The sequence below is a fragment of the Streptomyces sp. NPDC055025 genome (assembly GCF_053608565.1).
Genome location: NZ_JBSGVS010000026.1, coordinates 1 through 57671 on the forward strand (window position 1 = coordinate 1; position 57671 = coordinate 57671).

The following is a 57671-nucleotide window of genomic DNA, read 5'->3' on the forward strand; positions in this document are numbered from 1 at the left end:
GTCGGTCGCCCACGCTCCGCGTGGGCTCCCTCCTCCGCCTTGCGATCCACGGCACCACGCGGACACCAGCCGCTGCCGCGGCGGGCGCTCCCTCATCCAGCCAGATCCAAGCGAAAGACCCTAGTCCCGTCCGCTTCCCGCCCCGGTGGGCCAGATCCCCGACGATCTCGGCCACACCCGGTGCCAGAGACCTGAGCGGCGCACCATCGCGTGATCCCCGCCTTCCACCAGCACCGCGCCGGCACACGCACCGGCGTCCCGGGCGCGCTCGACGTACGCGACGGACGCACGGGGCGCTGGTCACACGGTCCCGGTCGCCGTGCGTCAGCACGATCCGCCTGCCCCGCGGGTGATCATTCGGCTCGTCGGCGGGCAACCACGGAGCGAGCGCCAGAACGCCCTGAACCTGTGGATGCGCGGATGCCCGAAGCGCGGCTCTGCCTCCCGTCGAATGGCCGACCAGCACGACAGGCACCGCCCCGTGGACCCGCCTCAGCTCGCCGAGCGCGGCGAGGGCGTCGTCGACCGGGTCGGCCCGGTTCCAGCCACGGTGCCGGTAACGCAGCCCCGGAGAAATGCGTTCCCCGAAGGCACCGCACGACACCGAAGCGCAGCCGCGAGGCCGGAAAGCCCAACTCCCCGCCCGCTCAAGCACCGCTCACGCGAACGGCCCCGGACGAGAGGTCCGAGGCCGAATAAGGTGCCCACCTGGGGGAGAAACCCCAGGTCAGAGCGGTAATGCGTTGTGCCCCCGGCAGGATTCGAACCTGCGACACCCGCTTTAGGAGAGCGGTGCTCTATCCCCTGAGCTACGAAGGCGGGGCTTGTGCGAAACCTTGCACGGAACTCGTGAACAGATCGTGCCCTGGTCTCCCGGTCAAGCCCTGAGCGTCTGGATCATGATGCTGCGGTGATGAGGTGCGCGGTAGACCGCGTGACACGCCGCAGCGCCCGCCAAGAGCGCTCGATCAACAGGGTACCGGATCGGGGCTCGGGCGGGCGCTGGTGTCTGGAGGCTGGGTGCCGGCGTCAGGCCGTGGGCCTGAGCATGGAGGCTCCTTCCTCGTGCAGCGCACGGCTGGTGGAGTTCTGTGCGAGGACGAACCCGAGGGTCAGGAGTTGCTGGGCCTCGACACCGTAGGAGATGAGGCGTCCGTTCCACAGGGAGGCGTCGAGTTGCGCGTGGCCTGACTCGGCGTCGCTGCGGTAGGGATAGACGAGCTGGTGGGTACGGGTGAATTCCGGGATCTGCTGCAGGTGCTCGGCGCGGTGGAAGCCGCGCTCCTCGTCGCTTTCACCGGGTGGCCGTTCGTCCTTGCGGCTTGTCGTGCCGACGCCGACTCTGTATTCGTGGAGGCCATGGCGGCACGGGATGGCCAGCACGTGGTACCAGCGGAACGTCCGGACCCCGCGTCGCTCCAGCCTCTTGATCGGCACAGGAACGAGCTCGGCTGTTCCGTCCGCGAAGTGGACCTTCTCCGCGACCCGTCCGTCGGCGGCCCACAATTCGTGAGTGCAGCGACCGCGGCGCAATGATTCATAGAATTGTGGTTCGTTTCCTTTGTGCTGTTTGTTGATGACGAGGCCGCCGTAGCGTGCGATGGCATCCCGGTGAACGCCCCGCATGGCGCCGTCGTAGAGGGTTCCCATGGAGCCGGGAGCCGCAGACATGATGTCGATGACGCCCTCGACGGCGACGGCTGCTTCGCCGCCGGGATGCAGGTGGGGTACATATCGTGAGTCGAGGAAAACACGGGACAGGTAGTTCTCGTCCTTCCTGGCAGAGAAGAAGACGTATTTCGGGCCGAAGACCTCGGTGCCGCCCCCTTCCATTTGGGAGACGGAGGCGGGGTCGACCCGGTGGTAGCGGATCTCGCCGGTCGTCATGTCCACGCTCTGGCTGGCTCGGGCCAGGGTGGGCGATTTGAGTACCGTGCCGTCGGCGGCTATCAGCTGATGCCGTTGCGGACTGCTCCATGACCGGGTCTCGTGCTCCGGGAAGATGCCTTGCTCGAGTGCCTGCTCAAGGGCGAGAACGCGGTATGACTCCCAGAGCTCATGGGATCGCTCGCGCAGCCGTCGCTGGGCGCGGAGCCACTGCGCGCGCGTCGGCCCGGCTTCGGGGAGACGGGCCACCTCCGCAGCGCCGAGTTCCGCGCGCGCCCCTGTTTTGAAGATGGTCCACACCTCTGGGTTTTCGAGGTGTGCGGCGGTGCGGCGTGCCGAGGCCAGGACACTGCGGGCTGCGAGGAAAAAGAGGAACGCGACGTCAGGGTAGTGACGGGGCCTTCCGATCCTGCCTGGTGGCGGGAGCGTCTCGGCCAGCTCGTAGAGATCGGTGTTGCGCGCGCAGTCAGTGAGCCGCTCGTGAAGGGTGCGGCGGTCCTTGTCGCTGAAGACCCGCTTGCGCGGGGTGCGCTGAGCAGGCGGGAGGGCGTCTCCGAAGATGTCCTCAGGCACTGGCGGCCTGCCCTTTGGCCGCGGGGCGGGCCCAGTCGTAGCCCACGATGTCGGCGGCCCGATTCAGAGAGCGCAGCCCGAGCCCGCGGGCGACGTCCTCGATCCTTCCGGCCTCGTCAAAGATCCGCACCGCGGCGTAGGCGGTGAGGGAGGCCGGTTTGACCTGAGGGTCCGCGCCTAGGCCGATGCGGCGGATGAGGTCGGACAGCGCGACGCAGGCCCAGGCCTGCAACTGCTCGTCCGGTGTGGGAGCGGAGGAGACGGCGAGCCGGGCATTGGACACGGCTTCGGGCGTGCGCTGCTGTCGGGCGACGAAGGCGGCCCTGCTCAGCAGGATGCGCAGTGCCCATGGGTCGAGCGGGCACCACCGCGCGTCGGTGCGGGTGGAGCCGTGCATCCACACCGCTTCGCCGCTCTGGTCGACGTCACGGATGCGGATATGACCGATCTCGCCGGTGTGCCCGCCCGCCAGGGCTAGGGCTGCTGCTGCGGCGTGTCGGCTGGGCCGTGTCACGTACTCGGCGGCGTGGCGCAGGGCTACGGCCTCATCTTCGGCGAGCGGCCGGATCAGGGTCCTGGCGCGTTCGGGCAGGACCATGTCCCGGGTGGGGTCGGCATCGGTGAGGCCGAGTTCGCGCAGCGTGCGGTAGAAGGAGCGCAGGACGGCGCGGCGCTGGTGTTGGGTCGCCGTGGCCGATTCGCCGATTCTTTGGCGGGTACGCCCCTGGGCGAACACGAAGTCTTCGGCGAAGTCGACAGTGACGTCGTCGAGGAGGATGACTCCGCGGGCCTCGGCGTAGCGCTGATAGCGCACCAGGAGTTGCCCGAAGGAGCGGTTGGTCTGCGGGGACATCTGTCCCTGGGAGGTCATGGCGGTCCAAAGGGTGACGGTCTGCTCGACGGCGTGCGCCAGCGTCACGTCCGCGGAGTCGGTCGCGAGCGCGCTGGGGCCGTCGGGCATGGCTCGGTCGGATCTGGGCGCGCGCGGGACGGGCATGCGGCAGTAACCCTCTCTGGTGGTGCAAGTTCACACCAGCCTTGGAGGGGAACTTCCAGTACGCAAACGCTCACGCGCAAAAAGGTGATGCGGGAAAGGTGGCCCGCAGGCCGACGGCAGCGGGGTGTCAGGTCCGCTGGCGGGAGAGCACCTCGTAGATCGTCGCGAGAGACCGCATGACCGCGCCGTAGTCCTCGGCAGTCAGGTGCGTGAGTTGGTCCATGTTCACCGGCAGGACAAGCCCGACGGACGGGCCGACCGGATCGGGCGTCGGCGCCGACGGCTTGTCCTGCTCCGTATCGGGGGCGGCCGCTTCGACATCCTGGCTCAGGGCCCTCGCCAAGCGCAGGCTCCCGTCACTGTCGCGCTCGACATACCGTGCGAGCTCAAGCCAGTCCACCAAGTGCACCCAGGGAGTCAGCGTGGAGGTCGGATAGGGCCTCATGGCCTTGGCGACCTCTTCTGCGCTGAATGGGACTCCGGGGCGTACGGAGGAGTGGACCAGCAGGCGATACACCCAGGACTCGCGCCAGACCTCACCGAAAATCGTCCTGGCCGCATCGCGGTTGGTGGCCCACGGCTGCCCGACGCGCACGCCGGAGACGGTGGGCGTCCACCCGGCGGGGCCTGATGTCAGCAGTCCCGTCCCGGTCAGGAATCGCAGGGTGGGTTGGATGCCCTTGTGCTCCAGTCCGGAGAGCCGCTTGCTGCGGCAGGACGTGCGCGAGGCTCTCCGACCGATTGAATCCGATGACGGAACCTACCAGGAAGCCTGCAACAGGTTCGAATTCCTCGTGTCCATGATGGCTCTCGACATGGGACCTGAATCCTTCGCCCGCCCATGGGCGGGCGAATTCCTCATCGAGTCCAGCTGGGGGTATATGAACGGCCTGGCAATCACCGTCGAACAGGAACTGACCCCTGCGTGGCCCCTCCATCAGGGCGGAGCATTCGGCGGTGATCCCCAGCGAGCGACGGACGCCTACAAGACGCTGGTTGAGTGGCGAGCCAAGCACCCTCGTTGGTCGTCACGGAGGATCGACGAGTTCAGGGCGATCAGATCGGACGGACCGGGTGCGTTGTCCCCACGCCGTTGGTGCGGAATCGGAGGAGATGACGCGAGCATGGGTCTGATCGGTACGTAGTGGACGGCATGCGTCACGCCTGCAGGACGTCGTCCCGTCCTGACGACCGGGCAGGTGGCACCTGCTTCTTGTTCTTGACGAGGCCCAGCTCCATTTTGAGCTGTTCGAAGACCAGGTCCGGGGTTCCGATGCGCCCCACGGCATGGCTGTGTGCAGTCAGCGTGGCTTCGGCGAACGGGCTGTCGAGGGTGGCGACACGGTCCCAACCTCTGGCTTCGGCCAGAGGGACGGACTTCACGTTCTCCCTGTCCAACAACAGGTGCGGGATCTCCAGGTACTGCGGCAGAAGCTGGAACCTGTTGTCGTCCGTCCGGAACACCCTCAGGAGAGCATCGCGGTTCCTGTTCGTCTCGTCCTCCCGCCACTTGGCCACGAGTGCTGTCTCGAACAGCGGGTCCGCCTTGGCGACACGAACGTACTCGGCCTTCGCCTTCCGCAACGAACGACCCGGTTGGGGCGTCGGAGGGTCCTCATACAGGTCGCAGGCGGGGGTGAGCACCAGCCACCAGGATCCCGCCGGATCACGAAGGAGGTCGGCTGCGGTGAGGTGCAGGGTTACGGGCGGCTTGAGGTAGGTCCGGGCGGCCGACGAGTGGCCGACCACGGCGCCGTCGGCGCCGTGGAGGGCACCGTCCAACTCCCGGATCGCGTTCTCCTTGAGCCAGGCAGCCAGCCGGTGTACGAGCAGGGGAGCGATCTGCTGCTGGTCGGCCTCGGCCATGTCCGGCCAGTTCGGAGCGATGACGTCCCGCAGGAAGTCCCGGATCTCCCTGTCCACGAGATCGCCGAGTCGACGGGTCAGCGACGGGACTCCGGACTGCAGTCCGATGCGCACAGCTTCTTGGACCTCGTCCAGCCTGTGTTTCGTCACGACCTGGACGAGCGGTGGCGCCACGAGGTCCTGTACCTGTCCGGGGACGTTGGTGCAGAAGATCACCGGAACCCAACGAGTCTTCGCGATCCTGTCGTACAGGTCCCGACCTCGCCGCTCGAGACCAGGGACTATCCCCTGCCCCTGCGACGAGTCCCTGACGTCGAGAACGACCAGGTCGATCTGTTCTCTCCCGAGGATCAGTTCGGCCTCGCCGAAGTCCTGCTCCGTCTCGACGGAGACGGAGCCCAAGTCGTTGAGCTCCTCCTCCAGCATGGCCTTGAGTTCCCCTGCGATGTCCTCCTCGTCGTCGACGACGAGTACCCGGAACACCGCGTCCCCCTCTGTCACCCAACTCTCCTTCGAAGACGTGCTCTGAAACATGCCCCGGCGAGCGGTCCTGGAGAGACCAGGTACAGGTCACCGTCGTAGAAGTCCTTGACCACGCTGCCGGCGATGCTCAGCCCCAATCCGATCCCGTCGGGCTTGTCGCTGAAGTAGGTGTCGAAGATTATGTCTTTGATCTCCTCCCTGACACCTGGACCGTTGTCGCTGACATCAATGTCGACCTCACCGTCGGAGGTGCGCCCGGTCGTGATGAGGATGGAGCGGTCAGCGCCCTCTGGGAGAGTGGACAGCCAGTAGATCGCGTTGCCGACAAGATTGAGGATCACTTGGGCGATGTCGCTCGGCTCGGCTGTCACGGTCACGTCGTCTCCGCCGACAGTGACCGTGATGCCCTGCTTGGCGAGCTCCGCCTCGTGTACGGACACCGCCTCGTCGATGGCCTCGTGCAGCGAGATGTTCTTGGGTCGGCCTCGTTGGCGCCCGCTGAGGGGTTCGACTCGAGTGAACAGCCGGTCGAGAGCCTTCTCCTGGGCGCTGAAGGCGGTGTGGACCTTGCCGAGAGCCTCGCCGAGGTCGGGATCCTGCTCGCTCGTTCCCTTCGCCAACTTGTTCAGCCTCCGCAGCACGTAGGCGATACGTGTCAGGGCGGCCCGGCCGTCGTGGAGCACGACATCCACCAGAGTTCCGAGCGTGGCGAGTCGGGAGAACTGGGAGATGATCTCCTGGACCTTCTGCACACTGTCGTTGATGGCCTCGGCGGCCTCGTCCAGGGCACGTCCGAGCACGGCGTCGTCCGGATAGCGCTGGTTAACCACGTCGCGGAGTGGGTCGAGGGTGAAGTTCTGGAAGACTCCGTGTCCGCCTCCCTCCGCCGAGGGCAACAGCGGCTGACTGCCCGGAGACTGGGGGGGCTCCGGGCGGCGAAGTCTGTACCGCCATGTCTCCAGCCTGCTCACGGCCTGGACCATGACTCTCTTGAGTTCCTCGTACTCCGGGGAGTCGATCAGCCCTTCGCGGTGGGAGCGGTCCCGCAGGCCGGGGTTCCCGTCGGCAGAGACGTATACGAAGCCTGCCACCTGGTTGTTTGAGAAACGCATGGTGGGGTTGTTCACGCGGCGCTGGTCGAACTCCAGCCAGTCGTATCCGGTCTCTCCAAAAGGCTGGATCCGGAACCCGTCGCGGTACAGGGCGACGCCGCTGTTGCCCCGGATGAGCTTTCTCACCTCGCTGATGTTCTGAGCGCCGAGGTCGATCTTGAGGAGTCTGCGCAGCGAACCGCTGTCCAGGTCCCAGGTTCGGATGTCCAGCTTCACGGGGCCGCAGGTAGGGAGATTCGTGCCCTGCCGGAGGTCTTCGTGGATGACGACCTCCTCGTCAACACCCATGGCGGTGAGGGTGAGGTGTGCCTGTCCATCGGCGTCCACAGTGCCGACGAGTCGGTAGTGAGGATGTGCCAGAGCCTCGCTTGCACTGACGAAACCCGAGTAGTGCCGCAGCTCGCCGGGTGGAGTCTCGATGTAGATCGAGAACTCCGGCTGGTCCGGTACTGCCAGCTCCGCGGGGGGCGGAGGCGGGAGCAGTCGTGAGAGAGACCGCTTCAGGGTCTCGATGGACTCCGCTCCCCAGAACTGGCGAAGGCCTTCAAGGCGTACGACTGTCCCGTGCGGGTTCCGTGTCGGCTCTGTGGTCACGCCCGTCTGGAACTCTCCGGCCAACTCCTCGAACAGTTGCTCCGCCTCGCCGCCGGTGGAGAACACCTTCGTAGGCCGAACCGACCAGTTGACCGGAACCTGGTCCAGGAAGGCGTCCTCGTCGGAGAACCTGCCCCAGTCGAGCCGCAGAGTCACCTCTTCGCCGTCACCACGACACGTCACCAGTGAGGTCACGAGCGCCAGACGAGCGGCGGAGAACCTCCCGATGCCCTTGGCCCCGAGCACCCGTCGTCCGCGCCCTTCGCTGCGGGGGCGCCGGTGTCGATGGGGAGTCGCGATCTCCATCCAGGTGCCGCGGACGGTGTCCGGTGACATGCCGTGTCCGTCATCCCAGACCTCAATGGAGCCGACCCCCTCTTCGAGGGGAGCGTTGAACCGAATGACGACCAAACTCGCGTCGGCGTCGTAGGCGTTCTTCACCAGTTCGGTCAGCGCGACCCGCTCGTTGCTGATCAGCTCCTCGCCCAGGGTGCTCATCAGCCGAGCGCGCGGCCGGAGGTACGCCTCCGTGTCCTCCGAGTCCACCTGAGCCCCGCTTTCGGTCACCGTCCGCCCTGCCTGTTGACGTAGCAGGCGTGGAAAGAACTCTATAAGCCGACACGAATGACGAACGGTGCATATGGATGACACACCGGGTACCTCGACGCCGAAGTGGCTGAAAGTCGCCCCAAGCGGCCGCGCTCGCGAAGGTGAACTGTTTCGAACGTGCCTTCTGGAAAGGGCCCTCGTTAGACGGATAAGCGGGGGTGTAATGGGATGGCTGTGCATGCGGCCCACTGGCGGAGGTGTCAGTGGCGTCCCGTACGATCGATCATCTCAGGATGCACCAGGAGACCGCCTCGGAAACCGGCCGCGTGCCGTGCCGACCATATGGGCGTCAGACGGGTCAGAGCAGGTGAAGGCTGGGTGATCCAGAGATCCAGGGGAGCCGGAATGATTGCCTCCGCAGGCAGGTCCGTGATCTCCTGGTGCTCATTCATGTCGTGTGTATGGAGGGTTGTGCTGTGGAGAAGGGGAAGTACGACTACCCCCTGGAGCGGAGCGACTACCTCCCGCTTGAACCCCACGAGGAGAACTGCTCTCCGGAGGACTTCCGGAAATGGCTGAAGATCCACGGTAAAGGCAAGAGGCTGGCGGTCGACCTCTTCTCCGGGGCCGGTGGGCTGAGCTTCGGCGTGAAGCAGGCGGGGTGGACGGTCGCAGCCGCTGTCGACTTCGACGAGCGTGCGCTGGAGACCCACGCGGCGAATTTTCCGGGCATGAGCCTCCACATGGACCTCGGCAACCCTGAAGAGCGCGACCGCCTGGTAGGGCTCCTGAAGGGCGTAGACATCGACCTGATCGCCGGCGGCCCTCCCTGTCAGCCCTTCAGTCGTGCAGGACGCAGCAAGATCCGGGATCTCGTGGCCAACCACGATCGGGATCCGGAGGATCTCCGTAAGGAGCTGTGGCGTTCCTACCTGCACGTGGTCGAGGAAGTCCGGCCCCGCGCCGTACTGATGGAGAACGTGCCCGACATGGGGCTCGGTGACGACTTCTTCGTCGTGCGCACCATCGAGCAGCGCTTGGAGGATCTCGGGTACGCCACGCAGGTCCGCCTCGTCGATGCTTGGCACTACGGTGTTCCCCAGCACCGGAAGCGGCTGATCCTGCTCGCCCGGAACGATGTCGAGCGCTTCGACTGGCAGCCGAAACAGGAGGGCTTCAACAGCCTCCGTGACGCGATCGGCGACCTTCCCGATCTCGACCCGCAGCCGAGGGAGCGCGTCGGTGAAAGAGAGCTGCCGTACCGCGCTCCGGAGTCTCCCTCCTCCTTCCTGGAGATGATGCGCAAGGACGCACCAGAGGGACTGATCTGGGACCACATGACGCGACGGGTCCGTGCGGACGACTGGGAGATTTTCTCCAAGCACATGGACTCCACGACTCTGTACTCGGAACTCCCGGAGGAGTTCCGTCGCTACAGCGCCGAGCACTTCACGGACAAGTACAAGAAGCTGGCCTGGAACGAGCGCAGTCGGTCGATCACGGCGCACATCGCCAAGGACGGCTACTGGTACATCCACCCGGACCAGCCGCGCACCCTCACTGTGCGTGAGGCGGCCCGGGTGCAGACCTTCCCTGACTGGTTCCGGTTCGCTGGTACCCGCAGTGACGCGTTCCGGCAAATCGGGAACGCGGTGCCACCGTTGCTGGGCAAGGCGGCAGCCGAGGCTCTCGCGCCGGTGGAGGACGTACAGTCACAACTCGGGGGTCTCCAGCCGCACTGGCGTCAGGTCCGGGAGGAGCTGGCGGCCTGGGCCGATGGGCGGCGGGACGGTGACGACTGGTGGCACCTCCCAGGCGAGCAGATGTCGCAACTCTCAGCGGCAGTGGTCGCGCTTCTCTCCGGCACCAAGCTGCCGGCAGCTCAGATGGACGAGGTCCTAGCGGACGTGAGGTTGCGTAAGTACCTCACCTCCAAGGCTTACGGGAACCTCCTGGAAGCCGCTCCCACCACGAGAGTCAGAACCCGACTGGAACGTCTCGCGCCTCTCGTCGATGACACAGCGGCCTGGCAGAAGAGCAGGCGTCTTGAGATTCCCGAGCACCTCGCGCTCAAGCCGGCCGAGGCGTCGCTGTATCGTCTGCTGGTGGGCGAAGACCTTCTCTGGGTGGGGCAGGGCGCGTTGCGGGCTGCCGCACGCCTGAACGACAGCGACGCGGACCGCACGAACAGGCTCAGCGATGGCCGGGTCAACCTCGTGAGGCTCGTGGGTGCGGGGGACGAAAGCGCGCCGCTCCGCATGGCAGCGCTACGTCTCATCGGCAACACCGTCTGCAGTGCGCAACGGCCGCTGTGCTCCGAGTGTCCGCTGAGCAAACACTGCCCGCGGAAGTCCGATGCTTCGGACGTCTCGGCGCCGGAGGTGAGCAGCAAACCGAAGGGCAAGGAGCAGAGAAGCCGGAAGCAGCTGCCGAAGTAGGAGGAAGGGCTGCTCGAAATCGATCAGTCGGGCCGACGGTCACACGCCGCGGCAATCCTGAGCGCGGCCCGCTCCGCGTCCGAACGGACCTCGCACTCCCAGACGCGGATCACGGTCCAGCCGACGGCCTCGGACGCCTGGCTGTTACGTCTGTCGCGAGCCCTGTTCGCCTCGATCTTGTCCGACCACCGCGCGGCGTTCGGCCCACGGAACTCGGATGCCCCGTGGACACGGCATCCGTGCCAGAAGCATCCGTCGACGAACACGGCGACCTTGTGGCGAGGCAGCACGAAGTCCGCGGTGCAGCGCGGAGCGACTTTGCGCTGGAGCCGGTAGCGAAGCCCGAGACGGTGAACGGCGCGACGGAGTTTCACCTCTGGGCCGGTGTCACGGGACCGGCGCCCGCGCAGATGATCACCTTTCGCGGTTCGCACCCAGCCGCTGTCCGGCTGCTCGACGCTGCGGTCCATGACAGTGGTCCAGTTCTCCGGCTGCTTGGGGAAGAGAGCGTGTCACACTCCTCCCATGCTCCGAGAACCCGCCGAAATCCGCATCGACGACCACGGCCAGGTCGAACTCTCTCCGGGGCTGCTCGCAGAGGCGGGTCTGTCGCCGGGCGCCGAACTGCTCGCCTTCAGCGGTGGCGACGGCTGCATCGTCCTGCGACGTGCTGAGGACGCGGTTAGTGACCTCCTGGGGAACGGAACTCTGTGACAGGGGCGGGCCGGCGGCGCTGTCCGGCCGAGGTCACGTGGCTGTCGTGGCTAGACGACGGCCGGGCCGAACCCGATGCTGATCGCCTTCTCGTGTACCAGCAGTGCCTGGGCAGCCTGAGTGGGAGAGATGCCGCCCTCGGTTCGCAGCTTGGTGGCGATCGCCGTGGCCAGTTGCCGTTCGGAGGGTGCCAGATTCCGGGTCTGGAGCGCCCACTCGCCGAGTGACTCCCACTCGGCCGAGCCGATTCCCCGCACCTCAGCCAGGTTCTCCCCCTCTGTCTCCGAGGTGTCCACCGCGAACTCGACAGGCCGCTCCCGGAGTTCGGCCGCGAGCGCATCCGGGACCTCCCATTCCAGGCGGGATACCTCGTCCCAACAGGTGCTGCTCTTTGCCCACTCCGTGACGTGCTTGCCTTGCACGATGACTTTCTCCATCACGAGCGGGCAGAGGTCGTCCACGGCGGAGAGCAGTGCCGGAGTGACCCCCTGCCGACGCCAGATACGGTCGAGATCGATCCTCTGGTCTGTGGCGGCACACAACCGGGCCATGGTGTAGGTGGTCACGAGCGCCTTGTGGCTTCTGGCCTCGTGCTCCTTCGCCACTGCGTCCACGGCCTTGAAGAGCAGACCCATGGCGATGACCCGCTGGCAGTAGGCGACGTTGACGACCGGTGGGGCGCTCTTCATGAGGATCATGAACTCGTTGAAGTTCTTCTGGGCGCCGCGGCTCACGTGGTGCGGCAACTGGTCCCAGGAGTTCACGTACTTCGCGAGGTCGGACTTGTTGAACCGCTGTCTGGTGGGATGCTGTACGCGGAACTTCCGTCTGGCGGCGACGGAGGGGGTCTTGGCCTCCTCCGTCGCGTACTGGCCGCGCGCCCGTTCGTAGAACCAGCGGGTCTCCTCCTGCCCGCTTCCGTCCACTGCTGGAGCCCACAGCGACCTGCTGACCCGCTCGAAGTCCACGTGGAACCTGTGGTTCGAGCTGAAGTCGACCAGCGTCACCTTGTTCTGGGTGTTCGAGTAGCGGGAGATCAGGGGGACGATCTCCTCAAGGTGGTCCGGGTCGACCAGCGACAGCTTCATCTGTACTCGGACCTGCGTCAGGTCCTGCTTGTCACGCTTCATGACGTGGTGCAGCGTGGCAGTGGTCTGCCCGCCGTTCACGATCTGAAGGCCAGTCAGCTTCCGGATGGCCACCGGGTGGCCATCCGAGTCCGTGACGAAGTCGGCCTCCGACGCCGTGGCCGTGATCCCGTTGTTGTACGCGAGGAAACGCGCGGGCCGGTTCAGCAGGGTGTCCCGAATCCCGCGGTTGACCGCAGTACGGGTCTGTAGAAAGGCGCGGACGTTCAGCTCCAGCAGACGTGTCCGGTGCTCGTCGTACAACTGGGCGAGCCGCTCACCAGGCAGGACAGCGAGGGTCACCGAGTGGTTCGGCTCGGTGCTCTCGGCTGAGAGGCAGGCCAGGGGCGGATCGAACTCGACCACGATGGGCTCGCTGATCGAGCCCGAGGTTTCGTGCCGGTGCAGCCGGGTGAGGTCCCAAAGCTCGTGGCTGACGGGCAGACCGTCGAACTCGGTCGCCTCTGGGAGAGCGCCCGCGGTGCTCACCTGGTTGCTGAACAGGAACAACCGGATCTTCACCGCGTCCGCGAGGGCCTTCTCGACGCCTTCGCACAGCTGGTGGACCTCGCTCGCCTCAGGGTGGTTGTGGCGGATGGTTCCGCACTTCCGCAGGAACGCCAGAAGCCTGCGGAACGCCTTCGATGAGTCGCTCTTGGTGAGTTTGTCAGCACCGGGCTGACCTTGGGCCAGGTCATACTCGGTGGTGTACAGGTCGAGAGTGGAACGGTCCACGCTCACTCCGAACCCGTAGACCACGAGGCCGTGCTCTTGGTGGAAGGCGACGGTGGTGTTCGTGACGACGCCGGCTTCTTCGAGCTGGTCCAGAACTCGGCGGGTGAACGTCGTAGGGATGGAGGCGGCCTCGTTCTCGGCGAGCGACTGGATGTCGTTCATGAGCGTGCGGGCGTAGTCGTGCAGGGCCAGCTCAGCCATCGGTACCTCTGATCAGGTCGGTGACCTCGTCGGTCGTGACACGGTGCTGCTCAAGCGCGGAGACGCTGATGTCGTAGGTGCAGTTCCCGACACCGGGGGGAAGGCTCGACTCCACGATGCGGGGGAAGCTCTCGTCGACCTTCCACAGGTCCGTACGACGGAGGGTGAACCTGGGCTCGTCGTAGAGGTCGTGGTGATTCGCGAAGTACCCTGCGCGGACTAGTTGGCCATCGAGACGTGCACGTGCGGACGGGCTGGTGAGGCTGGTCCGGAGGCTCTCGACGAGCGAGTTCAGGCTCTCACCTGACCCGCCTCGACGTTCGTCCACGGCTAGCTGGACGAGCACGACGGACTCGACGCCTGTGTCGTCGAGCTGGCGCTCGTTCGATATCCGCACGAAACGAGGGCTCTTGACGGTGGTCGTCTTGACCTCGACGGCCGAGTTCGGGAGCTGGAAGTCCTGGTTCGTGCCCTCTGGGCCTGTCCACGACGACAGAGCAGTGCTCTGTGGCTGCGAAGGCAGCACGAGCTCCCGCAGGACGTAGAGCTCGCCGAAGAGGCCGCGTCGGGCTTCGCCCCGGAGGCCCTCGGTGCCGATGCTCCGCATCAGCTGCTGCCAGTGGAGGAACCGGCGCACGGCGGCCTCCAGAGCGGTCTCGCCTGTTTCAGTGTCCTTCACCACCCTCGCTATGTCCTCGACCAGCGGCGTGAAGACCTCGCGCAGCTCGTCGGTGGTCAGGGCGACCTGGAGTTCGAACTCGCGAGGCGAGACCGAGCTGAACGACAAGGTCAGCCCGTTGGTCTGCGGCAAGTCCACCAAGAGGTGCCGCACTTTGTCGGCGGCCCGGGCATCGGTGCGCAACAGCAGCATCCTTCGGTGACCGGGATGCGACACCGAGAGGTGGATGTCATGAGGGGACTCGGGGAACAGCCGCCGAGTGGAGCGCCCTGTACCGGTTTGCGGGGACTCCAACTCGCGCCAGAGGTTCTCGTCGATCACTCGTCGCCCTCGCCTTCGTCCTCGCCGTCGAAGTCGTCAATGTCCGAACCCTGCTTCCACCAGACCTCGTTGACCACGTACTCGGTCTTGCTCTGGTGCTTCGAGAACGGAAAGCTCACGGCGAAGCCGATCAGCGGGATCGAGGAGTCCGGGCGGTCCGAGACCAGCGGTTCGATCGGGTAGATCAGGAGCAGTGGCTGGTCGGGACGGCGCTGGACGCGGAGCGGGGTGCCAGTGGGAGTGGTGGGGTTCCGGGGCCTGCCGTCGCGCTTGAGCTTGCCCTCGGCAGCCTTCTTCGTCGCAGCGAGGGCCCTGTCGTACTGCACCTTGTCAAGATCGGTGCTCTCGTCTCTGGGACTCAGCACACGCTTGATCGTGTAGCGGCTCTCTGAAGTCCTGCCAGAGGCGGCCCGGGTGACCAGCCCCACGGAGTGCCCGGCGATGTCCACGGATCCGGTGACGGGCTTCCTGCCGACGACACGCACCGTCCAGTTGCTCAGCTCCCCGTACTTCGCACACTGGCGGATGTAGCCAGCGATGAACTGAGGACGGACCCGGTGGGCTTCCTTCGCGGTCTGGTACGTGTCGAAGAAGACAGCAGCCACAGTTTCGGGTGGGACCCCCTGCCAGACGAGGCTGCCGCTGGCCTTGTCGACCACCGGGGCGGAGAGCTCGGTCAACCTCTTGGTGAAGGCGTGGAGAGTATCGAGATTCTTCTGCGCCACGCCGTCACTGAGATTGAAGATGGTGGTCTCGGCCAGCTCGCCGGAGTAGCTGAGCCGCACGCGTGTCCCCTGACGCATCTTGTTCGCGGCGGTGATGGCCAGACCGAGCGACGAGGTCCGGACCTTGAGGCCGAACTCCCGGGGGGTGAGGCCCAGAACCGCCATCTCTTCCACGTCGCGGCGCAGCTCGTCGGTCGCCGCAGTGATCTCTGCGTACGCCGACTCGAGCGCACGTGTCGTGTACAGGCGACACAGGTCCTCGTAGCCAGGCCGGTATCCGAACCAGCGGCCCATCTGGAGGAGCGTGTCGTACGTCTTGGAGAAGCGCAGGTAGTAACTGATTGATAGGCCCTCGAGCGTGAGGCCCCGGGAGAGCTTCTCGCCGCCGATCGCGATGACGGAGAGGCCCTTGTGGCGGTTCTCGTAGTAGTCGAGGACGTCCTTTGCGGCACCGTTCACGGCCTTGACCTTGAACTTCTGGATGGCGGGGAGGATCTCCTCGGCCACCTCGTCCCAGGTGAGACGCTCGGCCTCGTCTGCCGGAAAGTAGTCCGTAGTGGAAACGAAGTCCTTCTCCCAGACGTCCCGGAGCTCGGCCAGACAGGTTGCCGAAGCGCTTCCGTAGCGGTCGCGGAGACTGTCCGTGAGGAATCGCACGAAGTCGTCCACCTGATCGCGTACACGCCCCTGAACCGCGGTGAACCGGGTGACGTGCACCAGCATGGAGTTGTGCTTGTGTACCTGCCCCCGGGCACGGCGAGCGGCACAGGTGAGGACGAAGGAGTGGATCGCCCGCTGGAGCGAGAGAGGCAGGTCGCCGACCGGGGTGTGACCGGACTTGTGCTTCTCGGGGATCCACGCGGAGGTGTCGTCCACGTGCCGGATCAGGGGCAGTGGCTCGATGTCGTCCTCTTCCTCGTTGTCCATTCGCAGGCCGAACAGGCGCTCCGGGCCGAGGTAGTTGGACGGGGCGCGCAGCGTGCGGATGAAGCTGTCGGGGAAGAGGTCGCCGCCGAGGGTGTCGTGGTCGGCGTCGGGATCGACGTAGATGTTCGCGAACGGTGTCGCCGTGTACCCGACGTACGAAGCCTTGGCGAAGCTCCTGACCAGCAGACGGATCGCCTCATTGATCTTCGAAGGCTCGTTGTCGGGGTCCGAGGTGTTGATGGACGCGTTGTCGGCCTCGTCGTCGATCACGAAGAGCGGGATGTCCCGGACGATCTTCCGGCCCGTCGCCGGGTCCTCCTCACCGTGCACCTCGGTCACCCAGGTGCGCAGGTAGTCGATGATCCGACGGTGCTTCTTCACCACGAGGACGACGGGGAAACTCGCGATGGGCAGGTTGGCCTTGGCGGCCGTGCGGCGGTCGAAGTCGCCCTTCTCCGCGCTGTTGGTCAGCGACGCGACCGGCAGCTGGTCCACGTGGGACATGGCGCCCACACCGATCTTCCAGTTCGCGCCTTCCTGGTCGGACCGCAGCTGGTACTGGGTGTCGAAGCCGAGGAGACCCTCGTCGATACGGAGCTGCGTCTGGCTCCGGAGGTCGTTGTGGATGCCCGCGAAGACGACGATCAGTCGGTAGCCGGCGTCGGCGGCCTTCGTCGCGAGCCCGATGTACTGCCCGGTCTTGCCCGACTGCACCTGACCGATCACGAGACCGGTGCGTTGCCACGAGCCGGGACGACGCGGGTCCTCGAGCTCTCCGAGGATCTCCTCGGTGCTGCGGTCGATGCCCCGCACCACTTGCGGAGGCATGTCACCAACGGTCTTCAGGTACCGGTCGTAGCGTTCCCAGAAGGCCCACGTGCGGTCGTTCTTGGCGTCTGCGAGCCAGGGGATGTGACCCTCGGCGTTGTGCAGGGCCGACGACTCCTCCTGGTAGATGCTCGTCTTGGCCTGGAGGGTCTTGGTGAGCCGTACTTGATCGACGGTCATCCCCTTCAGGCTGACCACGCTCATGGCCATGCTCGCCGCCTGCTCGACCTCCTGGGGCGTGGCCTGACGATCGCCGGGCAGGAACATGAGCGCCGCCGTCACGGCGTGGGCGAGTGCCTCGTCGGCGGTGGAACTCACGGAGACCTCCAGGCTTTCCGGTATGTCGGTGTGGAGAGGGAGAAGAGTAGATGGTGGCGCTGACAGTGGTCAGCTGCTCCAGAACCCGTCCAGCTCGTCGAACGGTTGGGTCGTTCTGATCAGGGATCTCGCTTCCTCGGCGGGCTTTCCCTGGGACAGGAAGACCTTGAACATCTGCTGTGCCACTTCGATCGCGTGCTGGTCGGCGGGGCCAGGGCCACCGAAGGGCTCGGGATCGTCTGCCGTGTCCGTCTCGTGCAGGACACGCAGGGCGGGAACGGGCACCGTCTCCTCCAGAAGGCGAAGCAGGGCTCGGACACGGGCCGGATCCGATTCGCCGTCCTGGAGAACCGCCTGTACGAGTGGGTGACGCCGGTTGATCCTGCAGCTGACCTTTCCGCCGTCTCTGCGTACGTTCCAGGGGAACGACAGCGGTCCGCTGTGCTGGCGTGCCGCGATCTGTCCGCGATGCCGTGCCGTTTCGGCGGCTTCTCTGCGGACCATCTGGGCGATCCGGGTGAGGTGCCGACGCAGAGCCACCGGGGCGACGACGGTGGCCTTGCGCACGTCGACGCGCCACTCGGCGTCCATCTCGGCCGGAATGTCGATGGCGACACGGGCGAGGTTGTAGCGCTCTTCACGGCGTAGGCCGCGCAGTCCGAGCCAGCTCCCGGCGAGGATGAGGCGGTTGCGCCGATAGACGTAGAAGCCCTGGTGTCTCACCCAGCCCTGAGGGCCGCCCGCAGTCGCGTACTCGGACTCTGTCAGGCGCTGGGGTCCCGGCAGCACGAACGGCTCCACCAGGACTGTTCGGCCCTCCAGAGGCAGAGGTTCGGGCGGGAGGCGCCGTATTGACGGGTGCGACGTGAGGAACGGGTCCCATGGAGTGACCTGGAAGCCGGACACCCGAAGCGCCAAGGTGGTCGCGCCGGTGAGGAAACGAGCGAAGACTAGCCCGAGGTGGGTCTTCACCTTCTCGGTCTCGTCGTAGAACTGCTGTTGCGTCCGTTTGTCGCCCTCGGTCGCGTCCTGGTAGCCGGAGAGCTTCTGCCACAGGGCCACGGTGCCGCGGCTCCGGTCCGCGGTGAGCCGGTCGAGGATCTTCGACGTGCCAGGAGGCGGCGTGTGCAGTAGCCGCCATTCGCCGGTCGTCTCGACGACGTCGAGGTCCCAGGTTCGAGTGAGCCAGACACCGTCAGTGGCCGTGCACACTGTGAGTAGACGGCACTGCGAGAAGGAGGCGGACTTGAGTCCGACCCCGTAGCGCCCGAGATCGGTGGCGGATCTGTCGGTCGCGGGGCCGCGCGCTGCAACCGTCATCGCGGTGACGAGGGACTCTTCGGACATACCGCGCCCGTCGTCCACGACCGCCACCCAGGATTCTGGACCGGCCCACGTGAACTCGACGTCGATGGTCCCGGCCTCGGCCGAGACGCTGTTGTCCACCAGGTCTGCCAAAGCGTCCGGGAGCGAGTACCCCAGCGCGCTGAGGGACGCCACCATCCCGACCGGCGTCGGCGGCGCGATGTCGTAGGTCATGCCTGGTCTCAGCCCTGCTTCCCCGTTCCGGACGCGTCAGGTGAGCGCGGCTGTCCCGGAGCCAGAGGCATCGAGCAGGCGTACACCCTGGGTTCGGGAGTACTCGCCTGCTGGTCCAGTAGATCGATAGTGCGTAGCCCCCGCCCGATGGTGATGATACTGGAGCAGAGGGGCAAAGGTCTCTGCTTCTCTCGGGGCTCTGATCTCGTATCACGGTGTTTGCGAGCCGGCAGGCGTACAGCACGGTGCTCGCCGACGCCTTGGTCGAGCCAGCCGGTTCGGCTTGGGGGTAATGCCACTACGCGACGAGCGTCTCGATGGGCTGCCGTTCCTCCATCGGTATCGGCTCTGCGCTCGTACACATCTTCCAGAGTCGTAGAGCATCTCGGTCAGCTACGAGGGTCGATGCGACTGGGCCGCGAGGAAGCGCACCTTAGATACCGGGCCGCGAAGTCGGTGATCGGTGCGCCATCGACGGCGTTGAGGCGCAGCGGGTGGTGTGCACCAAGCAGGATGACCGCAGCGGTTGTCAGGCCTCAGGTGTTGTCGCGCTCGGTCCAGGCAGTCAAGCCGGGCCACAAGCCGGTACCCAGTGCCGCTTCGAGGCGGGCAAGAGTTCCCAGGTCGGGCAGAACCATCCCGCGCAGCAGTCTGCTGATGGTCGCGTGCGAGACCCCGGCTCTCTCGCCCAAGGCCCTCAGTCCGATGTCGGAGGTCGCCATCGCCTGAGCCAGATTTCGTGCGAACGCCTGGCCGTAATGCGCACTGACAGGAGCATCCTCGACGAGCCGGGCATGCGGCCAATTGCCGGACGCGACATAAGTCGCTGGCAGTTGATCGTTGTTGCTCCGGGGCATGCCGAGATGATCCCACGTCCCCATGGGTCCCCGTCCCTCCGTGCCGCACGAATTGGCACAAGCTCGCGTTGGTGCAAGTACACACCACTCTGGAGGATTGGGGCCCGGCTGTGTCGTGTTACCGGTTCTTGGGGGAGTTGCGTTCGCCGCCCCGGGGAGCGGATCGCTGTCATCTGGACGCTTCATGGTGCGGTCGGGGCGGACGTTTCCTAGCAGAGTCGCGAGGGTGGACGCACTCACGGCGGCTGGCCGGGCTCCTCAGTGCTCTCCGCAGCGTCATGGAGATCCGCAAGGATCCGTCTGATGTCGGCGACCAATGCCGTGGGGGTGGAAAACCGGCCGACTCGGACGATCGGAGCACCTGGACTGTTAGCCGGATCGGCCTCCACCAAGTAGCCGACTTCCGACGGGATGCCGAACACGGCCGCGTGCAGGTGACGTCGAGCGGCCTCGAGTGCGCGGTCCGCGGCGGCCATGGGCCAGTCTCGTAGCTGCTCGTCGGTGGCGGCGCGACGCAGGCTGCGAGAGGTCAACCACTCCACGCCGACCGTTTCACCGCTATCGGTCACCACGACGCCGTGTGCTCGGTAGTGGTCGTCGTTGTCCGCTTCGGGAAGTCCCGCGGCTGCCAGGAGCGTCCGGATTTCCAGTCCCAATGGACCGCGAGTTGCAGGTCGGCGTCGGTGCTGAGCACTTGTCACGGGGCGTCCTCCTTGATGGAGGAAGGTCAGGTAACAATAGGTGCAGCCGATTTTCGCTCTCGGATATTCGGTATGGGGCTTTGAAAAGCGTGATCACTCGGCGAGAGTGATGACGCCATCGGGAATCCAGCCCTCTAGGTATCTACGCAGAAAGGGCCCAACCTCGCGTGGGTACACATCAAAATTTTCATCTTCGACATCGGTCAGGTGATGCCACGCGTAATCGGCATCCGGAAAGGAATGGGCGTGAGCGCGAAGGCTGATCGACCTAATTCTGTCGCGACGGACGACGAAGATACGCGTCAGGCCGGTCTGGCTGGCTCGCCCCAGCCGAGGGTCGAACCTGCCGACTACCGGAGTGGCGGCTAGGAACCAGTGAGAGAAGAGCGGGTCCAGAATGTGAATGACGGAGAACCTGGACGGTCGGAAAGGGATCACTCTTGCCTTGACCGGCCGCCATGAAGAATCGCTGTGAATTCGACATAATAGCACTCGTTCCTGGCGGTCAATCACAGTCAGCACGGTAGATGGCGATTTCCTTCGGAGAACGCTTCTCATGTGTTGGGCGTCCGTCAGAACCGACACTCATGCCTCCGCTGAGTCGCAAGCGAATGAAGCCGACAACTATCAGGGGATTCACTGAAGTGATGTGACTGTGGGAGGTCTGCGGCGCATCTCCCTTGGGTGAGCAGTCGCTATGCCGGGAAGAAGGAGCTGTGCCATCAGGGGAAGCTGAGGCCTCCAGCCCTTCCCGTACCGAGCCATTGACGATGCAACAGGCCCTGGCCTGCACGGAAGCGTTCGGCGTTCCCAGATCACCCTCAGCGCGTTTTGGCCGTGGTACGCGCCCCCGGTCTGACCTGCGGGAACTGACTTTCGTACAAGCCCCACGAAGGCGAAGGCGGGCCTTGCGTGACGCGTGGAGGAATCCTCTGAGTGAGGATTCCTCTGTGGTGCGGCAAGGTCCTGGGCCGCCCGTGTGGGCAGTCCTGGACAGCGTAGCGGATGTGGGTGGGGTGGTGGTGCGGTGGCGGGGGCGTTGGCTTGCTGCTCGATGCGCGTCGTGATGGGTGGTTCTGCGCCGGCGCTGCGGGTGAGTGTGGGGGGATCCCTGTCAAGGGTGTCTCGGACACCTCCGGTGTGTGGGGGACGTACGGGGTCCGGCCGTCGGTGTGGGCGGGTCGGTGGAGGGCGGTGGGGGTGGGGTGGGGTGGTGGTGGCCCAGTGACCGTGCCGGGCGCTGCTCAGGGGGTCCCGGCACCTTTCGCTTCCGCCCGATGGAGGCCAGATTTGATGGCGGGGCGGACGATTCCGTCACGATGCCGGAGGGGGACTGTTCGTGTTCGTGTCACGCGTGGACGTTGATTCCGGGCGGGACATGGTGTCCCGGCCGCGGCTCGCCGTCGATGGTCTCGTGGACGCGCGGGAGGGGCTGACCCGTGAGCTGGCCGACGTGCTGTTCGCCTCGTTCGCCAGACGGGACCAGCGGCAGAAGGGCGAGCAGTATCTGCGCGGCCTGCTGAGGGCCAGGGGGCGGAAGTCCATCCGCAACGTCGCCGCCCATGTCGGCGGTCCGGCCGCCGAGCAGAGCCTGCACCACTTCATCAGCAGCTCCACCTGGGACTGGATGCCGGTTCGGGAGGCGCTCGCCGCCCATCTGGAGCAGGGCAGTGCCCCCCAGGCGTGGGTGGTGCGGTCCATGCCGATCCTCAAGGCGGGGGACCATTCCGTCGGAGTCGACCACGTGTACGACCCCTGCCTGGGGCAGGCGTTCCGGGGGCAGCACGCCTTCGGTGTGTGGTACGCCTCCGAGACGCTCAGCGCCCCCGTGCACTGGCGGCTGCGCCTTCCGGAGACCTGGGTGCAGGACGACAACCGGCGGCGCCGGGCCGAGATACCCGAGGCGGTCGGAGAGGAGACGGAGGAGGAGTGCGCGTCCGCCGCCGTCCTGGAGACGATGACGTCCTGGCGCGTGCCGTTGCGGCCGGTGGTGCTCAACGCCCACGTCACCCGGATCGCGGCCACCGTCGGCCGGTTCGCCGACGCGGGCGTCCCCGTGATCGTACGGGCGGGAGCGGCCTCCCAGCTCACGGTGCGCGACCCCGCCCTGCCCGGCTACGGCGCGGGGCCGCTCGGCATCCAGCAGATCCTGGCGGCGGTCAGAGGGCTGGGCCGCAGGGCCGACTGGACCGACCCGGCCGGACCGTACCGCGCCCGCCGCAGTTCGGTGGCCGTCGCGGTGCGCGTCGGCGGGGCGGGCACGTCCGCGCGCCTGGGCCGATCGGGCACCGGAGACGAGGAACTCGTGCTGCTGGGCGAGTGGGAGGACGCCGGGCGTCTGCCCACGGCCATGTGGGTCACCAACATGGCCTCCGTACCGGCGGTCGCGCTGCTGCGCATGACCAAACTGGCCGCGCGGGCCCGTGAGGACCTGGCCGTGGTCGGTGAACAGGTCGGCCTCAAGGACTTCGAGGGGCGGTCGTTCCGGGGCTGGCACCGGCACATCACGCTGGCCTCCGCGGCTCACGCGATCGCGGCTCTGACGGGCGACGGCACGGCCGACGCCCTGGCCGCTCCCGCGCCGCGTTCCGCGTGACAGGCGCGGCGCAGCGCGGCCCCGCGCCTCGTGTGCTCGCTCCCGGCGCCCCGCGCCTTGCGTGCCTGCTTCCAGTGGCCCGCGCCCTGCGCCTCGTGTGCCTGCTCGTGGCGCCTCGCGCCCCGCGCCCCCTGTGCCTGCTCCCGGCGGTTCGGGCTTACCGGCGGTCCGGGCTCACCGGCCGCTCGGGCTTCCTCCGGTCGGCCTTCGCGGGCACGGGACACCCGGCACGCACCTCGCCGCGCGGTCGGAGTCGTCCACGTACGTCAATGTCCATCGACGACGGCGGTCGTCCGCATCGCGATCCTCCCCCGTAGCCCGAACCGCACGGGAGGCGCCGCCTCCACCAGGCCCACAGGGCTGATCCCCGGAGATGAGCCCAACGGGACCTACGCGCCGTGGTTCCCCCGGCCGCCTTCCGCTCCCCGGTCCTCCGCCCGGCTCTCGTCGTACTCGCTGGCGCGCCGGTAGACCGCGTCCCGGGCCCGCAACAGGCGCAGGGCCAGCTGGATCTCCAGAGCGTTCGCGGGTTTCTGCCAGTCGGGGCCCAGGAGTTCCGCGACGCGGTCCAGCCGTCGCGAGACGGTATTGGTGTGCACATGGAGGTGAGCAGCCGCGCGCCGAGGGCTGCTGCCAGAGGTGTAGTACGCCTCCAGGGTGCGGACGAGGTCGGTGGAGCGTTTGCTGTCGTGGTCGAGCACCGGTCCCATGGCGGAGGCTATGAACGCGTCGACATCGTGGGCGTCCGAGAGCAGAAGTCCGAGGAACCCGAGGTCCCGCGCCGCCGCCGAACCACCTGTGGCACCCAGCGCCACAAGGGTGTCCAGGCAGCGGCGCGCCTCCTCGTGCACCCTGGCGATCGGGGCCGGTCCGGTGGCCGGGCCGGCGGCTCCCACCGTGACCGGATGGCCCAGGAAGCGGGAGAGTTCGTCGCCCGCCGCCCGCGCCGCGGCCGAGGCGTCGGTGCCCGGCAGGAGCAGGACCAGACAGCCGCCCCGGACAGTCTTGAGCCCGCGGTGCCTCTGCGAGTACGAGGAGGCCCACAGGGCTGCCTCGCCCTGCTTGACGCCCTCGGGGCGCAGGACGAGGACGACGTGCTGTCCATCCGGGTCGAGGCCGAGCCGCCGCATTCGCCCGGTCATGGCGTGCGGCGGATGGACCCCGGAGGCGAGGAGGTCGTCCAGGCACTCGTCGCGCACGGGCCCGGCCGCCGCCCCGGCGTTGTGCCCGAGCAACCGCACCAGCGCGGCTGCCCGCGCCGCGGCGTACAGCAGCCGCCGGTCCTCGTCGGTGAGCGGGGTGCTTCTCCGCAGCAGCAGGACACCGGGGGCCTCGACGCCCGTGGTGACATGAGCGGCCCACAGGGTGTCCGCCACAGGGACCGGGGCCCCGGCGGCATAGGAGTCCGCGAGTGCCTTGACCATCACGTCGGTGCCCAGCGCGGGAAGCTCACCGGTGGCGGCCAGGGGCAGCCCTTCCGCGTCCCGCAGCACGAGCACACCCCGGAGTTCCGCACCGGCCACTTCGACGACATCATGCAGGGCACCGCCCCCGAGCACCAGTTCGGCCAGCCGGGCCTGACCCCCGGTCAGCCGCTCCAGCCGCTCCAGACGTGCGGCGAGGCGGGCGCTCTCGCTCTCCGCCCAGGCCGTCGCGGCCCGGCTCTGCTCCAACTGCCGGGTCCGCTCGATGGCGGACGCCGCCAGAGCCGCGAGGGAACGGAGCAGGCTGACCTCGTCCGGCGTGAAGTGACGTCGCTCCCGTGACGCCCCGTACAGTGCGCCGATGGTCGTGCCACCGTGCGCCAACGGCACCGCCAGGATCGCGTGCAGTCCTTCGGAACCGACCACCTCGTCGATCTTCGGCGTGTGCGGGAACCGGTCGTCGGTGAGGTAGTCGGGGGTCCAGAAGGGCGCCTGTCTCTGCTGGGCCCACTCGCCGATGCCGAAGCCCTTCCTCAGCTCCAGGCCCACGCTGCCCGGAGTGGTCTCGCCGTCGGAGCTGTGCACGTACGAACCGCCGTCCGGCAGGCGCAGGCTGACGTACGCCATGTCGAAGTCGAGCAGCCGGCGGGTGCGGTTGGTGACGATGTTCAGCAGCGCGTCGAGGCTGTCGCGGGAGGCTATGTCGTGGGTGGTGTCGATCAGCGCCGTGAGGTCCGCCTCGCGTCGGCGGCGCTGGCCCAGCGACGTGTGGACGTCGAGCGCCAGTCCGACCGCCTGTTCGAGCTCGGCCAGCCGCTCCCGGGGCAGGCCCTGTCGCGCGGCGGTTCGGAGCAGTTCCGCCAGCCGGCCGGGAGGTGCTTCCTGGGCCAGGAGTCCCAGGACGGTCAGAGCCGGGGAATTCGTCGGTGCATGGTCCGGGGTCAACCGGTTCCCCCTACGCAGAAGACGAGACCGAACCGGATCGACGGTACGTACGCGTGTTTGCGCCGGTCAAGTGCAATAAGGGCACTCCGGTTGTCCGAAGTGTGGTGTGAACACCTCCGAGGTGTCCGTGCGAGGTCCCTGGAGCACCTTCCTGGGGAGTCGCCGGCGGGAAACGATGATCAGGGGCTGAGACGAACGGCACCCCATCTGTCCGCAAGGGGTGGGGATGACAGAACTGAAGAGTTATCTGAGGTCGTTGGAGCGGAGCAGACGCTCGCTGCGCCACCAGAACCGGCCGGAGACATTCGTGATGGCGGGCCGGGAATGGGATCTGCTCGACGGCGTGTTCGCGCCGCCGTTCTCGGCCACCACGGGCGTGGCCATGGAAATCCTGGGACTCGACGGGGACGGTCGGCCGCGCTTCCGGCGCCATGGATCGTTCCTTGAGGTCGGGTCGGGAACCGGTGTCATCGCGGTGTCCGCCGCGCTGGCCGGTTGTGAACGGGTGGTCGCCACCGATATCAGCGTTGCTGCCGTGAAGAACACGGGCATGAACGCCGAACGGCATCGTGTCGGCGATCGCGTACGGGCGGTGCGGGGCGACCTGTTCTCGGCGCTGGACGCGGGCGAGCGGTTCGACACCGTCTACTGGCACTCCAACTTCGTCCTGGCACCCGCCGATTACCGCTACGAGACAGTGCACGAGGCCGCGTACGTCGATCCGGGATACGAGGCGCACCGGCGCTATCTGGCCGAGGCCCCGCTCCTGCTGACCGAAGGCGGGAGCGCCCTGCTGCAGTTCAGCGACCGCGGCGATCTCGGCAGACTGCGCGACCTGGCCGCGGGCTGCGGCCGGGAGCTGGACGTGCTCTGCCGGCGCACCTTCCTCGAAGGCACCGAGACGATCGAGCACATCCTCTTCGAGGTCCGGATCGCGTCCTGACGCCCGTCCCCGGGACAGCGGTCGCCGCCAGGGCGTACGGGGCCACGGTCGCGTCGCCCGTACGAGCCACGGTCGGGAAGTACGCCACCGCGCACCGGCCGATGAGCCCGGTCCTCCGGGTCGGCGGCGCGCGCCGTCGGACCTGGCGGCCGAGTACGGGGAGACCGCTGTGAGGCGGTCCTGCCGTCGGCGCTGACAGCCTGTTCCTTCCCGGGCCGCCGCCCGGACTCGCCGCGGCGGTGGACACGGACCGCCACGGGCGTCGGTGACAGGGCCGTGCGACGGGCTTCGACCTCCCGCCGCACGGCCGGTGATCCGGGCACCCGGACGCCCGACGTCTCCGGCGGACACCGTGCCGCACGGGGACCTGTCGTCGAGGACCGGCCCTGTGCGTGCGTGCCGCCCGAGTCCGTACCGGGGCCGACGGGGGATGCGACCACGGACGGGACGGTGTCGGCACGCTGCCGTTTCACCTGGCCGACCCTGCTCTGTCCGCCCGCCCCGCCGCAACGATCAGCCGTCACTCTGTCAGGTCCCCCGGAGGACCTGACACACATGGGCCGCGACAGGTTCACGGGGGAGGAGGAACGGCGAACCTGGATGGATCGACGACAGCTCCGTCCCCACAGGCGGTCCGCCCCTTCGCCGGCCTGGTCCGGACCCTGTGTGCGGACCTGTTCCCGTACCCGGCTCACGAAGATCCGCTGGACAGGTCCTAGGCACTCCAGGGACGAACTCGCAGGTCGGAGGCGCACTTGACGTACTCCGGCGCACTTGACGGAGTATCACATTCCCTTTGAGGCGCCTCCGATTGCACCACATGATCTTCCATGCAGTGCGTTGTGCCGATTTTCAGCAGCCATGGGGGAGAGTGCTTCAGTGAACGTCGCCACCGACCCGGCCGACCGAATACCCGACGTCGTCGCCATACCTCCCCGGACGGTGCCCATCGCGGCCCTGAAGCCGTCCGACTCGCCACGCGCCCGGCGGCAGGACGACAGCTACGTCCGCAAACTCGCCGGCTCCGGGATCGACTTCGATCCCGTCCTGGTGCACCGGCCCACGATGCGGGTCATCGACGGCACGCACCGGCTCGCGGCGACCCTTCTGCGCGGCCACCAGGACATAGCGGTCCGGTTCTTCGACGGCAGCGAGGCCGACGCCTACGTCCTGTCCGTGCGATTGAACGTCGGCCACGGCCTCCCGTTGACCCGGGCCGAGCGCCGGATCGCCGCCGCCCGCATTCTCGTCTCCCACCCTCGCTGGTCCGACCGGGCCATCGCGGAGAGCACGGGGCTGAGTGACAAGACGGTGGGCAAGCTGCGCGGCTGTGCAAGCGCGGAAATTCCGCACTCGCACAGCCGGGTCGGCCGGGACGGCAGCGTACGGCCGCTCAACAGCGCCGAGGGCCGCCGGCTCGCGGCCTCCCTGCTGGCCGCGGAGCCCGGCGCCTCCTTGCGGGAACTGGCTCGCAGGTCCGGGCTGTCCCCGGGGACGGTCCGGGACGTACGGGACCGGCTGAGCCGCGGCCTGGACCCCGTACCCGAGAGGCAGCACGAGGCCGTCGAGCCCGCGACCGCCTTCAAGCGGGTCCCTCAGCGGCAGTATCAGCGCGGTCGGCGGCCGCACGACGATCCGCGGGGCACACCGGGTGGCCCGGCACTGCGGAAGCTGGCCAGGGACCCTTCCCTGAAGGCCACGGAACCCGGGCGCCTGCTCCTGCGCGCCCTGTTCACCACGGAGTTCACGCCCGGCCAGTGGCAGCAGATCGTGGCGGCGCTCCCCGAGCACTGGGTCCCGCTCGTACGTGGCCTGGCGGCACAGCGCGCTCAGGAATGGAACGCCCTTGCCGAGGCGCTCGCACCCTGTTCGAAGGGCGCGGCGTGAGCAGTCGCGCCGACTGACCGCGAGGGAGCCCCACGGGCCCGTCGCCGTCGCGACGCCGGAAGGCAGGCCCGGCCCGTCACACGCCGCTGCCCCGGCCCCGATCCCGGCCCCGATCCCGGCCCCGGTCCGGGCACGCGAGCCTTGCCGGTGTACGGGAGTACGGATCCGACGAGGCACGGTCGATCCTGGAGCGCGCGTTCGCCCGTGAAGCCGCGGGCGGGCCCGACCACCGGCCTGGCCGGCTTCGTGGCCGCGGCCCGGCCGCGCGGAGCGCACCGAAAACACGACCCCGCCTGATTCGGGCTCGTCTCCGATTCCACATCCGCACGCACGGCGAAAGGCCACCTGGAAATGGGCGGTCTTTTTCGTTGTGCGTGCCGTCGTGCTGTTCTCCTCCTGCCTTGCGAATTCGTACAAGCTTTTATTTCCCCGGTTGCCGGTCGCCCGCTAGGCTCCACAGGAGTCCGGATCGCAGGACTTCATCGATCCGTCCGACAGGATTTCCACCGTTGTCCGCACCGAAGGGAAGCTCTGCCATGCCCGAATTCGTTCTGCCCCCGGGATTCGCCGACGGCGCGGAGTCGCGCCGCCGCAACCGGGCGATCGTCGAGCAGTACATGAACACCAGGGGCGAGGACCGGCTGAGGCGACACCTTCTGTTCACCGAGGACGGCAGTGGTGGCCTGTGGACCAACGACACGGGAAAGCCGATCATGACGCACGGCCGGGACCGGCTCGGTGAGCACGCGGTGTGGTCCCTGAAGTGCTTCCCGGACTGGGAGTGGAAGAACGTCCGGATCTTCGAGACGCAGGACCCGGACTTCTTCTGGGTCGAGTGCGACGGCGAAGGGAAAATCCTGTTCCCCGGCTACCCCGAGGGCTATTACAGGAACCACTTCCTCCATTCCTTTGAATTCGAGGACGGCAAGATCAGGCGGCAGCGCGAGTTCATGAATCCCAATGAGCAGCTACGTGCCCTCGGGATCCCCATACCCACCGTGCGCCGTGAAGGCATACCCACGTGACCCGACTCCTCATGAATGGAGAGCCGCAATGGAGGAAGTCCTGCGTGGAATGGAAACCCGCGTGGCCGCGCAACAACCCGAGTGGCCGGACGCGTCGCAGGTGCGGCGTGTGCGCGAGACCCTGGAGGCGCGCCCCCCGCTCGTCCGGGCCGAGGACATCCGCACCCTGAGCGCCCTCCTGGCCCGGGTCGCCGCGGGTGAGGCCCTGGTCGTACAGGCCGGTGACTGCGCGGAGGACGTGAACGAGCACACCCCCGGCTATGTGGCCCGCAAGACGGCGGTCCTCGATCTGCTGGCCGGGGCCCTGCGTCTCGCCACGGGCAAGCCCGTCGTGCGCGTCGGACGCATCGCCGGGCAGTTCGCCAAGCCCCGCTCCCGGGCGACCGAGTCGTGCGGCGGCGTCGAGCTTCCCTCGTACCGCGGGGACATGGTCAACGGGCCGGCCCCCGACCCGGAGAGCCGGCGGCCCGACCCGCTGCGCGTCCTGGCCGGCTACATGGCCGCGAACGACATCGTGGAGCACCTCGGCTGGAAGGGCCCCACAGCCGGCTCCGGCATCGAGGCACCGGTGTGGACCAGCCACGAGGCGCTGCTCCTCGACTACGAGGTGCCCATGCTGCGCCGTGACGAGGCGGGCAGGCCCTATCTCAGCTCCACCCACCTGCCGTGGATCGGTGAGCGCACCCGCCAGGTCGAGGGCGCGCATGTCGCCCTCCTCTCCCAGGTGTTCAACCCGGTCGCCTGCAAGGTCGGCCCGAGCATGACCCCGGACGAGCTGCTCGCGCTGTGCGAACGGCTCGACCCGGCCCGCGAACCGGGGCGGCTCACCCTCATCGCCCGGATGGGCGCCGGTCTCGTGGCCGACCGGCTGCCGCCGCTCGTCGGCGCCGTACGGGCCGCGGGCCACCCGGTCAGCTGGCTCACCGATCCGATGCACGGAAACACCGTCGAGGCCCCCTCCGGGACCAAGACCCGCATGGTCGACACGATCGTGCGCGAGGTGCGCGACTTCCGGCGGGCCGTCGCCGCGGCGGGCGGTGTGGCCGGGGGAGTGCACCTGGAGACCACACCGGACGACGTCACCGAGTGTGCTTCCGACGAGGAAGGCCTGCTGCGCGTCGGCGACAGGTACACGAGCCGCTGCGACCCGCGGCTGAACCCGCGACAGGCGCTCCATGTCGTCTCGGTCTGGGCCGGCTGACCCTTCGGCCGCCCGCGCCCCCGGCCCCCCTCAGCGTCCAGAGACCCCCCAGGAATTGGAGACCAGGGCATGCCCGGCATACCGCCCATCGACCCCTATCCGTTCCCGACCGCGGGCGACCTGCCCCGCAACACCGCCCGGTGGACCATCAGACCCGACCGCGCGGTCCTTCTTGTCCATGACATGCAGCGCTACTTCCTCAAGCCCCTCCCGGACGGCTTGCGCGCCGGACTCGTGGGCAACGCCGCCCGGATCCGCCGCTGGTGCGCCGGGCAGGGCGTGCCGGTCGCCTACACCGCCCAGCCCGGCGGCATGAGCGAGCGGGACCGCGGTCTGCTCGGGGACTTCTGGGGGCCGGGCATGCGGACCGACCCCGCCGACCGCGAGGTCGTCGACGAACTCGCACCCGCGGACGGCGACTGGCGGTTCACCAAGTGGCGCTACAGCGCCTTCTTCCGCTCCGACCTGCTGGAGCGCATCCGGTCCACGGGCCGGGACCAGCTGATCGTATGCGGTGTCTACGCCCATGTGGGCGTCCTGATGTCCGCGGTCGACGCGTACACGAACGACATCCAGCCCTTCCTCGTCGCCGACGCCGTCGCCGACTTCTCCGAGGAGCACCACCGGTCGGCCCTCCGCTACGCGGCCGACCGCTGCGCCATGGTGGTCACCACCAAGGAGGTTCTCGGATGAGCGGCGCCGACGCTCCCGTACCGCACGACCTGCTGGACCGTGTGCTGGGCGGGGAGCCGGGACCGTACGCCCTGTTCCACCGCCCCGAGACCGCCGGGCCCGGACTGCTCGACGTGCTCGTCGGCGAGGTGTCGACGCCCGGGTCCCTCTCGGAGATCGACCTGCCCGACGCGGTCGCCGATCCGGCCGGGGCCCGGCACGACGTGCTCGTGGTCGTGCCCTACCGGCAGGTCGCCGAGCGCGGTTTCGTCGCCGTGGACGACGGCGCGCCGCTGATCGCCATGACCGTCACCGGTCAGGAGACCCTCCGGCTCACCGACGCGCTGACCCGCATCCCGGACGTGCCGATCCGGCTGACCGACGAGCACTTCGACGTGGACGACGACACGTACGCCGACACCGTGCGCCGGATCGTCAAGGAGTCCATCGGCGAGGGCGAGGGCGCCAACTTCGTCCTCAAGCGCTCCTTCGTCGCCGAGATCGGCGACCACGGCCCGCACAGCGCGCTCGCGTTCTTCCGGCGGCTGCTGGAGCGGGAGACCGGAGCCTACTGGACGTTCCTCGTCCACACCGGGACCCGTACGTTCGTCGGGGCCTCGCCCGAGCGCCACATCACCCTTCGCGACGGCCTCGCCGTCATGAACCCCATCAGCGGCACCTACCGCTATCCGCCGACGGGCCCCCGGCTGTCCGAGGTCATGGACTTCCTCACCGACCGCAAGGAGACCGACGAGCTGTACATGGTCGTCGACGAGGAACTGAAGATGATGGCCCGGATCTGCCCGGAGGGCGGCAGTGTCACCGGCCCGTACCTCAAGGAGATGGCCCGCCTCGCGCACACCGAGTACCTCATCGAGGGCCGCACCGACCGCGACGTACGGGACATCCTGCGGGAGACGCTGTTCGCGCCGACCGTCACCGGGAGCCCCCTGGAGAGCGCCTGCCGCGTCATCGCCCGTCATGAGCCGCGGGGGCGCGGCTACTACAGCGGCGTCGCCGCCCTCATCGGCCGCGACGGCGACGGCCGGCGCTTCCTGGACTCCGCCATCCTCATCCGTACCGCCGACATCGACAGCGGGGGACGGATGCGGATCGGGGTCGGTGCCACCCTGGTGCGCCACTCCGACCCGGTCGCCGAGGCGGCCGAGACCCGGGCCAAGGCCGACGGGCTGATCACGGCGCTGAGGGAACGGTCCGGCACCCGCTTCGCCGACCATCCCGACGTCCGGGACGCCCTGGCCGGCCGCAACGACGGCATCTCCGACTTCTGGCTGCGGAAGGCGCACGAGCGCGAGCGGCCGCGGCCCGACCTGGCGGGGCGCAGGGTCCTCGTGGTCGACGCCGAGGACACCTTCACCTCGATGATCGCCCACCAACTGCGGTCCACGGGGCTTGAGGTGACCGTGCGCCGCTTCGACGAGGACTACTCCTTCGACGGGTACGACCTGGTGGTCATGGGACCGGGGCCCGGTGATCCGGGCGAGGCCGGCCGGCCGAAGATCGCCCACCTGCGGGACGCGGTGGGAACCCTGCTGGCGGAGCGCCGGCCCTTCCTCGCCGTCTGCCTCAGCCACCAGGTGCTCAGCCTCCTGCTCGGCTTCGAACTGCGCCGCAGGGACGCGCCCAACCAGGGCGTGCAGAAGGAACTCGATCTCTTCGGGGTCCGCGAACGGGTCGGCTTCTACAACACGTTCGCGGCCGTCAGTCACGCCGACGGGGTCCAGGTCGACGGAGTGGGCCCCGTCGAGGTCAGCCGGGACGCGCGTACGGGCGAGGTGCACGCGCTGCGCGGCCCGCGCTTCGCCTCCATGCAGTTCCACGCCGAGTCGGTGCTCACCCAGGACGGCCCCCGCATTCTCGCCACGGTGATACGGGACCTGCTGGGCCCATGACCCGAGGGTGCCCGTACACGCGCGCCCGAACGTGCCCGTACACGCGACACCGTTCCCCGGCCGGCGCCGTGCGGAGCGACTCCGCCCCCCCACCATCAGCTGGAGAGACATATGCACAGGTACGTCGTCGTCGACGCCTTCGCCACCGAGCCCCTGCGGGGCAACCCCGTGGCCGTCTTCTTTGACGCCGATGACATCCCCGCCGAGCGTATGCAGCGCATCGCCCGGGAGATGAACCTCTCGGAGACCACCTTCGTCCTCACCCCGCGCGACGGCGGTGACGCGCGCATTCGCATCTTCACCCCGGTCAACGAACTCCCCTTCGCCGGGCATCCGCTGCTCGGTACCGCCATCGCGCTGGGCAACGAGACCGGACGGTCCGCACTCCTGCTGGAGACCCGTATGGGGGCCATCCCCTTCCGTGTGGACCACGCCGACGGCCGGGCCGTGGCCACCCGGATGCGCCAACCGGTCCCCACCTGGGAGCCGTTCGAGTACGCCGACGAACTGCTCGCCGCGCTGGGCGTGAAGACCTCCACGCTGCCCGTGGAGATCTACCGCAACGGCCCCCGGCACGTCTTCGTCGGCCTGGAGGACGTCGAGGCGCTGTCGGCACTCGACCCGGACCACCGCGCGCTGGCCCGGTTCCCGGACATGGCGACCAACTGCTTCGCGGCCTCCGGCGCCAACTGGCGCAGCCGCATGTTCTCGCCCGCGTACGGCGTCGTCGAGGACGCGGCGACCGGATCCGCGGCCGGGCCGCTCGCCGTCCACCTCGTCCGGCACGGCCTGGTCGAGTGGGGGAGGCGCATCGAGATCCTCCAGGGTGTGGAGATCTCCCGTCCCTCCCGCATGCTCGCCCGCGCCGACGGCACGCCGGAGCAGGTCATCTCGGTCGAGGTCGGCGGCAGCGGCGCCGTCTTCGCCCATGGCACGGCACAGGTCTGAACGGACGGCACAGGCACAGGCATCCCGCCGAGAGAAGGAGCAACCACCCATGAGCACAGGCAGGTCGGAGACCCTCACCGGGACCGCTGACATCGCCTTCCCCGAGTTCCACGTACCCCCGGCCGACCCGGTGCCGCTGCTGCGCGCCTGGTTCGAGGGCGCCGCGCGCCTGGAGGTCCGCGAGCCCCGCGCGCTGGCGCTGGCCACCGCGGACACCCGGGGGCGTCCCTCGACACGTACGGTCGCCATCAACCGGATCGCGGACGAGGGGTTCGTCTTCGCCACCCACGCCGGCAGCGGGAAGGGCCGTGAGATGACGGCCAACCCCTGGGCGTCCGGGGTGCTCTACTGGCGCGAGACCAGCCAGCAGATCATCGTCAGCGGCGCGGTGGAACGGCTGTCCGAGGCCGTCGCCGACGAACTCTGGTTCTCCCGGCCCGCGTTCACCCACCCCATGTCGGTGGCGTCCCGCCAGAGCGAGGACCTCGACGACATCGGCACACTGCGCGCCGAGGTCGGACGGCTCGCGGCGGCCGGCGGCCCGCTGCCACGCCCGGAGGGCTACGCGGGCTTCCTGCTGCGCTTCGACTCCGTGGAGTTCTGGGCCAACGGCGCCGACCGGCTGCACGAGCGACTGCGCTACGACCGCACCGACGACGGCTGGACGCCCCGCCGCCTCCAGCCCTGATCCGGGCCGGACCTGACATAGTTCCCGCCGCGCGTGGCGGGAGCCGCACCGCCCGCGCAGACTCACCCCTGTGACGCCCCGATACGCGTCCTCAGGGGAATGGCGAAGCCCTTCGTCCTGGATTTCCCGCGGATTCAGCCGGACGTCGGATCCGACGAATGCGGAATGGCCGGTCCCGGGTTTCCCGAACCGTGAAGGGATTCAACCGAAAACCAAGGAGACGCAGTGGCTGACGACGCCGCACATGTGGCCGCCGCCTATTTCCGGGCGTGGCGTACGAAGGATTTCACCGCCCTTCGCGCGCTGCTGGCCGACGAGCACTTCTCGTACACGGGTCCGCTCGCACGACTCGACGACGCCGACGCGTGCAGGGACTCCCTGGCACGGATGGCCCCCGTCACCACCGGCCTTGTGATCCGGAAGACCTTCATCGCCGGTGACGACGTCACGACCTGGCTCGACCTGCACACCACGATCGCCGCACCGACCCCGGTGGCGAACTGGATGCATGTGGAGGACGGCCGGATCAACGACATCCGCGCCCTGTACGACCCGCGTGCGCTGCTGGCGTCCGCCGAGCCGCGCACCGACGCCTGAGCCGTCCGCAGGTCCCGTCGACCAGAGGAAAGGGAAACGCACCATGACCGCTGCACGCGAACGCGCCAGGACCCCCGAGGACCTGGCCCGGATCTGGGTCGATCTGGCAAATGCCGGGGACGCGGAAGGACTTGCGGAGCTCTATGAGCCCGACGCCGTCATGGCCTTTCCGATCGGCAACACGATCGTCGGCCGCGAAGCGATACAGAAGGCATTCGAAGCGATGCTGGACATGCAGACCCATTACGCGATGGAGGAGTCACTGCCGACTCTGCTCCATGACGATCTGGCCCTGACGGCGACGGTCCCGGCCGACCACAGCACCGGCCGCTACCAGGTGGCGCGGCGTCAGCCGGACGGCACCTGGCTGCGCGTCCTGCACTCCTCCGGTTACTTCGCCTGACCGGCCGCGACCACCGACCGGCCAAGACCAGAAGGGCATTTCGCGATGAGCGAGAACACCGCGACCGTCGACGCCTACACCACGGGTCTGCTGAGCAAGGACCTGCCCACCGAGGTGACCCGGCTGCAATTGCTGGAGAAGAGCTACGACCGGACCACGGTCAGGATCCTGGAACAACTGGACATCGCGCCGACCTGGCGCTGCCTGGAGCTCGGGGCGGGTGCCGGCTCCATCGCCTACTGGCTCGCCGACCGGGTACCGAGGGGCGGCGTCGTCGCCGCCGACATCGACCCCCGGTTCATGGACACCGACCGCTCCCCGCGGCTGACCGTGCGGCGCATGGACATCAACGAGGAGGAGTTCGAGCCCGGTTCGTTCGACCTGGTGCACGCCCGCGCGGTGTTCATGCATCTGCCGCGGCGCGAACAGGTCCTGGAGCGGGCCGTACGGTGGCTCGCCCCGGGCGGCTGGCTCGTCCTGGAGGACGTCTACTTCCTGTCGGCCGAGGACTCCCCGTACTCGGAGTGGCAGCAGGTGCAGCGGGCCTGGCTGACCGCCCTCGCCGCGCAGGGCATCGACCTGGCCTGGGCGCGCCGCACACCGGCACTGCTGGCGGCGGCCGGCTGCGTGGACGTGGGCGTGTCGGTCACCCCGGGCGGGCTCGGGATCGACGCCGTGCAGAACGAGTTGCTGCGCATCCGGCTGATCCAGAGCGGCCACAGCCTCGTCGACGCCGGCCTCGCCACCGAGGAGCAGATCGCGCGGGCGAGCGCGCTGGTGGAGAGCGCCCCGGCCCCCGACGTATCGACCTTCATCTATTCCAGCTGGGGCCGACGAACCACGGCCGACTGAGCCGGGGTCCCAGAGACTCGTACGACCGGAAGGAAAGCCGTGACACAGGCACAGAGCGCGACGCGGGGGCAGGCCCCCCGATCCAGCTCGCTCATCGCGTGGCTGGCGTTCGCCACCATGTTCGTCATCGGAACCGACACGTTCCTCGTCGCTCCCATGCTCCCCACGCTGGCCGCCGAGTTCGACGTGTCCACCAGTGTGTCGGGGTGGATGGTCAGCGCCTACGCGCTGGGGTTCGCTCTCTTCGCCCTGGTGGCGGGGCCGTTGTCGGACGGCCGCGACCGACGGGGCGTCCTCCTGCTCGGATTCGCGGGGTTCGCGGTGGCCACGGCGCTGTGCGGGGTGGCGCAGGACCTGTGGACGATGCTTCTCTTCCGGTTCCTGGCCGGCATGTTCGCCGCGCTGGTCACCCCGCAGATCTGGGCGTCCATCCCCGTGCTGGTGGCACCCGACGCGATCATGAAGACCATGGGCATCGCGGGCGCGGGCATGTCCATCTCGCAGGTCGCCGGCGTCCCGGTCGGCGGCTGGCTGGCGGCCGTCTCCTGGCATGTGCCGTTCTTCGTGGTGGCCGGGCTGTCGGCGATCGCCTGGCTCCTGCTGTGGCGGGTCTTCCCGTCGGTGCCCTCCACCCGGGCGCCGGGCGAGGCCACCGGGATTTTCGGCACCTACGCGGGGCTGTTCCGGTCCGCGACCTTCACCTGGTACCTGCTGGCGTACTTCGTCTACCAGACCGGTGTGTTCGAGACCATCTCGTTTATCGGCTCATGGCTGAACAAGGACTTCGGCCTGGGGGTCGGCGCGGTCGGTGCCTCGATGATGGCCCTCGGCGTCGGCATGGCGACCACCTCGATCTTCGGCAGCCACCTCATCCGCAGGATCGGTGAACACCGCACGCTCGCCGTGGTGTTCACGGGCCTGATCGTCATCTACGGCGCGGTGCCGTTCGCGCCGAACCTGGGCCTGGCGATCGCCGGCCTGGCCCTGGGGTCCGCGGTACTCGGCCTCGGCTACCCGATCTTCATGGCCATGCTGCTGTCGCGGACGACGGCCGCCCGCGGCACGGTGTCGTCGTTGTCGACCACCGCGCTGTACGTGGGAACGACGATCGGCGGCCTGGTCGGCGGTGTGCTGCTGACCGACTTCGACGGCTTCAAGGGCGTCGCCGGCTTCACCGTGGTGAGCCTCCTCCTTTCCGCGGCGATCTTCGCGGGGGCCGGAGCCTTCAAGGCGCCGAAGCCGGCGGCCGGGTCCCCGAGCACCGAGGCCGAGGCCGAGGCCGAGACGACGAAGGCGTGATAAGGCCGCCGGGGAGCCGGCCGGGACCCTGACCGTGCGTGCTTCCTTCCACTCCGTGCGCGAGTGGAAGGAAGCACGCACGGCCGTGCGTCCGGCCGGGACGCCACCACACCACACCCACGACCGCACTACGGCCACGACCGCACCACCGCCACGACCGCACCTCGGCCATGACCAAGGGGGGACCATGTCCGGCCATGACCAACCGCTCACCGATCTGGGCACCGCGCTCTTCGCCTCGTTGCCGCGCGCCGACCAGCGCAAAATGGCCCGGACCTATGTACGGGGCCTGCTGACCACCCGGGGACGCAAGTCCTTCCGGAACATGGCGTACTCCCTGGGCGGGCCCAGGCTGGAGCAGAGTCTGCACCATTTCGTCAGTTGCTCCACCTGGGACTGGACGCCCGTGACACGCGCCGTGGCCGACATCATGATGCCGGTGGCGCCGCCGAGGGCGTGGGTCCTGCGCCCCATGGTCACTCGGCGGGAGGGAGGGAGCACAGTAGGGGTGCATAAACGTTTCTTCGCGGGATCCGGCCAGGTGCTCAACGCCCAGTACGCCGTGGGGCTGTGGGCCGCCTCGCCGGTGATGAGCTACCCGCTCGTCTGGCGGCTGCTGCTGCCGCCCGAGTGGCTCCAGGACGACGCGCGGCGGGCCCGCGCGTCGATCCCCGACGGGTTCACGCCCGAAACCCCCGTGGAGTGCGCCGTCGGGGCCTACCTCGGCCTGCCCGCCGACCTCCGGGGCCGGCTGCCCGTGGTGATGGACGTCTGCGGCATCGACACCGCCGTGGCGGTCCACCGGCTGCGCGCGGCACGGCTGCCCTTCCTGGTCAGGGCCTACCGGGGGCTGCGTCTCACGGCCGCCGATCCCGACCTGCCCGGATACGGAGCGAGCCCGCTCCCCATGTACCAGATCCTCGCGGCGGCGAAGGCGCCACGCAGGCCGGTGGCCGCGCGCCGTCCGGACCGGAGGATCCCGGACGTCCGGCCGGAAGCGGGCGGAGCGCCCCCGCGACCGCTGTCCGGCGGCGAGCAGCCGCCGCGCGGTCTCGTCGCCGCGGTCCGGGTCCGCTCGCCGCACCACCCCGTCCGTCCGGGCGGGCGGGACGGTCACCACGACCCGTACGACCTGCTGTTGTTCCGTACGCGAACGGACACCCGGCACCGGCCCGACGAAGTGTGGCTCACCAACATGCTCGACGCCGACCCGGCCACCCTGCTGTCCCTGACCGCGCTCCCGCACCGTGTCGACGACACCTTCGAGCGTGTCACCGGCTGCCTCGGCATGCGGGACTTCACCGGCCGGTCGTACGGCGGCTGGAACCGCCACGCCACGCTCGCGTCGGCGGCGCACGCCGTCGCCCTGCACTCCCACGGGCCGGCGGACCTGCCGTTCGGCCGCACATACGCGGCGGAGCCCGGCCACCTCTCCGCAAGCGGCGTGTGAGGCTCCGTCGGACGCCAGGGTGCCTCTCCCGCGCGCCTCGTCCGCGCGCCTCTCCCGCGTGCCGTCGTCCGCCGACGCGGACTCACCCGGTGGGACGACCCCTCAGCGGAGACCGGCGGGGGTGTCCGGGGGCGGTGGGGGTGGGGTGTCCGGTCCGCGTAGTTTGCGGTAGAAGGCCAGGTGGTGTTGGGCCGCGGTGGGCCAGGTGTGGTGGGCGGCCAGGGTTCGGCCCGCTGTGCGGCGTACCGCGTCGTTCCCGGTCAGGGCCGCGGCCAGTTCGGTGGCCAGGGACCGGGGGGTGGTGGCGAAGCGGGCCGTGGGGCCGAATACCTCGCGCAGGACCGGCAGGTCGCGGACGACCAGGGGGACTCCGGCGGCCAGGGCTTCCATCGCGGCGAGGCCGAAGCCCTCCTTCACGGAGGGGAACGCGAAGGCTGCCGCGGCGGCGACGAGCGGTGGGAGGTCGTCCTCGGGGACCTGGCCCAGGACGACCGGTTCCACGCCGAGTTCGGCGGCGCGGGTCTCCCAGCGGGCGCGGTAGTCGCGGTAGTCGAAGAGGGTCTCCCCGCCCGCGATCACCAACCGTACGCCGGGCCGCTCGGCGCGCAGGAGCGCGTATGCCTCCAGGAGGTCCAGGGAGCCCTTGCGGGGTTCGATTCCGCCTACGGTCAGCACATAGCGGCCCAGGCGGGAGCGCCAGGCGGCGCGGGCCGCCGGGTCGGTGGTGGCGAAGCGCTCGTAGGCCACTCCGTTGGGGATGACCTCCGCCTTCAGGCCCCAGCCCCGGGCCAGTTCGTCCGCGACCGACCGGGAGACGCAGATATGCGCGTACGGCTCGACGATGGCCCGTTCGTGGCAGGCGGCCAGTTCGGGCGTGGTGAACTGGTCGAGGTGATGGACGGTGCGGACGCAGCGGTCCACCGCGTTGGCGCTGATGCAGTCCTGGGCGTGGACGATGTCGTACGGCGACGGGTCGAAGGCCTCGCGCAGGGTGGCGATGGAGCGGAGGATGCGCGCGCCGACGGTCTCGTCCGCGGGTCCTTCCGGGAACGGCACGATCCGTACGCGGACGTCCGGGGCGACCTCGCGGTAGAAGCCCGAGTCGCCGCCCCGCCCCAGCGACCAGACGGTGACGTCCGCTCCGGCCGCGGCCAGGGCCTCCGCGAGCGCGAGCGTGTGCACGACGCCGCCGCGCGGCTTGGTGGAGTAGCTGAGCAGGGCGATCTTCACGAGGGGATCTTCCGGGACTGCGCGGGGATCTCCCCGGTCTCCTGGTACACGGGGATCCGGCGCCCGGTCTCGTACGGTTCCGGGGTGCCGCTCGCCGGTCCGGGCTTTCCGTACGCGGGACCGCCATCGGCCGCCGGTACGGGTTCCCGGTGCGCGGGACCGCCACCGCTCGTCCTTCCGGTCGCGCGGTACGCGTCCGGGCGGCGTTCGTCCAGGTGGCGCAGGACGCGGCGGGCGCGGTCCAGCTCGGCGGCCACGTCGACCTCGGCCACGGCCAGGCCCGCCTTGGCCCAGGTCCGGGCGAGGATGTCGCCGCCCGGTCCGACGACCTTGGACTGGCCGAGGAAGCGCATGCCGCCCATGGCGCCGGTCTGGTTGGAGGAGGCGAGGACGACCTGGTTCTCGGCGGCGCGCGCCTGGTCGTACAGGTCGAAGAGCTTGGCCTGCCGGTCCTGGGCCATGCGCGGGGCGCGGTTGGTGATGCTGGTGGGCCAGGCGGAGAGACAGGCGAGGATCTCGGCGCCGTCCAGGGCCAGGGAGCGGGCGGACTCGGGGAACGTCTTGTCGTAGTCGATCAGCATGCCGAGCCGGCCCACCGGGGTGTCGAAGGCGGCGAAACGGTCCCCCGGCGCGTAGGCGGCGATCTCCCCGGCCGGCAGGTGCACCTTGCGATGGCGGCCGAGGACACCGTCGCCGCTGACGCACACGGCGGCGTTGTAGCGCTCGTCGCCGCCGTCCTCGCAGTAGCCCACGCAGACGACCATCTCGGCGGCGAGTCGGGCGACCCGCAGGATCACGGGGTCGTCCGGCTCGAGGGCCGGCGGGAGCGCCTCCGGGTCCGGATGGCGCAGATCGGCCAGATAGCCCCCGAGCGCGGCGTCGGGCAGGACGAGCAGTCCGGCGCCGGAGCGGCGCGCGTCGTCGATGAGTTTGGCGATACGGGCGAGGTCGAACTCCAGGTCACGGCCGAAGTGGGCGGCGGCGGCCGCGATCCGGACTGTGCTCATCGGTCGTTCACCGCTCCTCGTTCACTTCGGTCACTTCGTTCACTTCGCGGACTGCCTTGTGGGCCTTGTGGGGGTTCATGCGGCCTCGTGGGGATTCACGCGCCGACCGCTCCCGCGTACGTATAGGTCTCCGGACGCCGGTCGCGCAGATGCCCCATGGAGCGGCGAGCGGTCTCCAGGGCCTGGGCGACGTCGAGTTCGGCGATCGCCAGGCCGGCTCCGACCCCGGTGTCGGCGAGGATCTCGCCGCCGGGGTCGACGACCTTGGCACTGCCGACGAAGCGTAGCGACCCGAAGGTACCCGACTGGTTCGAGGAGACCCACACGATCTGGTTCTCCAGGGCGCGCGCCCGGTCGAAGAGGTCGAAGCGCCGCTTCCAGCGGTCGTTGACGAGATCGGGGGTGGCGTTGGTGCGCGCTCCCGGCCAGGCGGAGACGACCACACCGATCTCGGCCCCGTCGAGGGCCAGCGCGCGGGCGGACTCGGGGAAGGCCTTGTCGTAGCAGATCAGCATGCCGATCCGGCCGACCGGCGTGTCGAAGGCGTGGAAGCGGTCGCCGGACGCGTAGCTGGCGTCCTCGCTCAGCGGCTGGTGGACCTTGCGGTGATTGCCCAGCACCCCGTCGCCGTTGACGCAGACCACGCTGTTGTAGCGCCGCCCGTCGGTACCCGCCTCGCAGTAGCCGGCGACGACGGTCAGCTCGCCCGCCAGCGCGGCCAGCCGGCGGATCTCGGGGCCGTCGAGGGCGAGCGCCGGCGGACCTGGGTCCGGCTCGCTGCCGCCGGTGCCGGTGCTGGTGCTGGAGTCGGAGTTGGGGCCTGTGCCGCCGGTGCCTGTGCTGCCGCTCCCGGTGGCGGCACCGCCGCCGTCGAGGCTGAGCAGATAGCCGCCCAGGCAGGCCTCCGGCAGGGCGAGCAGCCGTACGCCCTCGGCGCGGGCCTCCTTGATCAGCCGTTCGGCGACGGCGAAGTCCTCTTCCAGATCGCGGCCGAACTCGGCGGCGACGGCCGCCATACGGAGCGTGCTCATGCGGTCCCCATTCCGGTCACCGGACCGGCGACCGCGTCTGTGATCTCTCCGTCGGGCCAGCGCAGCCCCACGCCTTGTCCCGCGGTCAGCTCCCCGCACACCGCGCCCGTGGCGGGCCCGGCGGGCAGCGGCGCGGCGCCCGGTCCGTCCGCGGTGAGCATCGCGAAGCCGGGGAAGCAGGTGAGCCAGTCGCCCATGGCCGTGTCCGGCGGGCGGGGTACGGCCGCCACGTCGAGTACGGCGCCGCAGCCGCTCGCCTCGGCGAGCATGCCCAGGGTCCCGGCGATCCCGGCCATGGACACGTCCTTCGCCGCGGCGGGCCGGGCGGCGGCGACCGCCCCGGTCATCGCGCGGAGCTCGTCCGTACGGCGGTGGGTGGACGAGTCCCACTGGCGGCCCCGGTAGCCCGCGCGCCAGCCTCCGCCGAGGTCCGCGGTGAGCCGTACGGCGTGCCCGGACCGTCCGCCGCCGCCCGGCACCGGACGGTCCGTGCGGCCCAGCGCGGTCACGGACAGGGCGGCCGGTACGCCGAGCTGCGTGTGCCCGCCGAGGACCGGTACGCCGTACGCCTCCGCGGCCCGTCCGAGTCCGGCGAGGATCCGGCCGAGGTGCGCCGCGTCCTTCGCGCCCACGGCGTCCAGCAGCCCGACCGGTGCGGCACCCATCGCCGCGAGGTCGTTGACATTGACGAGGACGGAGCACCAGCCCGCCCACTCGGGGTCCCGTTCGACCATGGACGGCACGATCGCGTCGCACGCGGCGATCACATCCGTGCCGGGGACGGGGGCGCCGTCGTCGCCGACGAACCCGGCGCCGCCGAGGGCGGTACGCGCGTCGCCGCGTGAGGCTCCGCCCGCCCCGGCCGTCCCAGCCGCCCCGCCCGCACCATCCGCCGCCCCGCCACTGGCACCGGCCGCCGATCCAGGGCGAGCCGGCCCAGGGAGAGCCGCTGCGTGGAGAGCCGGTCCGTGGAAAGCCACGCCGTGGAAGGCCGCGAGGAGCGGTCCGAGCGCGGACTTGGTGGCCGCCACCTGCGCCGCGATCCGCCCGATCGGCCATCGCATCAGCGTGTGCGGCGCCCGCGCGACCGTGACCGCGCGTACGGAGCGCCAGCCGAGCCGCTGGAAGAGCGCCTCGTTACGGGTCTGGACGGTCGCGTCGAACCGCAGGACGCCCTCGGCCTCCGCGCGGGCGCAGGCCGCGCGGACCAGCGCCGCTCCGATGCCGTGCGGCCCCCGGGCCCGGCGGGCCACGACGAGACGGCCACCCTGCCACCAGCCGATGTCGGGACCGCCGTCCACCGGTCCGAGACGTACGCCGCCGACCACGGTGCCGTCCGGGTCCCTGGCGACCAGGACGACGGTACGGGCGTCGGCGTCCCGGTCGTCCAGGTCATGGCCGGAGAAGAGCCCCTGCTCATGGACGAAGGTGTCCCGGCGCAGTCGGCGGTAGTCGGACGACTCGCCCGGCGAACAGGCCTCCTCGATACGGAAGACAGGCTGCCGCGCCAAGGTGCTGAGGTCGCCGAGCAGCGCCAGGATGTCGGCCGGGCGTTCGGCCGCGCGGTCCGATACCGGCGGTGCGGGTGCGGCGGATCCGTCGAGATACACGGCCGTCACCCGCCCGCGGTCTTCAGCACGCTGCACGCCCCGCAGGCCGCGCAGCCCGCCTTCTGGTCGGCACCGCTCATCCCGGCCGCGCGCAGCTTCACCGCGACGCCCTCGGTCACGTACCGCAGCACCTCCGCGCTCGGGGCCCCGATCCCGTCACGCGCCGCGAGCGTGCCGCTCATCGGACGGAACGGGACGACGAAGGGATAGACACCCCGGTCGATCAACCGCCCGGCGCCCGCGATCAGTTCGTCCGGGTCCTCGCCGAGGCCGACGAGCAGATACGTGGAGACGCGGTTGGGCCCGAAGACCCGCACCGCGTCGTCCCACGCGGCCTCGTACTCGGCCATCGGCACGGTCGACTTGCCGGGCATCCAGCGGTGGCGCACCCCGTCGTCGAGGGACTCGACATGGATGCCGATCGCTGTCGCCCCGGCGTCGCGCAGCGCGCAGATCCACCCGAGGTCGGCGGGCGGTTCGCACTGCACCTGGACGGGCAGACCGGGCACCGCGCGCAGCACCGCCAGGACCGACCGTACGAGAGTGCGGGCGCCGCGGTCGGGACCCGCGGTGGTGCCGGTGGTCATGACCATCTGCCGGACGCCGTCCAGCCGTACGGCCGCTTCGGCGACCTCGGCGAGCTGCGCCGGGGTCTTGGCGGCGACCGTCGCGCCGGAGCGCAGGGACTCCTCGATGGTGCAGAACCGGCAGCGGTCGGACTCGGCGTAGCGGACACAGGTCTGTACGACGGTCGTGGCGAGCACGTCGGAGCCGTGGAGCCGGGCGATCTCCTCGTACCGGACGCCGTCGGCGGTCGTCAGGTCGTAGAACCTCGGCCGGCGTACGGGGGTCAGGGAGAGCCCGGTGTCCGTCAGGGTCCCGGTCTCGTCGCCGAGCCAGACCTTGCCGTCGCGGACCGTGTAGGGGCTGTCGGGGTTGCGGGGCAGCGCGGCGTTGGCACCGTCGACAAGGACATGGCCGTCGTCGCTGGGGCCCGCGCCGTCCGGCCGGCGGACCTCGACGTCCTGACGGATACCGCGCAGGGCGAGCTCGGCGCGGGTCATGATCCGCACGTCGACCGCCGTGCCTGTCACCGCCGTACCCGTACCCGTACCCGTACCCGTACCCCCACCCGTACCCGTCGCAGCCGCAGCCGGGGCCCCCGTCGCCGTCGCTGTCGCTGTCGTACTCGTCCTATCGGTGCCAACGCTCACGACGCACCTCTCAGAGCTGGTAGGTGGAGTTGATGATGGCGCCCTTGCGCGCGTAGTGGATGATCGCGTCCTGGACGTCGAGGGGGTGGGTGGGGATGACGCCCTCGATCAGGTCCTCCTCGCGGGCACCGTGCAGGGAGAGGCCGAAGCGGCAGCAGTAGACCTTGCCGCCCTCGGCGATGAATGTCTTGAGCTGGTTGTTGATGTTGTGCTCGCCGGGGAACGCGGAGTTGCCGACGGTCGGGAAGCCGCGTGTGGCAAGGCAGTTGAGCGAACCCGGGCCGTAGAAGTAGACGGCCGCCTCGAAGCCCTTGCGCAGGGCGCGGGTGGCCTGGAGCACGGCGACGAAGGACACCGAGGACTCGTGGGCGATGCCGTGGACGAGGGTGAAGTAGGTCTCCCCGTCCTCGGCCCGGTAGTCGGGGAAGACCTTGGTGGAGCCGTAGATGCTGGAGCCTTCGGGGAGCGAGGGGTGCGCGATCTCGTCGAGGGACTTCTGCTCGATCTCGGAGAGCTCCGCGGTGGGGGCGGTGTCGGACATGGTGTCTGTCTCCTTCTTCGGTACGGATGGTGGCTGAGGGGCGGTTGTGAGGGGACGAGGGCGGCTGTCGGGGTTCCTTGGGGTCCGTCAGGTCCCTCGGGGTCTGTCGGGTCCCTCCGGATCCGGCGGGGTCCCTCGGGGGGCCCCTTCGGATCCGTCCGGGTGAGCCGGGGTCAGTCGTAGAGCGCGGCGAAGGTGTCCCGGAAGACGAGTCCGCCGAGTTCGCCGCCGCCGGTCGCCTCGGCGAGCCGGGCGTACTCACCGGTGAAGTCGCCCCACGGCTGGTCGCTGGCGAAGAGCACCCGGTCATGGCCGATGCCGCGACGCTCGATCTCCCGGGCCAGCCAGCGCGGTGTGAAGCCGATGGCCCAGGAGAGGTCGGTGTAGACGCGCTTGCCGGACTCGATCCAGTCGAAGAACCGCGAGCCGGCGAGCTTGATGTGGCCGCTCATCCCGCCGCCGAAGTGCACCAGGTGCACGGGGACCTGATCGGCGTACCAGTCCACCAGATTGCCGACCTCGTCGATGTCCGAGGCGGCGCCGGGGGAGGTGTGGACATGGACGACGAGTCCGTGCCGCGCGGCCGTACGGAAGATACGGTCCAGTTGCGGCCGGCAGGCCGGGTCCGTGGGGCGTCCGCCGAGCAGGAAGCTGAGCTTGAGGGCCCGTACGCCGTCCTCCCCCGCCAGGGCGAGGGCCCGCTCCGTACGGTCGGCGTCCTCCGGGCGCGGCGAGACCCACAGCCCGGCGCGGACCCGGTCGTCGCTCTGGGCCGCCTCGATCACCAGCTCGTTGAAGCGGAACGCGACGGCGGGGTCCGGTACGCCGTAGTTGGGGATCACCAGGGCGCGTTCCGTGCCCTCGGCGTCGAGGTCGGCGAGGAACTGTTTGACGGTGGCGCGGGCGGTGGTGTCCGGGTTGACGGGCGGACCGCCGTAGAAGGGATACGCGGGGAGGACGCCGATGTGGCGGTGTGCGTCGAAGACCGTTTCGGGTGCCATTCCGGGGTGCTCCTTTCGGCCCGGGGGCCTGTCAGCCCAGGGGAAGTGCGGAGGCGACGGAGTCCGGCGCCCCGGTGAGGACGCCGCACACGTCGGCGAGGCGGCGGCTCGCGTCGATGTGGTCCGCGAGGAACCCGGCGTCCCGGCCGACGGCCTCGAAGCGCCCGGAGCCCCATGAGTGCTGCCAGGGCAGGCCCAGGAAGTAGAGGCCGGGGGTGCTGGTGGCGCCGCGCCGGTGCATCGGGTAGCCGCGGCCGTCGAAGGCGGGTATCTCGATCCACCGGTGGTCGCGGGTGAAGCCGGTGGACCAGACGACGGAGGTGATCCCGGCCTCGGCCGGATCGAGTTCGGCCACGTGCTCGGAGGGCTCCCACACCGGTATGTACCGTGCCTCGCGGGGGGCCTGGATCCCGTGCGCGGAGATATGGGCGTCGATGGCGTCCTTGATGGACTCGGCCACCGCGTCCGCCCGGTCCAGACTGACCTTCAGATCGTCCGCGAACTCCAGCGTCGTGGAAGCGAACTCCGGCGTCGTAGGGCACATGGCGCCCGTGATGCCGGTCAGCCGCCCGTACAGGCGCATTCCGTCGCGGGCGAAGGCCCGCAGGTCGATGTCGCGGCCCCCGTCGCGCCCGGTGACGTAGTGGTTGACGCGCATCCGCACGGCGGCGGCGTCGTCGAAGCTGTCGATGCCCTTCGCGTAGTGCCCCATCTCGTCGAGCCAGGCCACGCAGTCCCGGCCCCGGTAGAAGCGGGCGACGCGAGGCGCGCTGCCGACCGCGAGGTGCACCCGCCGGCCCGCGAGATGCAGATCCTCGGCGATCTGGCACCCGGACTGACCGGTGCCGACGACCAGCACGGCGCCCTCGGGGAGCTGGTCCGCGTTGCGGTAACGGGAGGAGTGGATCTGCCCGATACCGGCGGGCAGGCGCTCGGCCATCCGCGGGACGGACGGGGTGTGGTACGGACCGGTGGCCACCACCACCTGGTCGGCGGTGAACTCGCCTTCCGTGGTGCTCAGTTCGAAGCGCCCGCCGGGGGCGCGCCGCAGCCCGGTCACCGTCACGCCCTCCACCAGCGGCGGGCGGAAGAAGGCCACATAGTCCTGGAGATACCGAACGATCTCGTCGCGGACCATGAAGCCGTCCGGGTCGTCCCCCTGGTACGGGAAGCCGGGCAGTCTGCACTGCCAGTTGGGGGTCACCAGACAGAAGGAGTCCCAGCGCCGCTCACGCCACTCGTGACCGACCTGATGGGCCTCGACCACGACATGATCGATGCCGTGCCGGCGCAGGTGGTAGCTGAGCGACAGACCGGCCTGCCCGCCGCCGACCACGGCCACCGGGTAGTGGGCCCCGGCGAGCCGCACCGCCGGGCTCACCGCCGCGCTCATCGCCGGGCGCGGAGCCGGGCTCACTGCCGCGCCGGGAGCCGGGCTCACCTCGGGGCTCACCGTGGCGCTCATCGCGTGCTCCCGTCGGCGTTGACGAGGGATTCGACGACGACCTTGAGGACGTCGGCGGGGACGGCGGGGACGGAAGCGGTGACGGAGACGGCGGGGACGGAAGCGACGGTGGTGCCGGCGGCGTGGGCGTGCGTATAGGCGGCGGCGGTATAGGCGGCGGCGGTCCGCTCGATCTGGGCGAGCTGGTCGGACGCGCCGGTGCAGTGGAAGCCGAACTTCTCCTTCACCCGTTCACCGGCGATACCGAGTGCCGTGCGGCTGCGCTCCACGAAGTCGGTCAACTCGTATTCGCCGCCGGCCGTGAAATAGTCCTCGACTACGGTGGAGGGGGAGTAGCAGCGCTGGGTCGCGCCATCGGGCCAGCGCACATGGAAATAGATCTCAGGCATGAAGTCCTCCATGCGAGGCGCCGAGGCCGTGACCTCGCCGCTGCTTGTAGTGACAACTTCAGCCAGTGGCGATTACCGAACCGAGTCATCCGGAATAAAGCGGAGTTACAGGCTCCTCACACCGGGTGAGTTTCCCTGTACGCGGAGTTGCCTCGGAGGCAAAGTCCGCACGCGCCCCGGGGCAGGGCAGGGGCAGCACGGGTGCGCGGGGGGTTTGCGCCATACGGTCGGTTCGGCTCAAGCCGTGGGCGTGCCGCGGCCGAAGGAAGGGTGTTCGTCGCTCGCGGGCCCGGTCCGGCCGCGGGCGGTTCCGCCTTTTCAAGGAGCATGTATGCGCCTGAGCGCGCGCTGGGCACCGATCGTCCTTCTGCTGTTCGTTCCCCTGATCAGTGGCGCCGGTATGAGCCGTCAGGCCGGTATGAGCGGTGAGGTCCGCTCGAACGGTGACGTCCGCCTGAGCGGTGACGCCGACCTGAGTGGTGACGTCGGCGGCGCCGGCGCGACGGCCGGGGCCCGGCAGGTTCCCGTACCCGTCGAGCGTTCCGTCAGCGCGATTCCCGGCCAGTACATCGTCACGCTCAAGCCCGCGTTCTCGGCGGCCACGGTGGTACGGCAGCTCGGGGTCAAGCCTCTGTTCACCTACGGGACCGCGCTGCGCGGGTTCGCCGCGGCCCTCACCGGGGAGCAGCTGCGCGCCGTACGGACGTTTCCCGCCGTCCAGGCCATCGAGGAGAACGCGCGGATCAGCGTCGGCCCGCCGTCGGCCGAGCGAGCGCGGTCCGTGGAGAAGCCGGTCGGGAGGGCGGTTGGGAGGGCGGTCGGGAAGTCGGTCAGGAAGGCAGCTGGGAAAGCGGTCAAGGCCGAGAGCTGGGGGCTCGACCGGATCGACCAGCGGAAGCTGCCCCTCGACAACGACTTCACCGTGACCGGTACGGGCAGTGGCGTCACGGCGTACATCGTCGACACCGGTATCGAGACCGCGCACAGCGAGTTCGGCGGCCGCGCCACCGTCGGCTTCGACGCCATCGGTGACGGACGCGTCGGGCAGGACTGCAACGGCCACGGCACCCACGTGGCGGGCACCACCGGCGGCGCGACCTACGGCGTGGCACGCTCGGTCTCCCTGGTCGCCGTCCGTGTCCTGAACTGCCAGGGGAAGGGCGACTGGGCCGGGGTCATCGCCGGATTCGACTGGGTCGCGGCCAACGCCAGGCAGCCCGCCGTCCTGAACGCCTCCATCGGAGGATCCTCGTCCGCGGCGGTGGACAGCGCCGTCGACGCCGTCACCGCCTCGGGCGTCCTGCCCGTCGTCGCGGCCGGCAACGAGTCCCAGGACTCCTGTGGTGTCTCGCCCGCCGGAGCCACGTCGGCGCTCGCCGTGGGGGCCACCGACAAGCAGGACGGCGAGGCCCGCTTCAGCAACTACGGTCGCTGTCTGACGACATACGCCCCCGGCGTCGCCATCGTCTCCGCCAAACTCGGCGGCGGCTCCAGCACGCTCAACGGCACCTCCATGGCCAGCCCGCATGTCGCCGGGGTCGCCGCCCTGCTGAAGGCGAAGTACCCGACGGCCTCCCCGGCGGAGCTCACCGGCTGGCTCACCGACGCGTCGACCAAGGACGTGGTCCGTCCCATCAGCACGGGCTCGCCCAACCGTCTGCTCTACACCGGCGGACTCTGACGGACTTCAGCGGGCCCCGCCCGTACGGGACGTGGCCGGGCCGACTCCCCACCGGGGGTCGGCCCTTCCCGTGCCACAGGCGATGAGTTTCCGCGGGTGGTGGAGTCGTAGTCGTAGTCGTCGGTGTGTACGCCTGTGTTTACGCCTGTGTACGCCTGTGCGCGCCGACAGATGGCGACGAGTGAGAGACGAGTGAGGAGAGCGGAACCATGCTGCTCAAGGACAAGACCGCGGTGATCTACGGCGGCAGCGGGGCCATCGGCGGCGCTGTGGCCCGGACCTTCGCACGGGAAGGAGCGCGCGTCTTCATCGCCGCCAGGACCCCCGCGCCGCTGGAGCGGGTCGCCTCCGAGATCGGGGACGAGGGCGGCGCCGTCGAGGCCGCCGTGCTGGACGCGCTCGACGAACAGGCCGTGGACGCGCACGCCGCCGATGTCGCCGCGCGGGCCGGCGGCATCGACATCTCGTTCAATTTGATCTCGCACGCCGATGTGCAGGGCACCCCGCTCGCGGAGATGCCGTTCGCGGACTTCCAGCAGCCCGTCATGACCGCCCTGCGGACGAACTTCCTGACCGCGCGGGCCGCCGCGCGCCATATGATCCCCCGCCGCTCGGGCGTGATCCTGGTGTTCGGGGGGTACGGCGACCCGAGGCCCGACTGGAATCTGGGCGGGCTGCAAGTGGCGCTCCAGTCCGTCGAGGCGCTGCGCCGACAGCTCGCCGGTGAGCTGGGACGGTACGGAATCCGGGCGCTGAGCATCCAGACGGCGGGAATCGTGGACACCATCCCCGAGGACTTCGAGGGCGGCGAGGAGATCATCGAGGACACCGTGTGCCGGACGCTGCTCAAGCGGGCCGCGACGCGGCAGGACGTCGCCGAGGTGGCAGCCTTCGCCGCCTCCGACCGCGCCCGGTCCATGACCGCCACCGCGTTCAACATCACCTGCGGAACGGTGGTCGACTGACTCGCCCGAAGCGGAGGCCGGGGTCGCCCGAGGTCGGCCGGGGCGGCAGACGACCGGCAGACGACCGGAGGCCGGGCGGAGCCGGGCGGAAGACAGGCGGTTCGACCGGGAGGCGGCCGTCGAGTAGCGTCGCGGCGGGCTGACCGGCCCCTGGACGCTGAGAGAGGTGCCGAGGTGCCCGAGCCGCACATCCTGACCGCGCCGGGGGCGCCCTTCGCCGTCGTACGGGCCGAGAACGGTTCGCTCATGTACGCCGACGGACCGCGCACCCTGCGCGAGTTCGTGGAGGCGACCTGGGCGTACGGCGACCGGCCGTTCCTGGTGGCGGAGAGCGGGACGTACACGTACGGGGAGTTCTTCGCCGCCGCCTCCGCGCTGGCCAACCGTCTGCTCGACGTCTACGGGCTCCGCCCCGGCGACCGTGCCGTCATCGCCATGCGCAACCACCCCGAGTGGCAGATCGCCTTCTGGGCGGCCCAGCTGGCCGGGCTGGTCGCCGTACCGCTCAACGCCTGGTGGACCGAGGACGAGTTCACGTACGCCCTGGACGACTGCGCACCGCGCGTCCTGCTGGTGGACGGCGAGCGGCTGCCGCGCGTGGCGCGCTGGGCCGAGCGCGAGGGCGTCCGGATCCTCGTCTTCCACGGGAACGCGGACGACGCGGAACACGCAGACCTGGCGGAACACGCAGACCAGGGGGAGGGGATCGAGGGGATTGGGCGGATCGAGCGGTACGAGGATCTGCCCGCCCCCGATCCGTTCACCGCGCCGCCCGATGTCGAGGTACGGGCCGAGGACGACGCCACCATCATCTACACGTCCGGAACCACCGGGCGGCCCAAGGGCGCCGTCGCCACCCAGCTCGCCCAGGCCGGTGCGGCCATGAACCCGCGCTACCACGCCGCCGCCTCCGCCCTCGCGCGCGGACGGATCCCCGGGCAGGGGCCCGCGCCCGTCGCGCTGATGACGTATCCCTTCTTCCATGTGGCCGCGTTCACCTGTCTCTACTCGGCCATGGCCGTCGGCGGCACGCTCGTGCTGATGCGCGGGTGGGACGCGCGGCAGGCCCTGCGGCTGATCCGTGAGCACGGGGTGACGTACTACGCGGGTGTCCCGGCCACCGCGCTCCAGCTCCTGGACGCGGCGGAGACGGAGGCGGCGGAGGCCGGTGCCGGGGGCGGTGCCGAGAGCGACGCGCTGGAGACGCTGACCCTGTTCAGCACCGGTGGCGCCGCCGCCCCGCCCGCGCTGGTCGGCCGGCTCACCGCGCGCTACGGCGAGCGCGTCGAGCCCCGCAACGGCTACGGCCTGACGGAGACCTGCGGCGGGGTACTGGCCGTCTTCGGTGAGGAGTACCGGCGCTTCCCCGACAGCGTGGGCCGGCCGACGCCCGCCACCGAGGTACGGATCGCCGGACTGGCGGGCGGGTCCGCACCGGGTGAGTCCGTACCGGAGGGCCAGGTCGGCGAGCTCTGGCTGCGCGGCCAGGCGCTCGTACGCGGCTACTGGCGTGACGAGGCCGCCACCGCCGAGGCCTTCACACCCGACGGCTGGTTCAGGACCGGCGATCTCGCGCGGGTGCGCGACGGCCGGGTCACGGTGGTGGACCGGATCAAGGACATGATCGTCAGGGGCGGTGAGAACGTGTACTGCGCGGAGGTCGAGGCCGTGCTCCACGCCCATCCCGAGGTCGTCGACGCCGCGGTGCTGGGCATTCCGCACCCGGTGCTGGGCGAGGAGGTCGCGGCGGTGGTACGGCTCAGACCGCGCGCCGAGCCGGACAGCGGTCCAGGCTCCAGGAGGCCGGACGCCAAGGCCAAGGCCAACGCAGACACCGGCACCAACGCAGACACCGGCACCAACGCCGGCACCGGCGCCGAAGAGCTGCGCGCACATGTCGCCGCCCGTCTCGCCGCCTTCAAGGTTCCGGCCCATGTGCTCGTACGGGAGGACCCGCTGCCGCGCAATCCGGCCGGCAAGATCCTCAAGCGCGAGCTGCGGACCGAGGTACTCAGGGCCGTGACACCCGCACCCTGAAATTCCCGCCGGGCTCCTTCGCCATCACGGTGATCCGGATGTCGTGCTCGCTGTCGACGAAGGTGTCGCCCGGCAGATAGAGCGCGTCCGACAGCTCCGCGTGCACATTGGGGCGCCGAGTGCAGCCGCCGCTGTTCTCGCGGCTGTCCGAGACCGCGATCGGGCCGCGCCCGGTGTCGACCGTGGAGTCCACCCGGTAGATCAGGACGCCGGGCGCGCAGACCGCCTCGTCGTTACCCTCCCGGGTCCGTACCTCCACCGCGTAACCGGACTCCTTGGAGAGCGGTACGAAGGTCATCTTGGGGCCGCCCGTCCTCGCCAGCGGCTCCAGCAGATACTCGCTGACCCCGGACACGGACGCGCAGCGGATCTGTTCGTCGTCGAGCCAACCGAGCTTCCACTTGTGCCAGCCCAGCAGATCGTTGTTGGCGCCCCAGTCCTCGGACATGATGTCCCAGTGCCCGACCGAGCTGCCGCCGTCCATGGTGTAGAGGTCGGGCAGGCCGAAGACATGGCCGTTCTCGTGCGGCAGCACCCGGTAGCCGGTCTCGCGGTACGAACCCGAACCGTCGTCCTGGCGGCTGTAGACGAAGGACGTGTTCGCGAGCGGCGCGCCGTCGGCCTCGGGCGCCTCCGAGTTGCCGGAGAAGGTGACGGACAGGACGGTGTCGAGCGCGGACGGCCCGGCGTTGGGGGTGACCAGGACATTGAGCAGGTCGTACGCGGCGAAGTCCACCCGGCTGTCGGCGGCGGACACGATGTCCTCGACGAGCCGCCGGTAGCCGGGCTCGTACGGCGCTCCGCGCTCTATCCCGTACGCCGCGAACGACAGCGGCATCCGCAGCCAGTCCGTCAGCGGGGCCTCGGCCTGGTAGTCGAGCCGCCCGTAGGAACTGGTCCTGAACCACTGGGACGTCTTCGGGAAGAACTCACCGAGCCGGTCGAGGGCCGTTCCCGGGCCCTGCGCGTCCGGGAAGTCGATCATGAGATTGAGTGCGCGGACCGTGCCGGTGGAGGGGGAGTAGCCGGGCGGGGTGGGCAGCCCCTCCGACATCTGGACGGTCGAGGTGGGCGCGATACGGCACTGGGTGAGGGAGGCGTCCCGGCCCGCGGCGACGGAGCCCGCGGAGGCGCGGGTGGGGCCGGGGAGCGTGCCGCTGGCCGTGGTCAGTGCGGCGAGGGTGAGGGCGGTGAGGCCGGCGAGGGCGCCGAGACGGTGGGAACCCCAATGGAATCGGCCGTGGCCTCTGTCGCAGGCGCTGTCGTCGGCGCTGCCGTTCCCGGCGGAACCGCCGGGGCCGCTGGTACCGCCAGGGCCGCTGGTACCCCCGTGGCTGGTGGTACAGCCGGGACTGGCGGTGGAACTGTCGCCACTGGTGTCGTGGCCCGTGTCGCCGGCACTGCCGCCGGTTCTGCGTATCCGACGCGTCTGCTTCATGCGGCCGCCTTCGGGTCCGCGGCAGTCGGCCGTCCTGACTGCACTCTGTTCGATCACCCTCTGCCGGTCGGCGTGTCGGCGCTCGCTGGGTGCGCCCGATCGTGGGTTCTTTCCCCTGCGCAGGCATTTGTGACGCGGGTCACAAGGAGGAGTGAAATAACCGGGGAGCACATCCCCGTTTGCATCTAAGTCCCCGGAGAACGGGGACGGACCGAGGACGAGAACCGAGGGAAGGCCCCGACGTGACCACCGCGACCACCACCGCCGGACCCGAAGCGCGCCGTGCCACCCGGCCGCGCGCCGACGCCCTGCGCAACCGGGAGCGGATCGTCGTGGCGGCGCGGGAGCTGTTCGTGGAGTACGGGGCCGAGGCCCCGCTCGACGAGATCGCCCGCCGCGCCGGAATCGGCAATGCCACGCTCTACCGGCACTTCCCCGACCGCCATGCCCTCATCCACGATGTCGTGCTCTACGTCATGGCCCGCGCGTCGGACCACGCGGAGCGCATCGCCGTCGAGGAGTCCGACCCGTTCACCGCGCTGCGTATCTTCGTGCACACCGCGGCGGACGAGCGGATCGGGGCGCTCTGCCCCATGCTTTCGAGCACGTTCGACCGGGCGCGTCCCGACCTGGACGCCGCGCGTGAGCGACTCGAAGGGGCGGTCGAAGGGCTGATGGAGCGGGCACGGCAGGCGGGGCGGCTCCGTAAGGATGTCGCCGTCGGTGATCTGATGGTCGCACTGTCCCAGCTCACCCGCCCGCTCCCCGGCACCGGCTGTGTGAGCATGGACCGGTTCACCCACCGGCATCTCCAGCTCTTCCTCGACGGCCTGGAGGCACCCGCCCGGTCTCAACTGTCCGGCTCGGCAGCGACCCTGGAGGATCTGCGCCGCGCCGCTCCGTGACGCGCCCCTGAACCATGAACTCCGGCCCCGGAGGCCCAGCCCGGCGGCCGAGAACGAAGCCCCTACGGGCCGCCCGGCCCCCGGGCGGAACCGGCCGCCGCAGTTCGTCCCGCACCGACGCGGAACGCCCCGTGGCGCCGACGTCCCGGCGGTCGACCCCACGACCCCGTACCCCGGCTCCCGTACCGGTGGCTTCCGCGACCACTCCGTCAGACCCGATCCGATCGATCCGATCCGTCACCGTCAGAGCCGTCATCCGGCAGACCGTCCCTCGGACCGTCTGTCCATGCCCCGGTCATCTGACGGCCCCGGTGACTCCATGACCTCGTAAGACCGGCAGCGTCGCCTGTACTTACCGACTTTCCGACATTTTCGTCTTTCCGCGTCCTTAGGTGGATACCTCCATGTCAAATTCAGCCGCCCCGGCCGAACCGGCCGCGTCAGCGCAGTCCTCGCCGTCGCCCACGTCCTCGTTCTCCGCAGCCTCACTCCCCGACCCCGGTCGGTGGAAAGCGCTGGTCTTCATCGCGCTCGCGCAGCTCATGGTCGTGCTCGACGCGACGATCGTGAACATCGCGCTGCCCTCCGCCCAGCAGGACCTGGGCATATCCGACGGCAACCGCCAGTGGGTCATCACCGCCTACGCCCTCGCCTTCGGTGGTCTGCTGCTGTTCGGCGGACGTATCGCCGACCTGTGGGGACGCAAGCGCACCTTCGTCGTCGGTCTGCTCGGCTTCGCCGCCGCGTCGGCGCTCGGTGGCGGCGCCACCGGTGAGGCGATGCTGCTCGGCTCCCGCGCGCTCCAGGGCGCCTTCGGCGCGCTGCTCGCGCCCGCCGCGCTCTCGCTGCTCGCGGTGATGTTCACCGACGCCAAGGAGCGCGCGAAGGCGTTCGGCATCTACGGAGCCATCGCCGGTGGCGGCGGCGCCGTGGGTCTGATCCTCGGCGGTGTGCTCACCGAGTACCTGGACTGGCGCTGGACGTTTTTCGTCAACATCCCGTTCGCGATCGTGGCCGCGCTCGGCGCGTACTTCGTGATCCGCGAGCCGGCCGGCAGCCGCAACCCCTCCGCGCTGGACATCCCCGGTGTCGTGCTCTCCACGCTGGGCCTGGTGTCGCTGGTCTACGGCTTCACCCGCGCCGAGTCCCACGGCTGGTCCGACTCCATGACGATCTCGCTCTTCGTCGGCTCCGTCGTCCTGCTGCTGGCGTTCGTCGGTGTCGAGTCCAAGGTGAAGTCCCCGCTGCTGCCCCTGCGCGTGATCGCCGACCGCAACCGCGGCGGCGTCTATCTCTCGCTCGGCCTCGCCATCATCGCGATGTTCGGTCTCTTCCTCTTCCTGACCTACTACCTCCAGGTCGTGAAGGACTACTCGGCGCTCAAGACCGGCTTCGCCTTCCTGCCGATGATCGCGGGCATGATCACGGGTTCGACCCAGATCGGCGCACGGCTGATGACACGGGTGCCGCCGCGGCTGCTGATGGGCCCCGGCTTCCTGGTCGCCGCGCTCGGCATGCTGCTGCTGACGCAGCTGGAGATCGGCTCCTCGTACGCCGGTCTGATCCTGCCGGCGCAGCTCCTGCTGGGTCTGGGCATGGGTACGGCGTTCATGCCGGCCATGTCGCTCGCCACCTACGGCATCGAGCCGCGGGACGCGGGTGTCGCCTCGGCGATGGTGAACACCTCGCAGCAGGTGGGCGGCGCGATCGGTACGGCGCTGCTGAACACGATCGCGGCCTCGGCCACGACCGCGTACGTCGCCTCGCACGCGGCGACCACCAGCAACCGCCAGCTCCTTGAGCTGCGGGCGATGGTGGAGGGCTACTCCAGCGCGATTTGGTGGGCGGTCGGCATCCTGGCCGTCGCCTCCGCGATCGCCCTGACCTTCATCAACACCGGCCGTCCGGGCTCCTCGCCGGTCGCCTCGGGCTCCGGGGCCGGGAGTGCGGAGGACGCGGCGAAGGTACCGGTCGTGATGCACTGACGGCCGTACGTAGCCGACATATCCGCCGTAGCGACGTATCCGCCGTAGCGACGTGGCGAACGCGGAGACGTAAGAACGCGGAAGCGTAGAAGCGCCGAAGCGCGAAAGCGTAAAAGCGCGGAAGCGTAGAAATACGGAAACGCGAAAACGCGGAAACG

General features: G+C 69.5%; 45 protein-coding genes and 1 tRNA gene. 21 read left to right on the plus strand and 25 right to left on the minus strand.

The genetic code is table 11. The features are described 5' to 3' along the window. From ACWGDX_RS17655 to ACWGDX_RS17685, 7 genes are all read right to left on the minus strand, one after another. Positions 1 to 655: hypothetical protein (locus tag ACWGDX_RS17655; RefSeq protein ID WP_453626503.1), on the minus strand; the 655-nt coding region annotated here is incomplete at its 3' end. A gap of 91 nt (positions 656 to 746) precedes the next feature. Then, a tRNA-Arg gene (locus ACWGDX_RS17660) sits at positions 747 to 819 on the minus strand. 210 nt (positions 820 to 1029) lie between these two features. Further along, entirely contained in the window at positions 1030 to 2460 is a 1431-nt protein-coding gene (locus ACWGDX_RS17665) for a hypothetical protein (protein WP_453626505.1), read from the minus strand. Further along, a complete protein-coding gene (locus ACWGDX_RS17670) occupies positions 2453 to 3421 on the minus strand; it encodes a tyrosine-type recombinase/integrase (RefSeq protein WP_453626507.1) in 969 nt (322 codons plus the stop codon). The genes ACWGDX_RS17665 and ACWGDX_RS17670 overlap by 8 nt, the downstream gene beginning before the upstream one ends. A gap of 163 nt (positions 3422 to 3584) precedes the next feature. Then, positions 3585 to 4052: a hypothetical protein gene (locus ACWGDX_RS17675; protein ID WP_453626509.1), complete on the minus strand. Its 468-nt coding sequence runs from the start codon at positions 4050 to 4052 to the stop codon at positions 3585 to 3587. 563 nt (positions 4053 to 4615) lie between these two features. Further along, positions 4616 to 5857, minus strand: a complete 1242-nt coding sequence (locus ACWGDX_RS17680; protein ID WP_453626511.1) for a hypothetical protein — start codon at positions 5855 to 5857, stop codon at positions 4616 to 4618. Next, positions 5821 to 8010 carry a sensor histidine kinase gene (locus ACWGDX_RS17685; protein WP_453626513.1) on the minus strand — a complete coding sequence of 730 codons (2190 nt, stop codon included), beginning with the start codon at positions 8008 to 8010 and terminating at the stop codon, positions 5821 to 5823. Before ACWGDX_RS17685 ends, ACWGDX_RS17680 begins: the two co-directional genes overlap by 37 nt. A 527-nt stretch (positions 8011 to 8537) precedes the next feature. Here ACWGDX_RS17685 and dcm point away from each other — a divergent pair. Then, entirely contained in the window at positions 8538 to 10499 is a 1962-nt protein-coding gene (gene dcm / locus ACWGDX_RS17690) for a DNA (cytosine-5-)-methyltransferase (RefSeq protein WP_453626515.1), read from the plus strand. 23 nt (positions 10500 to 10522) lie between these two features. Here the strand turns inward: dcm and ACWGDX_RS17695 are convergent, their stop codons facing one another. Beyond that, positions 10523 to 10969, minus strand: a complete 447-nt coding sequence (locus ACWGDX_RS17695; protein WP_453626517.1) for a very short patch repair endonuclease — start codon at positions 10967 to 10969, stop codon at positions 10523 to 10525. A 55-nt stretch (positions 10970 to 11024) separates the two neighbouring features. On the opposite strand from ACWGDX_RS17695, the gene ACWGDX_RS17700 reads away from it, so the two are divergent. Continuing rightward, the gene (locus ACWGDX_RS17700) at positions 11025 to 11213 is read left to right on the plus strand and encodes a hypothetical protein (protein ID WP_453626519.1); all 189 of its coding nucleotides are present in this window, start codon (positions 11025 to 11027) and stop codon (positions 11211 to 11213) included. A 50-nt stretch (positions 11214 to 11263) separates the two neighbouring features. On the opposite strand, the gene ACWGDX_RS17705 is transcribed toward ACWGDX_RS17700, so the two are convergent. The 6 genes from ACWGDX_RS17705 to ACWGDX_RS17730 all read right to left on the minus strand — a co-directional run bounded on the left by ACWGDX_RS17705 (position 11264) and on the right by ACWGDX_RS17730 (position 20171). After that, on the minus strand, positions 11264 to 13276 hold the full coding sequence (locus tag ACWGDX_RS17705) for an AIPR family protein (RefSeq protein ID WP_453626521.1): 2013 nt from the start codon (positions 13274 to 13276) through the stop codon (positions 11264 to 11266). Beyond that, on the minus strand, positions 13269 to 14276 hold the full coding sequence (locus tag ACWGDX_RS17710; protein WP_453626523.1) for a PD-(D/E)XK motif protein: 1008 nt from the start codon (positions 14274 to 14276) through the stop codon (positions 13269 to 13271). Before ACWGDX_RS17710 ends, ACWGDX_RS17705 begins: the two co-directional genes overlap by 8 nt. Continuing rightward, positions 14273 to 17074, minus strand: coding sequence for a Z1 domain-containing protein (locus ACWGDX_RS17715; protein ID WP_453626525.1), 2802 nt, complete (start codon positions 17072 to 17074; stop codon positions 14273 to 14275). Before ACWGDX_RS17715 ends, ACWGDX_RS17710 begins: the two co-directional genes overlap by 4 nt. A 69-nt stretch (positions 17075 to 17143) precedes the next feature. Beyond that, complete coding sequence (locus ACWGDX_RS17720; protein ID WP_453626526.1) at positions 17144 to 18613, minus strand: ATP-binding protein; 1470 nt, start codon at positions 18611 to 18613, stop codon at positions 17144 to 17146. Between the two features lie 536 nt (positions 18614 to 19149). Next, the gene (locus ACWGDX_RS17725) at positions 19150 to 19470 is read right to left on the minus strand and encodes a helix-turn-helix domain-containing protein (RefSeq protein ID WP_453626528.1); all 321 of its coding nucleotides are present in this window, start codon (positions 19468 to 19470) and stop codon (positions 19150 to 19152) included. Between the two features lie 236 nt (positions 19471 to 19706). Then, positions 19707 to 20171 (minus strand): hypothetical protein, encoded by a 465-nt coding sequence (locus ACWGDX_RS17730; protein ID WP_453626530.1) that lies wholly within the window; start codon positions 20169 to 20171, stop codon positions 19707 to 19709. Between the two features lie 1378 nt (positions 20172 to 21549). Here ACWGDX_RS17730 and ACWGDX_RS17735 point away from each other — a divergent pair. Further along, complete coding sequence (locus ACWGDX_RS17735) at positions 21550 to 22767, plus strand: IS701 family transposase (protein WP_453626669.1); 1218 nt, start codon at positions 21550 to 21552, stop codon at positions 22765 to 22767. Between the two features lie 389 nt (positions 22768 to 23156). Here the strand turns inward: ACWGDX_RS17735 and ACWGDX_RS17740 are convergent, their stop codons facing one another. Beyond that, the gene (locus tag ACWGDX_RS17740) at positions 23157 to 25136 is read right to left on the minus strand and encodes a GAF domain-containing protein (RefSeq protein ID WP_453626532.1); all 1980 of its coding nucleotides are present in this window, start codon (positions 25134 to 25136) and stop codon (positions 23157 to 23159) included. Positions 25137 to 25362: 226 nt separating this feature from the next. On the opposite strand from ACWGDX_RS17740, the gene ACWGDX_RS17745 reads away from it, so the two are divergent. The 13 genes from ACWGDX_RS17745 (at position 25363) to ACWGDX_RS17805 (ending at position 39014) form a co-directional block, all read left to right on the plus strand. Continuing rightward, positions 25363 to 26079 carry a methyltransferase domain-containing protein gene (locus tag ACWGDX_RS17745; RefSeq protein ID WP_453626534.1) on the plus strand — a complete coding sequence of 239 codons (717 nt, stop codon included), beginning with the start codon at positions 25363 to 25365 and terminating at the stop codon, positions 26077 to 26079. Between the two features lie 879 nt (positions 26080 to 26958). Then, complete coding sequence (locus ACWGDX_RS17750) at positions 26959 to 27966, plus strand: helix-turn-helix domain-containing protein (protein WP_453626535.1); 1008 nt, start codon at positions 26959 to 26961, stop codon at positions 27964 to 27966. Between the two features lie 536 nt (positions 27967 to 28502). After that, a complete protein-coding gene (locus tag ACWGDX_RS17755; protein WP_453626537.1) occupies positions 28503 to 28991 on the plus strand; it encodes a PhzA/PhzB family protein in 489 nt (162 codons plus the stop codon). A gap of 28 nt (positions 28992 to 29019) precedes the next feature. Next, positions 29020 to 30192, plus strand: coding sequence for a 3-deoxy-7-phosphoheptulonate synthase (locus ACWGDX_RS17760; RefSeq protein ID WP_453626539.1), 1173 nt, complete (start codon positions 29020 to 29022; stop codon positions 30190 to 30192). A 69-nt stretch (positions 30193 to 30261) separates the two neighbouring features. Further along, the gene (locus ACWGDX_RS17765) at positions 30262 to 30885 is read left to right on the plus strand and encodes an isochorismatase family protein (protein WP_453626541.1); all 624 of its coding nucleotides are present in this window, start codon (positions 30262 to 30264) and stop codon (positions 30883 to 30885) included. Beyond that, a complete protein-coding gene (locus ACWGDX_RS17770; RefSeq protein ID WP_453626543.1) occupies positions 30882 to 32777 on the plus strand; it encodes an anthranilate synthase family protein in 1896 nt (631 codons plus the stop codon). Before ACWGDX_RS17765 ends, ACWGDX_RS17770 begins: the two co-directional genes overlap by 4 nt. A 111-nt stretch (positions 32778 to 32888) precedes the next feature. Further along, positions 32889 to 33725: a PhzF family phenazine biosynthesis protein gene (locus ACWGDX_RS17775; RefSeq protein ID WP_453626545.1), complete on the plus strand. Its 837-nt coding sequence runs from the start codon at positions 32889 to 32891 to the stop codon at positions 33723 to 33725. Positions 33726 to 33774: 49 nt separating this feature from the next. After that, positions 33775 to 34413 (plus strand): phenazine biosynthesis FMN-dependent oxidase PhzG, encoded by a 639-nt coding sequence (gene phzG, locus ACWGDX_RS17780; RefSeq protein WP_453626547.1) that lies wholly within the window; start codon positions 33775 to 33777, stop codon positions 34411 to 34413. A 225-nt stretch (positions 34414 to 34638) separates the two neighbouring features. Beyond that, complete coding sequence (locus ACWGDX_RS17785) at positions 34639 to 35010, plus strand: nuclear transport factor 2 family protein (protein WP_453626549.1); 372 nt, start codon at positions 34639 to 34641, stop codon at positions 35008 to 35010. Between the two features lie 43 nt (positions 35011 to 35053). Then, positions 35054 to 35413, plus strand: a complete 360-nt coding sequence (locus ACWGDX_RS17790; RefSeq protein WP_453626550.1) for a YybH family protein — start codon at positions 35054 to 35056, stop codon at positions 35411 to 35413. A 45-nt stretch (positions 35414 to 35458) separates the two neighbouring features. Next, positions 35459 to 36265, plus strand: coding sequence for a class I SAM-dependent methyltransferase (locus tag ACWGDX_RS17795; RefSeq protein ID WP_453626552.1), 807 nt, complete (start codon positions 35459 to 35461; stop codon positions 36263 to 36265). Between the two features lie 39 nt (positions 36266 to 36304). Continuing rightward, positions 36305 to 37564, plus strand: a complete 1260-nt coding sequence (locus tag ACWGDX_RS17800) for an MFS transporter (protein WP_453626553.1) — start codon at positions 36305 to 36307, stop codon at positions 37562 to 37564. Positions 37565 to 37751: 187 nt separating this feature from the next. Further along, complete coding sequence (locus ACWGDX_RS17805; RefSeq protein ID WP_453626555.1) at positions 37752 to 39014, plus strand: IS701 family transposase; 1263 nt, start codon at positions 37752 to 37754, stop codon at positions 39012 to 39014. Positions 39015 to 39116: 102 nt separating this feature from the next. On the opposite strand, the gene ACWGDX_RS17810 is transcribed toward ACWGDX_RS17805, so the two are convergent. The 9 genes from ACWGDX_RS17810 to ACWGDX_RS17850 all read right to left on the minus strand — a co-directional run bounded on the left by ACWGDX_RS17810 (position 39117) and on the right by ACWGDX_RS17850 (position 48502). Beyond that, on the minus strand, positions 39117 to 40244 hold the full coding sequence (locus tag ACWGDX_RS17810) for an MSMEG_0565 family glycosyltransferase (RefSeq protein ID WP_453626557.1): 1128 nt from the start codon (positions 40242 to 40244) through the stop codon (positions 39117 to 39119). Then, positions 40241 to 41251, minus strand: a complete 1011-nt coding sequence (locus ACWGDX_RS17815; protein WP_453626559.1) for a carbon-nitrogen hydrolase family protein — start codon at positions 41249 to 41251, stop codon at positions 40241 to 40243. Before ACWGDX_RS17815 ends, ACWGDX_RS17810 begins: the two co-directional genes overlap by 4 nt. A gap of 95 nt (positions 41252 to 41346) precedes the next feature. After that, positions 41347 to 42282 (minus strand): carbon-nitrogen hydrolase family protein, encoded by a 936-nt coding sequence (locus ACWGDX_RS17820; RefSeq protein WP_453626561.1) that lies wholly within the window; start codon positions 42280 to 42282, stop codon positions 41347 to 41349. Next, a complete protein-coding gene (locus ACWGDX_RS17825; RefSeq protein WP_453626563.1) occupies positions 42279 to 43928 on the minus strand; it encodes an MSMEG_0567/sll0787 family protein in 1650 nt (549 codons plus the stop codon). Before ACWGDX_RS17825 ends, ACWGDX_RS17820 begins: the two co-directional genes overlap by 4 nt. Further along, positions 43898 to 44986: an MSMEG_0568 family radical SAM protein gene (locus ACWGDX_RS17830; RefSeq protein ID WP_453626565.1), complete on the minus strand. Its 1089-nt coding sequence runs from the start codon at positions 44984 to 44986 to the stop codon at positions 43898 to 43900. Before ACWGDX_RS17830 ends, ACWGDX_RS17825 begins: the two co-directional genes overlap by 31 nt. A gap of 130 nt (positions 44987 to 45116) precedes the next feature. Further along, positions 45117 to 45647 (minus strand): MSMEG_0572/Sll0783 family nitrogen starvation response protein, encoded by a 531-nt coding sequence (locus tag ACWGDX_RS17835; RefSeq protein ID WP_453626567.1) that lies wholly within the window; start codon positions 45645 to 45647, stop codon positions 45117 to 45119. Between the two features lie 173 nt (positions 45648 to 45820). Next, a complete protein-coding gene (locus tag ACWGDX_RS17840; protein WP_453626569.1) occupies positions 45821 to 46648 on the minus strand; it encodes an amidohydrolase family protein in 828 nt (275 codons plus the stop codon). 31 nt (positions 46649 to 46679) lie between these two features. Then, on the minus strand, positions 46680 to 48113 hold the full coding sequence (locus ACWGDX_RS17845; protein WP_453626571.1) for an MSMEG_0569 family flavin-dependent oxidoreductase: 1434 nt from the start codon (positions 48111 to 48113) through the stop codon (positions 46680 to 46682). Next, positions 48110 to 48502 (minus strand): MSMEG_0570 family nitrogen starvation response protein, encoded by a 393-nt coding sequence (locus ACWGDX_RS17850; RefSeq protein ID WP_453626573.1) that lies wholly within the window; start codon positions 48500 to 48502, stop codon positions 48110 to 48112. Before ACWGDX_RS17850 ends, ACWGDX_RS17845 begins: the two co-directional genes overlap by 4 nt. Positions 48503 to 48833: 331 nt before the next feature. On the opposite strand from ACWGDX_RS17850, the gene ACWGDX_RS17855 reads away from it, so the two are divergent. From ACWGDX_RS17855 to ACWGDX_RS17865, 3 genes are all read left to right on the plus strand, one after another. Next, positions 48834 to 50183, plus strand: a complete 1350-nt coding sequence (locus ACWGDX_RS17855; RefSeq protein WP_453626575.1) for a S8 family peptidase — start codon at positions 48834 to 48836, stop codon at positions 50181 to 50183. A gap of 209 nt (positions 50184 to 50392) precedes the next feature. After that, positions 50393 to 51148, plus strand: a complete 756-nt coding sequence (locus tag ACWGDX_RS17860) for an SDR family NAD(P)-dependent oxidoreductase (protein ID WP_453626577.1) — start codon at positions 50393 to 50395, stop codon at positions 51146 to 51148. A 246-nt stretch (positions 51149 to 51394) separates the two neighbouring features. Further along, on the plus strand, positions 51395 to 53185 hold the full coding sequence (locus ACWGDX_RS17865; protein ID WP_453626671.1) for a class I adenylate-forming enzyme family protein: 1791 nt from the start codon (positions 51395 to 51397) through the stop codon (positions 53183 to 53185). Here the strand turns inward: ACWGDX_RS17865 and ACWGDX_RS17870 are convergent. Further along, entirely contained in the window at positions 53160 to 54623 is a 1464-nt protein-coding gene (locus ACWGDX_RS17870; protein WP_453626579.1) for a M6 family metalloprotease domain-containing protein, read from the minus strand. The two genes, ACWGDX_RS17865 and ACWGDX_RS17870, sit on opposite strands and share 26 nt — an antisense overlap. Positions 54624 to 54865: 242 nt before the next feature. Here ACWGDX_RS17870 and ACWGDX_RS17875 point away from each other — a divergent pair, with 242 nt between their 5' ends. After that, positions 54866 to 55528 carry a TetR/AcrR family transcriptional regulator gene (locus ACWGDX_RS17875; RefSeq protein WP_453626581.1) on the plus strand — a complete coding sequence of 221 codons (663 nt, stop codon included), beginning with the start codon at positions 54866 to 54868 and terminating at the stop codon, positions 55526 to 55528. Positions 55529 to 55932: 404 nt separating this feature from the next. After that, positions 55933 to 57513 carry an MFS transporter gene (locus ACWGDX_RS17880; protein WP_453626583.1) on the plus strand — a complete coding sequence of 527 codons (1581 nt, stop codon included), beginning with the start codon at positions 55933 to 55935 and terminating at the stop codon, positions 57511 to 57513. Positions 57514 to 57671 lie beyond the last annotated feature (158 nt).

Bases quoted from the DNA above. Each gene is read 5' to 3' on its own strand.
- ACWGDX_RS17820 (WP_453626561.1), bottom strand. From the start codon at position 42,282: ATGAGCACGCTCCGTATGGCGGCCGTCGCCGCCGAGTTCGGCCGCGAT.
- ACWGDX_RS17840 (WP_453626569.1), bottom strand. From the start codon at position 46,648: ATGGCACCCGAAACGGTCTTCGACGCACACCGCCACATCGGCGTCCTC.
- ACWGDX_RS17770 (WP_453626543.1), top strand. From the start codon at position 30,882: ATGAGCGGCGCCGACGCTCCCGTACCGCACGACCTGCTGGACCGTGTG.
- ACWGDX_RS17870 (WP_453626579.1), bottom strand. From the start codon at position 54,623: ATGAAGCAGACGCGTCGGATACGCAGAACCGGCGGCAGTGCCGGCGAC.
- ACWGDX_RS17695 (WP_453626517.1), bottom strand. From the start codon at position 10,969: ATGGACCGCAGCGTCGAGCAGCCGGACAGCGGCTGGGTGCGAACCGCG.
- ACWGDX_RS17845 (WP_453626571.1), bottom strand. From the start codon at position 48,113: ATGAGCGCCACGGTGAGCCCCGAGGTGAGCCCGGCTCCCGGCGCGGCA.
- ACWGDX_RS17670 (WP_453626507.1), bottom strand. From the start codon at position 3,421: ATGCCCGACGGCCCCAGCGCGCTCGCGACCGACTCCGCGGACGTGACG.
- phzG (WP_453626547.1), top strand. From the start codon at position 33,775: ATGAGCACAGGCAGGTCGGAGACCCTCACCGGGACCGCTGACATCGCC.
- ACWGDX_RS17805 (WP_453626555.1), top strand. From the start codon at position 37,752: ATGTCCGGCCATGACCAACCGCTCACCGATCTGGGCACCGCGCTCTTC.
- ACWGDX_RS17705 (WP_453626521.1), bottom strand. From the start codon at position 13,276: ATGGCTGAGCTGGCCCTGCACGACTACGCCCGCACGCTCATGAACGAC.
- ACWGDX_RS17865 (WP_453626671.1), top strand. From the start codon at position 51,395: ATGTACGCCGACGGACCGCGCACCCTGCGCGAGTTCGTGGAGGCGACC.
- ACWGDX_RS17775 (WP_453626545.1), top strand. From the start codon at position 32,889: ATGCACAGGTACGTCGTCGTCGACGCCTTCGCCACCGAGCCCCTGCGG.
- ACWGDX_RS17755 (WP_453626537.1), top strand. From the start codon at position 28,503: ATGCCCGAATTCGTTCTGCCCCCGGGATTCGCCGACGGCGCGGAGTCG.
- ACWGDX_RS17725 (WP_453626528.1), bottom strand. From the start codon at position 19,470: ATGCCCCGGAGCAACAACGATCAACTGCCAGCGACTTATGTCGCGTCC.
- ACWGDX_RS17745 (WP_453626534.1), top strand. From the start codon at position 25,363: ATGACAGAACTGAAGAGTTATCTGAGGTCGTTGGAGCGGAGCAGACGC.
- ACWGDX_RS17860 (WP_453626577.1), top strand. From the start codon at position 50,393: ATGCTGCTCAAGGACAAGACCGCGGTGATCTACGGCGGCAGCGGGGCC.
- ACWGDX_RS17735 (WP_453626669.1), top strand. From the start codon at position 21,550: ATGGTGTCCCGGCCGCGGCTCGCCGTCGATGGTCTCGTGGACGCGCGG.
- ACWGDX_RS17850 (WP_453626573.1), bottom strand. From the start codon at position 48,502: ATGCCTGAGATCTATTTCCATGTGCGCTGGCCCGATGGCGCGACCCAG.
- ACWGDX_RS17760 (WP_453626539.1), top strand. From the start codon at position 29,020: ATGGAGGAAGTCCTGCGTGGAATGGAAACCCGCGTGGCCGCGCAACAA.
- ACWGDX_RS17855 (WP_453626575.1), top strand. From the start codon at position 48,834: ATGCGCCTGAGCGCGCGCTGGGCACCGATCGTCCTTCTGCTGTTCGTT.
- ACWGDX_RS17790 (WP_453626550.1), top strand. From the start codon at position 35,054: ATGACCGCTGCACGCGAACGCGCCAGGACCCCCGAGGACCTGGCCCGG.
- ACWGDX_RS17835 (WP_453626567.1), bottom strand. From the start codon at position 45,647: ATGTCCGACACCGCCCCCACCGCGGAGCTCTCCGAGATCGAGCAGAAG.
- ACWGDX_RS17795 (WP_453626552.1), top strand. From the start codon at position 35,459: ATGAGCGAGAACACCGCGACCGTCGACGCCTACACCACGGGTCTGCTG.
- ACWGDX_RS17700 (WP_453626519.1), top strand. From the start codon at position 11,025: ATGCTCCGAGAACCCGCCGAAATCCGCATCGACGACCACGGCCAGGTC.
- ACWGDX_RS17680 (WP_453626511.1), bottom strand. From the start codon at position 5,857: ATGTTTCAGAGCACGTCTTCGAAGGAGAGTTGGGTGACAGAGGGGGAC.
- ACWGDX_RS17720 (WP_453626526.1), bottom strand. From the start codon at position 18,613: ATGACCTACGACATCGCGCCGCCGACGCCGGTCGGGATGGTGGCGTCC.
- ACWGDX_RS17765 (WP_453626541.1), top strand. From the start codon at position 30,262: ATGCCCGGCATACCGCCCATCGACCCCTATCCGTTCCCGACCGCGGGC.
- ACWGDX_RS17685 (WP_453626513.1), bottom strand. From the start codon at position 8,010: ATGAGCACCCTGGGCGAGGAGCTGATCAGCAACGAGCGGGTCGCGCTG.
- ACWGDX_RS17880 (WP_453626583.1), top strand. From the start codon at position 55,933: ATGTCAAATTCAGCCGCCCCGGCCGAACCGGCCGCGTCAGCGCAGTCC.
- ACWGDX_RS17815 (WP_453626559.1), bottom strand. From the start codon at position 41,251: ATGAGCACAGTCCGGATCGCGGCCGCCGCCGCCCACTTCGGCCGTGAC.